Annotated in this window: 54 protein-coding genes and 1 riboswitch (1 of these 55 cut by a window edge); of the genes, 21 read left to right on the top strand and 33 right to left on the bottom strand. The window is 63.1% G+C overall.

Features of this window, described 5'->3' with window-relative positions:
• Nucleotides 1-448, top strand: partial view of a hypothetical protein gene (locus DMX11_RS15030; protein WP_110745239.1) — the 3' portion only. 104 nt of this gene lie to the left of the window's left edge; 448 of the gene's 552 nt are visible here — the last part of the coding sequence; the start codon falls outside the window, past its left edge; its stop codon occupies nucleotides 446-448.
• Entirely contained in the window at nucleotides 414-1,334 is a 921-nt protein-coding gene (locus DMX11_RS25870) for a hypothetical protein (protein ID WP_146230362.1), read from the top strand. The genes DMX11_RS15030 and DMX11_RS25870 overlap by 35 nt, the downstream gene beginning before the upstream one ends.
• Nucleotides 1,335-1,471: 137 nt before the next feature.
• On the opposite strand, the gene trxA is transcribed toward DMX11_RS25870, so the two are convergent.
• Genes trxA through DMX11_RS15015 form a run of 3 tightly spaced genes read right to left on the bottom strand, consistent with a single transcriptional unit; the run spans nucleotide 1,472 to nucleotide 3,488 of the window.
• On the bottom strand, nucleotides 1,472-2,344 hold the full coding sequence (gene trxA, locus DMX11_RS15025) for a thioredoxin (RefSeq protein ID WP_110745238.1): 873 nt from the start codon (nucleotides 2,342-2,344) through the stop codon (nucleotides 1,472-1,474).
• 31 nt (nucleotides 2,345-2,375) lie between these two features.
• Nucleotides 2,376-3,035, bottom strand: coding sequence for a methyltransferase (locus DMX11_RS15020; RefSeq protein WP_110745237.1), 660 nt, complete (start codon nucleotides 3,033-3,035; stop codon nucleotides 2,376-2,378).
• Nucleotides 3,036-3,488: a YbaY family lipoprotein gene (locus DMX11_RS15015; protein WP_110745236.1), complete on the bottom strand. Its 453-nt coding sequence runs from the start codon at nucleotides 3,486-3,488 to the stop codon at nucleotides 3,036-3,038.
• A gap of 106 nt (nucleotides 3,489-3,594) precedes the next feature.
• On the opposite strand from DMX11_RS15015, the gene nrdR reads away from it, so the two are divergent.
• The 12 genes from nrdR (at nucleotide 3,595) to DMX11_RS14955 (ending at nucleotide 12,391) form a co-directional block, all read left to right on the top strand.
• Complete coding sequence (gene nrdR / locus DMX11_RS15010) at nucleotides 3,595-4,059, top strand: transcriptional regulator NrdR (RefSeq protein WP_003255402.1); 465 nt, start codon at nucleotides 3,595-3,597, stop codon at nucleotides 4,057-4,059.
• A 2-nt stretch (nucleotides 4,060-4,061) separates the two neighbouring features.
• On the top strand, nucleotides 4,062-5,192 hold the full coding sequence (gene ribD / locus DMX11_RS15005; RefSeq protein WP_110745235.1) for a bifunctional diaminohydroxyphosphoribosylaminopyrimidine deaminase/5-amino-6-(5-phosphoribosylamino)uracil reductase RibD: 1,131 nt from the start codon (nucleotides 4,062-4,064) through the stop codon (nucleotides 5,190-5,192).
• Between the two features lie 42 nt (nucleotides 5,193-5,234).
• The gene (locus tag DMX11_RS15000; protein ID WP_110745234.1) at nucleotides 5,235-5,900 is read left to right on the top strand and encodes a riboflavin synthase; all 666 of its coding nucleotides are present in this window, start codon (nucleotides 5,235-5,237) and stop codon (nucleotides 5,898-5,900) included.
• A gap of 18 nt (nucleotides 5,901-5,918) precedes the next feature.
• Entirely contained in the window at nucleotides 5,919-7,010 is a 1,092-nt protein-coding gene (gene ribBA, locus DMX11_RS14995) for a bifunctional 3,4-dihydroxy-2-butanone-4-phosphate synthase/GTP cyclohydrolase II (protein ID WP_016484697.1), read from the top strand.
• 91 nt (nucleotides 7,011-7,101) lie between these two features.
• Entirely contained in the window at nucleotides 7,102-7,578 is a 477-nt protein-coding gene (gene ribE, locus DMX11_RS14990) for a 6,7-dimethyl-8-ribityllumazine synthase (RefSeq protein WP_003255395.1), read from the top strand.
• Entirely contained in the window at nucleotides 7,575-8,075 is a 501-nt protein-coding gene (nusB, locus tag DMX11_RS14985) for a transcription antitermination factor NusB (RefSeq protein WP_110745233.1), read from the top strand. The genes ribE and nusB overlap by 4 nt, the downstream gene beginning before the upstream one ends.
• A gap of 18 nt (nucleotides 8,076-8,093) precedes the next feature.
• Nucleotides 8,094-9,062 (top strand): thiamine-phosphate kinase, encoded by a 969-nt coding sequence (gene thiL, locus DMX11_RS14980; RefSeq protein ID WP_110745232.1) that lies wholly within the window; start codon nucleotides 8,094-8,096, stop codon nucleotides 9,060-9,062.
• Nucleotides 9,059-9,562: a phosphatidylglycerophosphatase A gene (locus tag DMX11_RS14975; RefSeq protein WP_010951803.1), complete on the top strand. Its 504-nt coding sequence runs from the start codon at nucleotides 9,059-9,061 to the stop codon at nucleotides 9,560-9,562. Before thiL ends, DMX11_RS14975 begins: the two co-directional genes overlap by 4 nt.
• Nucleotides 9,563-9,578: 16 nt before the next feature.
• The gene (locus DMX11_RS14970) at nucleotides 9,579-10,322 is read left to right on the top strand and encodes an ABC transporter substrate-binding protein (protein ID WP_110745231.1); all 744 of its coding nucleotides are present in this window, start codon (nucleotides 9,579-9,581) and stop codon (nucleotides 10,320-10,322) included.
• 223 nt (nucleotides 10,323-10,545) lie between these two features.
• Nucleotides 10,546-11,163 carry a GTP cyclohydrolase II gene (gene ribA, locus DMX11_RS14965; RefSeq protein WP_003260612.1) on the top strand — a complete coding sequence of 206 codons (618 nt, stop codon included), beginning with the start codon at nucleotides 10,546-10,548 and terminating at the stop codon, nucleotides 11,161-11,163.
• Nucleotides 11,160-11,579 carry an MFS transporter gene (locus tag DMX11_RS14960; protein ID WP_110745230.1) on the top strand — a complete coding sequence of 140 codons (420 nt, stop codon included), beginning with the start codon at nucleotides 11,160-11,162 and terminating at the stop codon, nucleotides 11,577-11,579. Before ribA ends, DMX11_RS14960 begins: the two co-directional genes overlap by 4 nt.
• Nucleotides 11,579-12,391 carry a cobalamin-binding protein gene (locus tag DMX11_RS14955; protein WP_110745229.1) on the top strand — a complete coding sequence of 271 codons (813 nt, stop codon included), beginning with the start codon at nucleotides 11,579-11,581 and terminating at the stop codon, nucleotides 12,389-12,391. The genes DMX11_RS14960 and DMX11_RS14955 overlap by 1 nt, the downstream gene beginning before the upstream one ends.
• Before the next feature lie 289 nt (nucleotides 12,392-12,680).
• Here DMX11_RS14955 and dxs read toward each other — a convergent pair whose 3' ends face one another.
• From dxs to ribB, 4 genes are all read right to left on the bottom strand, one after another.
• Nucleotides 12,681-14,576: a 1-deoxy-D-xylulose-5-phosphate synthase gene (gene dxs, locus DMX11_RS14950; RefSeq protein WP_110745228.1), complete on the bottom strand. Its 1,896-nt coding sequence runs from the start codon at nucleotides 14,574-14,576 to the stop codon at nucleotides 12,681-12,683.
• Nucleotides 14,577-14,752: 176 nt separating this feature from the next.
• Nucleotides 14,753-15,640 carry a (2E,6E)-farnesyl diphosphate synthase gene (gene ispA, locus DMX11_RS14945; RefSeq protein WP_110745227.1) on the bottom strand — a complete coding sequence of 296 codons (888 nt, stop codon included), beginning with the start codon at nucleotides 15,638-15,640 and terminating at the stop codon, nucleotides 14,753-14,755.
• A complete protein-coding gene (locus tag DMX11_RS14940) occupies nucleotides 15,637-15,879 on the bottom strand; it encodes an exodeoxyribonuclease VII small subunit (protein WP_003255380.1) in 243 nt (80 codons plus the stop codon). Before DMX11_RS14940 ends, ispA begins: the two co-directional genes overlap by 4 nt.
• A 263-nt stretch (nucleotides 15,880-16,142) precedes the next feature.
• Nucleotides 16,143-16,793: a 3,4-dihydroxy-2-butanone-4-phosphate synthase gene (ribB, locus tag DMX11_RS14935; RefSeq protein WP_110745226.1), complete on the bottom strand. Its 651-nt coding sequence runs from the start codon at nucleotides 16,791-16,793 to the stop codon at nucleotides 16,143-16,145.
• 80 nt (nucleotides 16,794-16,873) lie between these two features.
• Nucleotides 16,874-17,015, bottom strand: a riboswitch (FMN riboswitch).
• 150 nt (nucleotides 17,016-17,165) lie between these two features.
• On the opposite strand from ribB, the gene DMX11_RS14930 reads away from it, so the two are divergent.
• Nucleotides 17,166-18,146, top strand: a complete 981-nt coding sequence (locus DMX11_RS14930; protein ID WP_110745225.1) for a zeta toxin family protein — start codon at nucleotides 17,166-17,168, stop codon at nucleotides 18,144-18,146.
• 21 nt (nucleotides 18,147-18,167) lie between these two features.
• Here the strand turns inward: DMX11_RS14930 and DMX11_RS14925 are convergent, their stop codons facing one another.
• From DMX11_RS14925 to DMX11_RS14915, 3 genes are all read right to left on the bottom strand, one after another.
• The gene (locus DMX11_RS14925) at nucleotides 18,168-19,061 is read right to left on the bottom strand and encodes an alpha/beta hydrolase (RefSeq protein ID WP_110745224.1); all 894 of its coding nucleotides are present in this window, start codon (nucleotides 19,059-19,061) and stop codon (nucleotides 18,168-18,170) included.
• Nucleotides 19,062-19,161: 100 nt separating this feature from the next.
• Complete coding sequence (locus DMX11_RS14920) at nucleotides 19,162-20,490, bottom strand: sensor histidine kinase (RefSeq protein WP_110745223.1); 1,329 nt, start codon at nucleotides 20,488-20,490, stop codon at nucleotides 19,162-19,164.
• A complete protein-coding gene (locus tag DMX11_RS14915) occupies nucleotides 20,490-21,182 on the bottom strand; it encodes a response regulator transcription factor (RefSeq protein ID WP_110745222.1) in 693 nt (230 codons plus the stop codon). Before DMX11_RS14915 ends, DMX11_RS14920 begins: the two co-directional genes overlap by 1 nt.
• Before the next feature lie 181 nt (nucleotides 21,183-21,363).
• On the opposite strand from DMX11_RS14915, the gene DMX11_RS14910 reads away from it, so the two are divergent.
• The gene (locus DMX11_RS14910) at nucleotides 21,364-23,541 is read left to right on the top strand and encodes a TonB-dependent siderophore receptor (RefSeq protein WP_110745221.1); all 2,178 of its coding nucleotides are present in this window, start codon (nucleotides 21,364-21,366) and stop codon (nucleotides 23,539-23,541) included.
• A gap of 112 nt (nucleotides 23,542-23,653) precedes the next feature.
• On the opposite strand, the gene DMX11_RS14905 is transcribed toward DMX11_RS14910, so the two are convergent.
• The 13 genes from DMX11_RS14905 to DMX11_RS14845 form a co-directional block, all read right to left on the bottom strand.
• Nucleotides 23,654-24,307: a cytochrome c gene (locus tag DMX11_RS14905; protein ID WP_110745220.1), complete on the bottom strand. Its 654-nt coding sequence runs from the start codon at nucleotides 24,305-24,307 to the stop codon at nucleotides 23,654-23,656.
• Between the two features lie 9 nt (nucleotides 24,308-24,316).
• Nucleotides 24,317-25,258, bottom strand: coding sequence for a copper resistance protein B (locus DMX11_RS14900; protein ID WP_110745219.1), 942 nt, complete (start codon nucleotides 25,256-25,258; stop codon nucleotides 24,317-24,319).
• Nucleotides 25,248-25,565 (bottom strand): hypothetical protein, encoded by a 318-nt coding sequence (locus tag DMX11_RS14895; RefSeq protein ID WP_110745218.1) that lies wholly within the window; start codon nucleotides 25,563-25,565, stop codon nucleotides 25,248-25,250. The genes DMX11_RS14900 and DMX11_RS14895 overlap by 11 nt, the downstream gene beginning before the upstream one ends.
• A 14-nt stretch (nucleotides 25,566-25,579) precedes the next feature.
• Nucleotides 25,580-27,301 (bottom strand): copper resistance system multicopper oxidase, encoded by a 1,722-nt coding sequence (locus DMX11_RS14890; protein ID WP_110745217.1) that lies wholly within the window; start codon nucleotides 27,299-27,301, stop codon nucleotides 25,580-25,582.
• A 402-nt stretch (nucleotides 27,302-27,703) separates the two neighbouring features.
• Complete coding sequence (locus DMX11_RS14885) at nucleotides 27,704-28,405, bottom strand: helix-turn-helix transcriptional regulator (protein ID WP_110745216.1); 702 nt, start codon at nucleotides 28,403-28,405, stop codon at nucleotides 27,704-27,706.
• A gap of 238 nt (nucleotides 28,406-28,643) precedes the next feature.
• Nucleotides 28,644-29,171, bottom strand: coding sequence for an inorganic diphosphatase (gene ppa / locus DMX11_RS14880; protein WP_003255365.1), 528 nt, complete (start codon nucleotides 29,169-29,171; stop codon nucleotides 28,644-28,646).
• A 93-nt stretch (nucleotides 29,172-29,264) separates the two neighbouring features.
• Nucleotides 29,265-30,080, bottom strand: a complete 816-nt coding sequence (locus tag DMX11_RS14875) for a zinc-dependent peptidase (RefSeq protein ID WP_110745215.1) — start codon at nucleotides 30,078-30,080, stop codon at nucleotides 29,265-29,267.
• Between the two features lie 9 nt (nucleotides 30,081-30,089).
• Nucleotides 30,090-30,737, bottom strand: a complete 648-nt coding sequence (locus DMX11_RS14870; protein WP_110745214.1) for a DedA family protein — start codon at nucleotides 30,735-30,737, stop codon at nucleotides 30,090-30,092.
• 252 nt (nucleotides 30,738-30,989) lie between these two features.
• Nucleotides 30,990-31,448 (bottom strand): GNAT family N-acetyltransferase, encoded by a 459-nt coding sequence (locus DMX11_RS14865; protein WP_110745213.1) that lies wholly within the window; start codon nucleotides 31,446-31,448, stop codon nucleotides 30,990-30,992.
• Nucleotides 31,449-31,557: 109 nt separating this feature from the next.
• On the bottom strand, nucleotides 31,558-32,376 hold the full coding sequence (eutC, locus tag DMX11_RS14860; RefSeq protein ID WP_110745212.1) for an ethanolamine ammonia-lyase subunit EutC: 819 nt from the start codon (nucleotides 32,374-32,376) through the stop codon (nucleotides 31,558-31,560).
• A gap of 8 nt (nucleotides 32,377-32,384) precedes the next feature.
• On the bottom strand, nucleotides 32,385-33,779 hold the full coding sequence (locus tag DMX11_RS14855; protein WP_110745211.1) for an ethanolamine ammonia-lyase subunit EutB: 1,395 nt from the start codon (nucleotides 33,777-33,779) through the stop codon (nucleotides 32,385-32,387).
• Nucleotides 33,780-33,825: 46 nt separating this feature from the next.
• Nucleotides 33,826-35,274 carry an ethanolamine permease gene (gene eat, locus DMX11_RS14850; RefSeq protein ID WP_110745210.1) on the bottom strand — a complete coding sequence of 483 codons (1,449 nt, stop codon included), beginning with the start codon at nucleotides 35,272-35,274 and terminating at the stop codon, nucleotides 33,826-33,828.
• A gap of 165 nt (nucleotides 35,275-35,439) precedes the next feature.
• On the bottom strand, nucleotides 35,440-36,960 hold the full coding sequence (locus DMX11_RS14845) for an aldehyde dehydrogenase family protein (protein ID WP_110745209.1): 1,521 nt from the start codon (nucleotides 36,958-36,960) through the stop codon (nucleotides 35,440-35,442).
• Nucleotides 36,961-37,214: 254 nt separating this feature from the next.
• Here DMX11_RS14845 and DMX11_RS14840 point away from each other — a divergent pair, with 254 nt between their 5' ends.
• The 4 genes from DMX11_RS14840 (at nucleotide 37,215) to DMX11_RS14825 (ending at nucleotide 41,472) form a co-directional block, all read left to right on the top strand.
• Nucleotides 37,215-39,146, top strand: a complete 1,932-nt coding sequence (locus tag DMX11_RS14840) for a sigma-54-dependent Fis family transcriptional regulator (protein WP_110745208.1) — start codon at nucleotides 37,215-37,217, stop codon at nucleotides 39,144-39,146.
• A gap of 66 nt (nucleotides 39,147-39,212) precedes the next feature.
• On the top strand, nucleotides 39,213-40,562 hold the full coding sequence (gene mpl / locus DMX11_RS14835) for a UDP-N-acetylmuramate:L-alanyl-gamma-D-glutamyl-meso-diaminopimelate ligase (RefSeq protein WP_110745207.1): 1,350 nt from the start codon (nucleotides 39,213-39,215) through the stop codon (nucleotides 40,560-40,562).
• Nucleotides 40,559-41,188 carry a flavin prenyltransferase UbiX gene (ubiX, locus tag DMX11_RS14830; protein WP_110745206.1) on the top strand — a complete coding sequence of 210 codons (630 nt, stop codon included), beginning with the start codon at nucleotides 40,559-40,561 and terminating at the stop codon, nucleotides 41,186-41,188. The genes mpl and ubiX overlap by 4 nt, the downstream gene beginning before the upstream one ends.
• Nucleotides 41,185-41,472, top strand: coding sequence for a YceK/YidQ family lipoprotein (locus DMX11_RS14825; protein WP_110745205.1), 288 nt, complete (start codon nucleotides 41,185-41,187; stop codon nucleotides 41,470-41,472). Before ubiX ends, DMX11_RS14825 begins: the two co-directional genes overlap by 4 nt.
• Before the next feature lie 45 nt (nucleotides 41,473-41,517).
• Here the strand turns inward: DMX11_RS14825 and DMX11_RS14820 are convergent, their stop codons facing one another.
• The 6 genes from DMX11_RS14820 to DMX11_RS14795 form a co-directional block, all read right to left on the bottom strand.
• Nucleotides 41,518-42,162 carry an oxidoreductase gene (locus DMX11_RS14820; RefSeq protein WP_110745204.1) on the bottom strand — a complete coding sequence of 215 codons (645 nt, stop codon included), beginning with the start codon at nucleotides 42,160-42,162 and terminating at the stop codon, nucleotides 41,518-41,520.
• A 27-nt stretch (nucleotides 42,163-42,189) separates the two neighbouring features.
• Nucleotides 42,190-43,923: a C13 family peptidase gene (locus DMX11_RS14815; protein ID WP_110745264.1), complete on the bottom strand. Its 1,734-nt coding sequence runs from the start codon at nucleotides 43,921-43,923 to the stop codon at nucleotides 42,190-42,192.
• A 527-nt stretch (nucleotides 43,924-44,450) separates the two neighbouring features.
• Entirely contained in the window at nucleotides 44,451-45,557 is a 1,107-nt protein-coding gene (locus DMX11_RS14810) for an acetoin dehydrogenase dihydrolipoyllysine-residue acetyltransferase subunit (RefSeq protein WP_110745203.1), read from the bottom strand.
• Entirely contained in the window at nucleotides 45,554-46,576 is a 1,023-nt protein-coding gene (locus tag DMX11_RS14805) for an alpha-ketoacid dehydrogenase subunit beta (protein ID WP_110745202.1), read from the bottom strand. Before DMX11_RS14805 ends, DMX11_RS14810 begins: the two co-directional genes overlap by 4 nt.
• A 33-nt stretch (nucleotides 46,577-46,609) precedes the next feature.
• Nucleotides 46,610-47,587 carry a thiamine pyrophosphate-dependent dehydrogenase E1 component subunit alpha gene (locus tag DMX11_RS14800; RefSeq protein WP_110745201.1) on the bottom strand — a complete coding sequence of 326 codons (978 nt, stop codon included), beginning with the start codon at nucleotides 47,585-47,587 and terminating at the stop codon, nucleotides 46,610-46,612.
• 22 nt (nucleotides 47,588-47,609) lie between these two features.
• Entirely contained in the window at nucleotides 47,610-48,665 is a 1,056-nt protein-coding gene (locus DMX11_RS14795; protein WP_110745200.1) for an ATP-NAD kinase family protein, read from the bottom strand.
• A gap of 283 nt (nucleotides 48,666-48,948) precedes the next feature.
• Here DMX11_RS14795 and DMX11_RS14790 point away from each other — a divergent pair, with 283 nt between their 5' ends.
• Nucleotides 48,949-50,802: a sigma-54-dependent Fis family transcriptional regulator gene (locus DMX11_RS14790; protein ID WP_110745199.1), complete on the top strand. Its 1,854-nt coding sequence runs from the start codon at nucleotides 48,949-48,951 to the stop codon at nucleotides 50,800-50,802.
• A gap of 90 nt (nucleotides 50,803-50,892) precedes the next feature.
• On the opposite strand, the gene accC is transcribed toward DMX11_RS14790, so the two are convergent.
• From accC to DMX11_RS14770, 4 genes are all read right to left on the bottom strand, one after another.
• Complete coding sequence (accC, locus tag DMX11_RS14785) at nucleotides 50,893-52,248, bottom strand: acetyl-CoA carboxylase biotin carboxylase subunit (RefSeq protein ID WP_110745198.1); 1,356 nt, start codon at nucleotides 52,246-52,248, stop codon at nucleotides 50,893-50,895.
• Between the two features lie 17 nt (nucleotides 52,249-52,265).
• Entirely contained in the window at nucleotides 52,266-52,727 is a 462-nt protein-coding gene (accB, locus tag DMX11_RS14780) for an acetyl-CoA carboxylase biotin carboxyl carrier protein (RefSeq protein ID WP_110745197.1), read from the bottom strand.
• A 100-nt stretch (nucleotides 52,728-52,827) separates the two neighbouring features.
• The gene (aroQ, locus tag DMX11_RS14775) at nucleotides 52,828-53,283 is read right to left on the bottom strand and encodes a type II 3-dehydroquinate dehydratase (protein ID WP_003255330.1); all 456 of its coding nucleotides are present in this window, start codon (nucleotides 53,281-53,283) and stop codon (nucleotides 52,828-52,830) included.
• A 179-nt stretch (nucleotides 53,284-53,462) separates the two neighbouring features.
• Nucleotides 53,463-55,235 carry a protein-disulfide reductase DsbD gene (locus tag DMX11_RS14770; protein WP_110745196.1) on the bottom strand — a complete coding sequence of 591 codons (1,773 nt, stop codon included), beginning with the start codon at nucleotides 55,233-55,235 and terminating at the stop codon, nucleotides 53,463-53,465.
• Between the last annotated feature and the right edge of the window lie 224 nt (nucleotides 55,236-55,459).

Raw genomic sequence — 55,459 nt, 5'->3', positions numbered from 1 at the left:
TTGGAATGCTCATGTGCTTGCGCCGCAAGGCCTAGGGTTCACCGCAGCGAATATCGAGTTTGAAATCAAAACGTCAACGCAAACGACAGGGTTCTATCGCTGCGCCTTGGGGCCGTCAAGATTGCAGATGCTTGGCGGTGAAGGCCGGCCAGCCCGGCTGGTGGTTAGGCGGAAAATCCTTTCGTGCGTGAATCTTCACCTGTACCGATCACTAGGTGCGCCTAAAAGAATGGTTACCGAAGTGCGGCACATCCTGGAGGAGCAGGGCATTGAGCTTTGCCTGGAAATAGACATCGATTCCAACGTCGGTGTATATGAAAGTGAGGGTGGGGTAACACTAGGATGGGCTAACAACCCCGTATTCTATCTTTCCAGTACGTATGACGGCTCGCTCCGTGATGAGCTGGGGGGCGTTGCCCTATGCCCTGTATTTCAGGGGGCGTGCTGATTCCGATAAATTCATCCAGTTGGATCGAATCCATCCACTGAGCGATAATGTACTCAAGCCCCTGCATTTCCAGCTTCGCTCAGTAGACCCAGAGTCGACGTGGATTGCTCTGCATCCTTTGATTGAGCGGAACGGTAGCGGTGTGTTTCCGAATACCTATCCGCCTATTCCTGAATCAAGGGCAGGGGTGTCCATCCTCCTTGATTCGAGACGTTACTCATCACTGAACGAGCAAGATGTCCATGACTGCCCCAGCCTTTTGCTCCCAGCGGGGCTAATGCGTGGTGGGGCCTGGCAGTGGGATGGCGCCATCGTGAAGAGCGCCTATCAGCCTCAAACGAATGTGCGCACACTCGCACAGCCCGAAGTTGAAGGTGAGCATTTTGGCCTTACCCCCTTGGTGCGGGTAATAAATGGCAGTGACACAGTAACGCTAAAACTTTTGCCCAGTGGTGCCATCGATCAGCCGCCCCTCTGGTGGAGTCAATACGACGGGCGGGTAGATCCAGAGGGTTGGGCGTGTACGTTCATACCCCGCAACTGGCTACTAAGCAGCAATCATGGCGACGCTGAATCTGCGGAGCAGGAAACCCGTGGTATCGAGCGGGTCTGCGAATATTGCGTGGTTCAGGCGAGCGTGCCATCCAGTAACTTTACGTCCACGATTGTCGTCCTGCGAGGCGCGCCGAGCGGTTATTTTCGTGCGGCGCTGTGGGGGGGGGTTATAAGTTTGAAGTTGTGCTATCAAGTAGGTAACGAAGAAGTTGCAGTCCCTTTGAGCAATATTTCATGGAATGGACATAACTGCTTTATCACTGGCGGCGGCACGATAGAGCCCTTTGGAGATGCCCTATTGTATGGTACGGGCGCACGATACACGGAATGAGCATATCTGGGCAGTGCTGGTCTTACCCGTCCCGCTTGTTGATGCGGAAACTGTTTTACGCTTTGGTATTGCCTGAGGTATGTAGAACCCGTTGAAGCGGCTGCCTGATGCCAGGCAGTCGCCCCCGGTGCCGGTTGTCAATACATTGCAGCGAACAGCTTGCGGCGGTAGGCATTGACCAGCGGGTGATCGTTACCCAGCAATTCGAATACCTGCAACAACGCCTTCTGCGGCAACCCATTCTCGTAGTTTCGATTACGCTGGAACAGCTTCAGCAGGCTGTCCAGAGCTGGCTCGTACTGCTGGCGTGCCAGTTGCTGAATGCTCAGCTGATAGGTCGCCTCATCATCCTGCGGGTTTTGCGCCAGGCGGCTTTTCAGGTCGGCCACTTCCGGTAGGCTGGCAGCCTGGCGCAGGAAGGTCAGCTGGGCCTTGGCGCCGGCCAGCGCGGCCTTGTGCTCATCCGTCTTGACGGCATCCAGCACCACTTGGGCTTCGCCCAGCTCCCCACGCTCGGCCAGGCAGCGGGCGTACAGAATCAGCGCCTCGGCATTGTTGTTGTCTTCACCCAGCAGTGCCTGCAGCAGGGCTTCGGCCTCGGCAAAGCGGCTTTCGGCAAACAGCGACTTGGCTTGCTCCAGTGGCGAAGCAGTGGGGGCGGCGGGCAGTTGCACGTGCGGCTCGAGCATGGCGCGGATCGCTGATTCCGGCTGTGCTCCGGCAAAACCGTCGACCGGCTGGCCATCCTTGAACAGCACCACGGTCGGCAGGCTGCGTATGCCGAACTGGGCTACCACTTGCTGCTCGATGTCGCAGTTGATCTTGGCCAGCAGCAGCTCGCCCTGGTAACCCTCGGCGATCTTCGCCAGCAACGGCATCAGTGCCTTGCACGGCGCGCACCACTCGGCCCAGAAGTCCACCAGCACCGGCTTGTGGAAGGAGTTTTCGATCACCAGCTGTTGGAAGGTGGCATCGGTGGCATCGAAGATGTACGGCGTTTCCTGACTCATCGCGACTCTCGCAAATCCGTGAATAGCACCACTATAAAGGCTCGCGACTGGCGTGGTACAGGCTGACCCGGCGGAATTCGTGCGGCTCGGCCAGGTCTGGCAGGGTCAGCGCCTCGAGCACGCCCAGTTGCTGGTACAGCGGGTGACGGAAATCGCGTACCCGTGAATCGGCGACCAGCGCCTGGCGCCCACGGCCAAGAAAGGCATCCAGCAGCGGCAGGTTGGCGCGGTCGTACAGCACATCGGCAACCAGGATCAGATCGAAACGGTCATCTTCGGCGAAGAAATCCTCGCTGTAGCTCAGTTCCACACCGTTCAGTTGAGCGTTCGCACGGCAGGCATCGAGTGCCAGTGGGTCAAGGTCGCAGGCCACTACCTCCAACGCACCCGCGCGCGCTGCAGCAATGCCGGCGATACCCGAGCCGGCGCCGAAGTCCAGCACCCGCTTGCCGGCTACCCATTCCGGGCGCTCAGCCAAGTAGCGGGCCATGGCCAGGCCACTGGCCCAGCAGAAGCTCCAGTAAGGCGGGTCCTCAAGAATGCGCCGGGTTTCTTCGCTGCTGAAGGCGCGGTCCATGTTCTGGTCGTCGATCAGCCACAACTTCAGGTCGCAGTCGGGCAGTTCGCTGACGACCAGGCGCGCTTCGCCGATCAGGCCGCTGAGCGCCTGTTGCAGGGCCAGCGGTACCATTTAAGGCGCCTTCTCGAAACGCAGTGGGCCGGTTGCCTGGCTCTGCGCCTGGATAATGCGCACCGGTTGCAGGTGCATGATCAGCTGGCCGGACCTGCTGGCGCGGCCACGCAGTTCGACCCGGGCACCAGCCGGGAAGGCTTCGGGGTTGAAGCGCAGCTGGTAAGGCAGGGCCTGGCCAGTACCGATGAGGTTGCTGCTGGCCAGAAGGCGTTGCGGGCGATCGCGTTCGTCGATGACCAACAAGGCCAGCTCCACGTCGGCCCCGGCGGGGATTTCCAGCAAGGTGCCGCTGAGCTCGCGCTGATAAGCCGGCAGTGGGCCCAGTACGTCGGCCTGCTTGGGCGAGCGGGCAGGCGTGGGTGTCGGCAGGTTTTCGGTCTTCGGCCTGTCGCTGCCACAGGCGGTGAGCAGGGCGGCGCAGCACAGCACGACGAGCGCTCGGTAGTGCATTGGGTAGTCCTTCACGGGCAGATTTCCCATGGATGTTAACCCCTTTGGCTTGTCTTGCCAGTGCAATGCGCTACCATGGCCCTCCCTTTTTTTGTTGCCTGCCACCATGCACTGTCCCTTTTGCGGTGCCAACGACACCAAGGTCATCGACTCTCGCCTCGTCGCCGAGGGCGAGCAGGTGCGCCGCCGCCGCGAATGCGTGGCGTGTGGCGAGCGCTTCACCACCTTCGAAACCGCCGAACTGGTGCTGCCACGGCTGATCAAGCAGGACGGCACGCGCCAGCCCTTCGACGAAGAAAAGCTGCGTGCCGGCATGCAGCGGGCGCTGGAAAAGCGCCCGGTCAGCGTCGAGCGCCTGGAAGCGGCGCTGGCGCACATCAAGAGCCGGCTGCGCGCTACGGGTGAGCGCGAAGTGAAATCGCTGGTGGTGGGTGAGATGGTCATGGCCGAGCTGCGCAAACTCGACGAAGTGGCCTATATCCGCTTTGCCTCGGTGTACCGGCGCTTCCAGGACCTCGACGAGTTCCGCGAAGAAATCGACCGCCTGGCCCGTGAGCCAGCTAAAGAGTGAACATGCCCAGCCAAGCCGCCGTCCTTGACGCCCACTACATGGCCCGTGCGCTGGAGCTGGCGCGCAAAGGCCTGTACACCACCCACCCGAACCCGCGCGTAGGCTGTGTGATCGTGCGTGATGGCGAGGTGGTTGGCGAAGGCTGGCACGTACGCGCCGGCGAGCCGCATGCCGAAGTGCATGCCCTGCGCCAGGCCGGCGAGCGTGCCCGCGGCGCCTGTGCCTACGTCACCCTGGAGCCGTGCAGCCATCATGGCCGCACGCCGCCGTGTGCCGAAGCGCTGGTCAAGGCCGGCGTGGCGCGTGTAGTCGCTGCCATGCAGGACCCTAATCCGCAAGTGGCGGGGCGGGGCCTGCGGCGCATTGCCGAAGCCGGAATCGAGGTCGCCAGCGGGGTGCTCGAAGCCGAGGCCCGCGCCCTCAACCCGGGCTTCCTCAAGCGCATGGAGCACGGCCTGCCGTTCGTCCGCGCCAAGCTGGCCATGAGCCTGGACGGCCGCACCGCCATGGCCAGTGGTGAAAGCCAGTGGATCACCGGCCCGGCCGCCCGCTCGGCGGTACAGCGCCTGCGCGCCCGTTCCAGCGTGGTGTTGACCAGCGCCACCAGCGTGCTGGCCGACAACGCGCGCATGACCGTGCGTGGCGCCGAGCTGGGCCTGGATGCCGAAACCACCGCCTTGGCCCTCAGCCGCACCCCGCTGCGGGTGCTGGTCGACAGCCGCCTGCGCCTGCCACTGGCTGCGCCATTTTTCCAGGCCGGTCCGGCACTGGTGGTGACCGCTGTCGCAGATGACCCGCGCTATGCCGCTGCCGGCCACGAACTGCTCAGCTTGCCGGGCGACAATGGCCAGGTCGACCTTGCGGCGCTGCTGCAGGCCCTGGCCGCCCGCGGCGTAAACGAAATCCTGCTGGAGGCTGGTGCCGGTCTGGTCGGTGCCTTTGCCCGCCTGGGCCTGGTCGATGAGTTCCAGCTGTTCGTCGCCGGCACCTTCCTTGGCTCCCATGCCCGCCCATTGCTGGACTGGCCACTGGAAAAAATGAGCGAGGCCCCGCGGCTGAAAATTACCGAAATGCGCGCAGTGGGCGATGACTGGCGGGTCACGGCCATCCCCCTGCCGGCACCCGGCGTATAATGCCGGGCTTGCCCCGCGCAATCCGTTTTTGAGGAAGACCCCATGTTCACCGGCATCATCGAATCCATCGGCACCATCCGTAGCCTGACCCCCAAGGGTGGCGACGTGCGCGTCTACGTCGAAACCGGCAAGCTCGACCTGGGGGACGTCAAGCTCGGCGACAGCATCGCTGTCAACGGCGTGTGCCTGACTGCCGTGGAGCTGCCTGGCGACGGTTTCTGGGCCGACGTCAGCGTCGAAACCCTCAAGCGCACTGCCTTCATCGACCTCAAGGGCGGCAGCAAGGTCAACCTGGAAAAGGCCCTGACCCCCACCACCCGCCTGGGCGGGCACCTGGTCAGCGGCCACGTCGATGGCGTCGGCGAAATCATCTCGCGCAGCGATAACGCCCGCGCCATCCAGTTCCGTGTGCGTGCACCGAAGGAACTGGCCAAGTACATCGCCCACAAGGGTTCGATCACCGTCGACGGCACCAGCCTGACGGTCAATGAGGTCAATGGCGCCGAATTCGAGCTGACCATTGTCCCGCACACCCTGTCCGAAACCATCATGGCCGACTACCGCGCAGGGCGTCGGGTAAACCTTGAGGTCGACCTGCTGGCCCGTTATCTGGAGCGCTTGCTGCTGGGTGACAAGGCCGCCGAGCCGAGCAAGGGCAGTGGCATTACCGAAAGCTTCCTGGCCGCCAACGGCTTCTTGAAATCCTGATTGAGAAGGGGGTGCCGCGTGGCGCTCAACAGCATCGAAGAACTGGTCGAAGACATCCGCCAGGGTAAAATGGTCATTCTCATGGATGACGAAGACCGCGAGAACGAAGGCGACATCATCATGGCAGCCGAATGCTGCCTGCCCGAGCACATCAACTTCATGGCCAAGCACGCCCGTGGCCTCATCTGCATGCCGATGACCCGCGAGCGTTGTGAAACCCTGAAGCTGCCGCTGATGGCTCCGCGCAACGGCTCGGGCTTCGGCACCAAGTTCACCGTGTCGATCGAAGCCGCCGAAGGCGTTACCACCGGCATCTCCGCCGCCGACCGCGCCCGCACCGTGCAGGCCGCCGCCGCCAAGGATGCCAAGGCCGAAGACATCGTCAGCCCGGGCCACATCTTCCCGCTGATGGCTCAACCCGGCGGTACCCTGGCCCGCGCCGGCCACACCGAAGCTGCCTGCGATCTGGCGCGCATGGCCGGTTTCGAGCCAAGCGGCGTGATCTGCGAAGTGATGAACGACGACGGCACCATGTCGCGTCGCGCCGAGCTGGAAGTGTTCGCCGCCGAACACGGCCTGAAGATCGGTACCATTGCCGACCTTATCCACTACCGCATGATCCACGAGCGCACCGTGCAGCGTGTGTCCGAGCAGCCGGTAGAAAGTGAACTGGGTGAATTCAATCTGGTGACCTACCGCGACGCGGTCGAAGGCGACGTGCACATGGCCCTGACCCTGGGCAAGATCTGCGCCGAAGAGCCAACCTTGGTGCGCGTGCACAACATGGACCCGCTGCGCGACCTGCTGCTGGTCAAGCAACCGGGCCGCTGGAGCCTGCGCGCGGCGATGGCCGCAGTGGCCGAGGCCGGCAGTGGCGTGGTGTTGCTGCTGGGTCACCCGCTGGACGGCGACGTGCTGCTGGCCCACATCCGCGAAAGCGCGGGCGATGCGCCGGCCAAGGCACCGACTACCTACAGCACCGTTGGTGCCGGTTCGCAGATCCTGCGTGACCTCGGCGTGCGCAAGATGCGCCTGATGAGTTCGCCGATGAAGTTCAACGCGATATCCGGATTCGATCTGGAAGTTGTAGAATACGTGCCCTCCGAGTGACTTGAGGCGGCATTGACGCCCTCTGCTCGAGTCCAGACCCCTGTCGAGGCCGCTTGTATGCGGCCTCGCTCTTGAAGATGAGAATATCGGAATGACCCTGAAGACCATCGAAGGTACCTTCATCGCCCCCAAAGGTCGCTATGCTTTGGTGGTTGGCCGCTTCAACAGCTTCGTTGTCGAAAGCCTGGTAAGCGGTGCCGTCGACGCCCTGGTTCGCCACGGTGTCAGCGAAAGCGACATCACCATCATTCGTGCCCCGGGCGCATTCGAAATCCCGCTGGTAGCACAGAAGGTCGCCCAGCAAGGCGCCTACGACGCGATCATTGCCCTGGGCGCCGTGATCCGTGGCGGTACCCCGCACTTTGAATACGTGGCAGGCGAGTGCACCAAGGGCCTGGCCCAGGTGTCCATGGAGTTCGGTGTTCCGGTGGCCTTCGGCGTACTGACCGTCGACTCCATCGAGCAAGCCATCGAGCGTTCCGGCACCAAGGCCGGCAACAAAGGTGCTGAAGCTGCCCTGTCCGCTCTGGAAATGGTCAGCCTGCTGGCGCAGTTGGAGGCCAAGTGATTAGCGACGAAAGCGATCGTTTCAACCCGCGCGATCCAAAACCTGCGGATGCCGGCAAGCCATCGAAGAGCGCCAAGCGCCGCGAAGCCCGCAAGCTCGCGACTCAGGCCCTCTATCAGTGGCACATGGCCCAGCATTCGCTGAACGAGATCGAAGCGCAGTTCCGGGTCGATAACGATTTTACCGATGTCGACGGTGCCTATTTCCGCGAGATCCTGCATGGGGTTCCGGCAATCAAGGGCGAAATCGACAAGGCGCTGGTGCCCTGCATGGCCATCGCCCTGGATGAGCTCGACCCGGTCGAGCTGGCCGTGCTGCGCCTGTCCACCTGGGAGCTGATCAAGCGCGTCGACGTACCGTACCGCGTGGTGATCAACGAAGGCGTGGAACTGGCCAAAGTCTTCGGTGCAACCGACGGTCACAAGTTCGTCAATGGCGTGCTGGACAAGCTCGCTCCGACCCTGCGTGAAGCAGAAGTCAAGGCGAACAAGCGCTGATCCCGGCGCAGCCAGGCCATGGGTGAGTTCGAGCTGATCAACCATTACTTCGCCGCCGCGCCTTGTGCGCAAGGGGGCGAGGGAGTGGCCCTGGGGATCGGTGACGATTGCGCCTTGCTGGATCTTCCCCCCGGTGAACAACTGGCAGTGTCGACCGACACGCTGGTCGCCGGGGTGCACTTTCCTGCTGTTTGCGACCCGCTGCTGCTGGGCCAGCGTTCGTTGGCCGTGGCGGCCAGTGACCTGGCCGCCATGGGCGCGACTGCCATCGGTTTTACCCTCGCGCTAACCCTGCCTGACGTGGGGGCGGACTGGCTGGCGGCTTATGCCGATGGCCTCAGCCGCATGGCCCACCGTTGCCGCATGAGCCTGATTGGCGGGGATACCACCCGTGGCCCGCTGAGCATCACCGTGACTGTGTTCGGTCGCGTGCCGGCTGGCCAGGCGTTGCGCCGCTGCGGTGCACGGCCTGGCGACCTGCTGTGTGTTGGTGGTTCGCTAGGGAAGGCTGCCGGTGCCTTGCCGCTGGTGCTGGGCGAACGCCAGGCGCCAGCCGAGCAGGCCGAGCCGCTGCTGGCCCATTACTGGTCACCGATGCCGCAGCTCACCCTCGGTGAACTGCTGCGTGGCAAGGCCACTGCGGCGCTGGACATCTCCGACGGCCTGCTCGCTGATTGCGGGCACATCGCCAAGGCCTCCGGCGTGGCGCTGGAGGTGAACCTGGCGCAGGTACCAGTGTCTCCTGCCTTAGAGGCATTCCTCGGCCGCGAAGCGGCGTTGCAGGCAGCACTCACCGGTGGCGACGACTACGTACTGGCATTCACCTTGCCGCCCGAAGCGCTGGCGCCCCTGGCTGGCCTCGGATTCATCGAGGTCCATATCATTGGTCGTGTGCTCGAAGGGCGGGGTGTGACCTTGCGCGACTCACAGGGCCAGGACATAACCCCCGTCCAGCGGGGCTATCAACACTTTAGGGAGACACCGTGACCGATCACCCCAACCAGGTGCCTGCGGAGTTCGTTCCGCCTTCGGTCTGGCGCAACCCTTGGCACTTCATCGCCTTTGGCTTCGGTTCCGGTACCTTGCCCAAGGCGCCAGGTACCTGGGGCTCGCTGGTAGCCATACCGTTCATCCCTTTATGGCAGTTGCTGCCCGACTGGGGGTACTGGCTGTTGCTCGGCGTGAGCATGCTGTTCGGCTTCTGGCTATGTGGCAAAGTCGCCAACGACTTGCGTGTGCACGACCATGAAGGCATTGTCTGGGATGAGATCGTCGGCATGTGGATCACCCTCTGGCTGGTGCCGGAAGGCTGGCAGTGGCTGCTGGCGGGGTTCCTGATGTTCCGCTTCTTCGACATCCTCAAGCCGTGGCCGATCCGCTGGATCGACCGGCATGTGCACGGGGGCGTCGGCATCATGCTCGACGATATCCTGGCCGGCGTGTTCGCCTGGCTGGGCATGCAGGTTCTGGTGTGGGCGGTTGCCTGAAACAGGGAGCGCGTGAATGGCCATAAGGATTGTGCTGCTGGCAATGCTGGTGATCATTGCCCCGTGGGTGACGGCTGCTGAAGGTGTGCCCAGGCAGATCCACCTGGTCAGCGAGGAGTGGCTCGACTACACCAACGCCGACGGTACCGGGGTGGCCTGGGACGTGCTGCGCAAGGTGTTCGAACCGGCCGGGGTCAAGGTGGTGACGCAGAGTGCGCCGTACAGCCGGGCGGTTGGGCTGGTGAAGCGCGGCGAGGCTGATGCCTGGGTGGGCTCGTATAAAAACGAGAACGAAGACAACCTGTACCCGCGCTGGCACTTCGATATGGACCATATCTATGCCTTGGGGCTGGCCAGCAAACCTGTGCCTACCGCGCAGGACGTGGGCAAGTATCGCCTGGCCTGGGTCCGCGGCTACGACTACGGCAGCTATCTGCCGAATGTGCACGAGTTCCGAGAGATTCAGCGTCGTGAAGGCATCCTGCCGATGCTCGAGCATGACCGGGTCGATTTCTACATTGATGCACAGACTGAAGTCGACTACGTGCTCGGCCAGTCATCGCATCCCGAGCGGTTTCGACGTACTCATGTGGCCGAGCTGCCGCTGTACTTGGCTTTTGCCCGTAACGACCAGGCCAAGGCCCTGCGCGACCTGTTCGACAAGCGCATGGCCGAGTTGGTGCGCAGTGGCGAGCTGAAGCCGATTTTCCAGCATTGGAAGCAGCCATATCCGTTCAGTTCGGATGGCAAGCCAAACTGAAGCCGGGGCGCCTGGCGCCTCTGTCGCCGGCAAGCCAACCCCCGCAATTGATGCGCAAGTCTCAACACGGGAGGCTACTGATTTGCTGGCAATAGGGCCGGGATGCTGAGCCTAAGCATCGAACTTTTCGATCTTAACCCACCGTATTCAGCCAGCCCACATTCCCCAACCTGCTGATACAATCGGACAACGAGAAATTTCCTACTTATTCCAGGAGCACAACGTGCCCGTCGTCTTTGTTGCCGCCTCTAAACTCCCGACTCCCTTCGCGACCTTCACCATGCATGGCTTTCTCGACGAAGCCACTGGCCGTGAGCATGTGGTGCTCAGCCTGGGTGATATCGCGGACGGCCAGCCGGTATTGGGGCGCCTGCATTCCGAGTGCCTGACCGGCGATGCCCTGTTCAGCCAGCGCTGCGACTGCGGCTCGCAGCTGGAAGCCGCGCTGCAGGCCATCGCCCGCGAAGGCCGTGGGGTGCTGTTGTACCTGCGTCAGGAAGGCCGCGGGATTGGTCTGTTGAACAAGATCCGCGCCTACGAGTTGCAAGACGGCGGCGCCGACACCGTCGAAGCCAACGAGCGCCTGGGCTTTGCTGCCGACCAGCGCGACTACGCCATGTGCCTGCCGATGCTGGAGCACCTGGGCGTGAAATCTCTGCGCCTCATGACTAACAACCCGCGCAAGGTCAAAGCCCTGACCGACATGAACATTGTCGTCGCAGAGCGTGTGCCGCTGCACACCGGGCACAACCCGCACAACCGTTATTACCTGGCGACCAAGGCCGGCAAGTTGGGCCACATGCTGGGCAACGAACACCAGGGCGAGGTGCCCCAGGCGTGACGCGCGCCGAGGTCAAGCGGCGCTTGGCGCTGGCCTGGTGGCAGTACCTGGCAGTGGGCCTGGTGCCGTTGCCCGTCATGGCCTGGGCGTTTGGTGGCGGTGATGCGCTGATCCCGGTGCTGGCCATGCCGTTGTTCATTGCCGGGGCGGCCACCATGTTCCTCAGCCTGCCGCGTTTTGGTGCCTACAAACGCGCACTCATTGCCACCTCGAAGGTGCTTGGCACTGGCGAAGAGCCCGCCGCCTGGATCGAGCTGGCGCGGGTACGGCGCCTGGCCATGCTGTATGCCTGCTTCCCAGCCTGGGTCGCCGCACTATCAGTACTGGTCGGCCTCGAGGCGGTGCCACAGATCCTGCTGGCGTTGTCCACCTTAGTGGTGCTGTACCTCTATCGCATACCACGCCAGCTCGGCTGATGCGCCTGCTCCCTGGCCTGCTGGCGCTGTTTGCCTGCTCCGTACTGGCTGGTGAACCGCTGCGCGTAGTCAGCCTGGCCCCTTCGATGACGGAAATCATGCTCGAGCTGCAGGCCGATGACCTGTTGGTGGGCGTGCTTGACGGTGGTGAGCGGCCAGCGGGGTTGCGCGACCTGCCTTCGCTGGGGCGCCAGGGGCAGCTGGACATGGAGCGCCTGCTCAGCTTACGCCCCGACTTGTTGCTGCTGTGGCCGGGCAGTGTGCCCTTGGCCCAGCGCCACCAACTCGAGCGCCTTGGCATTGCCACCTTCAGCGCCGAACCCCATGACATCGACCAGCTCATCGAGCAGATCGAAGCCATTGCCGGGCGCATCGGGCGCGCCGAGCAGGGGCAGCGGTACGCGCAATCCCTGCGTGAGCGGTTGCAGCAGCTGCGCCAGCAGTATCGACGGGATGAGCCTTTGCAGGTGTTCTACCAAGTCTGGGATCGGCCGCTGTACACCCTGGGAGGCGGTCAGGTAGTCAGTGACGCGCTGGCTGTGTGCGGGGCGCGCAATGTGTTCGCCGACCTCGGCCAACCGGCGCCACAGGTGAGTGTGGAGTCTGTGTTGCTGCGCAATCCACAGGTCATCCTTGCCGGCGATCAGGCACAACTGGCGAGCTGGAAAGCCTGGCCGCAGCTGCGTGCGGTCGCCGATGAACGCTTGCTGGTGGTGCCTGACAAAGGCCTGGAGCGACCCAGCGGGCAGATGATCGAAGCCACCGCCCGCCTGTGCGCGTTACTAGCGGCTAAAGCGCCGGCGTCCAGGTGATGCTGAGCAGGAACGTGCGGCCTTGGTACCACGGAAGACCGTATTGGCGGCGCTGGTAGCGGTGCGAGATTCGACCTGGCGGCTTGCGCTGATCAGCACGTCTGGGAGCTTGAGGGCGTCGTCGCGCTCAGCGGCCATAAGGAATGTTGGGGCACAGAGAATCGCGACACAGGCAGACTTTTCATGGGCAGTTACGAAGCATCCTCGGGTCAACCCGCTCCCACAGGGGCGCTACAGCGCTTGAGCACTGTGCAGCCCCGGTAGGCGCGGGTTGACGCGGGAGAGGCCCCTACAGGCCGAGCTTGGCCATGCGGGCTTTCACTGACGCCTCGATCCCGGCTGCATCCAGCCCGCACTCAGCCAGCATCTGTGCCGGCTTGGCATGCTCGACATAGATATCCGGCAGGCCCAGGTGCAGAAGCGGCTTGAGCACTGCCTGGCTGGCAAGGCACTCACCCACCGCAGCCCCCGCGCCACCCATGATGGCGTTTTCTTCGATGGTTACCAGCAGCTCATGGCTGCCTGCCAGCTCCAGCACCAGCGCCTCGTCCAGCGGCTTGACGAAGCGCATGTCGACCACCGTGGCGTTGATCTGTTCGGCCACTTGCATGGCCTCGGCCAGTTGTACGCCGAACACCAACAAGGCCACTTTCTCGCCCTGGCGACGGATTACACCCTTGCCGATTTCCAGCGGCTCAAGGTCTCCACTGATCGGTGCATTCGGGCCGGTGCCGCGCGGGTAGCGCACTGCCGCCGGGCCGTTGTACAGGTGGCCGGTGCTGAGCATCTTGCGCAGCTCGTTCTCGTCGCTGGGGGTCATCACCAGCATGCCCGGGATGCAGCGCAGGTACGACAGGTCGTAGCTGCCGGCGTGGGTCGGGCCGTCCTCGCCGACCAGGCCGGCGCGGTCGATGGCGAACAGCACGTCGAGGTTCTGCACCGCCACGTCGTGGATCAGCTGGTCGTAGGCACGCTGCAGGAAGGTGGAGTAGATCGCCACCACCGGCTTGCTGCCCTCGCAGGCCATGCCGGCCGCCAGGGTCACGGCATGCTGCTCGGCGATCGCCACGTCGAAGTAGCGCTCAGGGTAGCGCTCGCTGAAGTCGACCAGGTCCGAGCCTTCCTTCATCGCCGGGGTAATGCCCACCAGGCGGTTGTCGGTAGCGGCCATGTCGCACAGCCACTGGCCGAACACGGCGGAGTATTTCGGCCCGCTGGCTTTCTTTGGCGCGGCGGGCTTGTCGGCCGGCTCCAGCTTGGTGATGGCATGGTAGCCGATCGGGTCGATTTCGGCTGGGGCGAAGCCCTTACCCTTCTTGGTCACCACGTGCAGGAACTGCGGGCCCTTGAGGTCACGCATGTTGCGCAGGGTGGCGATCATGGTCGGCAGGTCGTGGCCATCGATTGGGCCGATGTAGTTCCAGCCCAGTTCTTCGAACAATGTGCCCGGCACCAGCATGCCCTTGGCGTACTCTTCGGTGCGGCGGGCAATTTCCCAGGCGCCTGGCAGCCGCGACAGCACTTTTTTGCTGCCTTCGCGCATGCTCGCGTAGGTGCGGCTGGAGAGGATCTTGGCCAGGTAATTGGACAGGCCGCCGACATTGCGCGAAATCGACATGTCGTTGTCGTTGAGGATGACCAGCATGTCGGCGTTGACTTCCTGGGCGTGGTTCAACGCCTCGAAGGCCATGCCGGCAGTGAGTGCGCCGTCACCGATCACCGCGATCGACTTGCGCGCGCTGTTTTGCAGGCGGGCAGCAATGGCCATGCCCAGCGCGGCGCTGATCGAGGTGCTGGAGTGACCGACTCCAAAGGTGTCGTACTCGCTTTCGCTGCGGCGCGGGAAGGCGGCGATGCCGTCCTTCTGGCGCAGGCTGAGCATGCGGTTACGGCGCCCGGTGAGGATTTTGTGTGGGTAGGCCTGGTGGCCCACATCCCACACCAACCGGTCGTCCGGGGTGTCGAACACGTAGTGCAGGGCGATGGTCAGCTCGATCACGCCCAGGCCGGCACCAAAGTGCCCACCGGTCTGCCCCACGGTGTAGAGTAATTCCTGGCGCAACTCGTCGGCCAGGGTCTCCAGGTCGGCTTCGGCCAGCCGGCGCAGGCCGGCAGGCGTGTCAGCGCGGTCGAGCAACGGCGTGACCGGGCGTTCGCGGGGGATCTCTTGAAACGTCGTGGGCATCAGGCGAGTCGTTATAGGTGTGTGAAGACGCGGCAGTTTAACCCATTGTGGGAAAAGTGCCCATTCGACCACAGGTTACGCGGCCCCTGCGGGAGCGGGTTTACCCGCGAATGCGATATTGAATTTACTGGCGCATTCGCGGGTGAACCCGCTCCCACAGGGAATGGTGTAGCTGCTCAGTTGCGGCGTTCGACGATGTAGCGCGCCAAGGCCCGCAACGGCTCGGCGGTTTCGCTGAACCCTTCCAGTGCGACCAGCGCCTGGTCGCGCAGTTCGATCGCATAGGCTTTGGCCGCTTCCAGGCCCAGCAGGGCCGGGTAGGTCGGTTTGTCACGGGCGATGTCTGCCCCTTGGCGCTTACCCAGGGTGGCGGTGTCGCTTTCCACGTCGAGGATATCGTCCTGTACCTGGAACGCCAGGCCGATTGCCTGTGCATAAGTCTGCAGGGCGTCCAGTTGTGCCTGGTCGGCGCGGGCACTGGCCAGGGCGCCGAGGCGTACGCTGGCTTCGATCAGCGCCCCGGTCTTGTGCCGGTGCATGAATTCCAGTGCCTGCTGGTCCAGCTTCAGGCCCACCGAACCAAGGTCGATAGCCTGGCCGCCGACCATGCCGGCCGGGCCGGCAGCCTTGGCCAGGGCCTGGACCATGGCCAGGCGGATACTGTCGGCCTGCGGGCTCAGCCGCGGATCGAGCAGGGCGCTGAAAGCCAGGCTCTGCAAGCCGTCGCCTGCCAAGATGGCGCAGGCTTCGTCAAAGGCTTTATGGGTGGTCGGCTGGCCGCGACGCAGGTCGTCGTCGTCCATGGCCGGCAGGTCGTCATGCACCAGGGAATAGGCATGGATCAGCTCTACTGCGCAGGCAGCGCCGTTGGCCTGTTCGGCAGCGGCACCCAGGGCTTCGCAGGCCGCGTAGGCCAGCAATGGGCGCACGCGCTTGCCGCCGTTCATCACGCTGTAGCGCATGGCGGCGTAAAGGCGTTCGAGCTCTTTGGTCGGGGCAACGAACAGCGGCTCGAGGGCAGCGTCGACCCGTGCCTGGCAACTGGCCTGGTAGGTGCCAATCATGCTTCCGGCTCCGCGTCGAAGGGCTGGGCAGCCAACTCGCCGTCGCGTTCCAGCAGGATTTGCACTTTCTGCTCCGCCTGGGCCAGGGCGCCCTGGCAATCACGGGTCAGGGCGATGCCTTGCTCGAAGGCGGCCAGCGACTCTTCCAGCGACAACTCGCCGTTCTCCAGGCGCTCGACCAGGGCTTGCAGGTCTGCGAGGGATTGCTCGAAATCGAGGGAGGCTTTTTTGCGGGCCATGGCGACTGTCTCGGTGGCATTCAGAACGGCGCGACACTAGCAGAGCGGGGCGGGGGGAGCAAACTTGTGTGGAGCAGGCCGCTGGAGCGACCGCTTGTATGTACGAGGCGATATCGCGCGATGCGCCAAGGCGTCCGCGCGCGAATCCCACAGGAATAATTGGCCCGAAACAAATGTAGGAGCGAGCGCAGCTCGCGATGCGCCGCGCGGGCGGCGCTCGATTTCAGCGCCGCCATCTGCCTCGAGTCAGGCGCAGGAAACTATCAAGCCGTGGCAGCTTCCCGTTCCACCATGGCTTCACGGTACCGCGCCAGCTCTTCGATGGTCAGCACTGGCAAGTTGTACTGCCGCGCATACACCGCCACTTGCTCGCCACGGGCCATGGTTCCGTCGGGGTTCATCAACTCGCACAGCACCGCCGCCGGCCGCAGGCCAGCCAGGCGCGCCAGGTCCACCGAGCCTTCGGTGTGCCCGCGGCGCGCCAGTACGCCGCCATTGCGGGCGCGTAGCGGGAACACATGCCCAGGGCTGACGATATGGCGCTGCTCGGCGCTGGAGCGTAGTGCCGCGGCAATGGTGGTAATACGATCCTGGGCTGAAACCCCGGTTGTGATCCCTTCCGCCGCCTCGATGGTGACGGTGAAGCCGGTGCCATGGCGGGCTTGGTTGTTCTGCACCATGGGCGCCAGCTGCAGTTCGTCGACTGTGGCCTCGTCCAGGCACAGGCAGACGATGCCGCTGCAATCGCGAATCATCATGGCCATGGTCTGCAGCGAAATGTTTTCGGCGGCGGCAATGATGTCCGCTTCGTCCTCGCGGTCGTCATCGTCGAGCAACAGCACAGGGCGACCGGCCTTGAAGGCGGCGATGGCAGCGGAAACATTGGGGTATTGCGAGTGGTGCTGGGTGGACATGAAACGCTCCTCGTGAATGATCGATGAACGTCTCGGGGCGAACAAAATGCGCGCGCAGGGGCGCCCGAAAGGCCCCTGCCTGACGCCTTCTTTCATCCGGACTATGACCGTCGGCTCTGGAGTCGCACCAGATCTGCTGACCCCCGGCATGGCCGGGGCGCTCGCGGGCTCATCTTTCGATTTACCGCCGGTGGGGACTTTCACCCCGCCCTGAAGACCAAGCAAGCATACAGCACTGTGCCACCCTACTGGCAACCCGCTGCTCTACCGTCTCCGACAAGACGGGCAGCAGTAACCATTTACCCCTTTCTCACCTGCCGCAGCGCCTACCTTGGTGACGGTCACATTGGCAAACCAAGGAAACGAACCGTCATGTCCTCTCTCCATCCTTTTACCGATACCGATCTTCATGTCGCATTCAGAACGATTGCCGACTCGTTGTTCGACAAGAAGCGTGACTACGTCGACGGCGTACTCAAGCCCAAAATGCTCATTATTGCCGGTGCACAGGGCTCGGGTAAGACCTACTTGCTGGAAAACACGCTGTTGAAGAGCGGGCGGTACGACAATTATGTTCGCCTTTACGAAACCCATTTTCGTGAGCTGCACCCTCATTACCGGGCAATGGAAGACAAAGGCGTGCTCTATGTCTATGAGCATACCGAGCCGTTCATCTGGCGCCTGGGCGCGATGATTTGCACGTATGCGATGGATAATGGATACAACATCATCATGGAGACCGCGCTCGACAGCCCTCATTTCGCTGACTTTCCACCTGAAGCCGCCCGCAAAGGCTATCAGAGTGAGATCCACCTGATTGCGTGTCAGAAAGAATTCAGCCACTGGTCGACCCTGGATCGTGTGGTCAACAGTGTTGGCAATCATGAGCTCGAGCGTGTGGTCAGCCTGACGCAGATCGAGGAGGCGCAGATCAATGGCAGGGCCATCATCGATGCTTTCGAAAACGCCTGTATCGAGGTGCCAGGTTCCGAACTCGTGCTTTATCGACGTGGCCTTGAGACGGACAGGAATAGCCTGCCGGTCTGTCACAGCACCTGTCCTGAAAAAGGGCTCCTCGTGCCCCAACAGACCTACCAGGGCAGAGCATTCTTCCGTGGGGCAGACCTGAAGATCGACTTCAAGGTCCAGCGCAGTCCCCAGGCCGATTTCCCTTGTTCCTATATTCAGTATGCACAGGTGGTGCATGCCGGCCTGCTGGGTTCGAAACACCGTCGGACGATGGCCGAACTCAGTTGCAAAACCCTCGGCCAGGCTCAGAAGCTGATGTCGCAGCTGCCTGTGGATGTCTACCGCGAGCTGTGCCTGTACGTGCTCAAGTACGCGCAACCTTGAGTCGGACGTGCGCAGGGCGGGTCACTGGCCAGACATGCCTTCGATTACCTTGCGCAGGGAGGCGCCTAGCATGGGCCCATGCCCCAGACCCTCGAAGCGCTCAAAGCGCACGTCGAGGCCTTTGATCCCAGCCAGATCTGCCGCCAGTTGGCGCGCAGGCAACTCGTCGTTCTCGTGCGGCGAACCATGCGGGCTGGCGGGCTCCTGCCCGCCGCGCATCAGCAACAGGTGCGGGCGCGCCTCGCCAAGGCGTGAGGGAAGTCCTTGCGCCTCCTGGGCAATGACGCCATCGCCCCACCACAGTGACGGGCTGGCAGCGGCGTAAACGCTGAATTCGCCAGGGCGGGTAAACAGTGCGTGAAGCACGGCCAGGCCACCATAGGAGTGCCCCCACAGTGTCTGTCGTTGCGGATCGATCGGCGCCACAGCCGACACCATAGTACGCATGTGCCCGGTCAGAAGCTCAAGGAACGCATCGACCCCGCCGCTGGGTTGGCCGGTCAGCGGATCACGTTGTTGCGCCTGCCCCGGTAGCGCCGGGGTGTAGTCCAGGGTGCGGCCGATCCTGTCGATACGCAGTTCGGTCCGGTAACCCACTGCCACGAGCACCGGCGCCTGGCCCGCGGCGAGCCTGTTCAGCAACTGCTGATCCAACGCTCCCAGCGCAGCATTCCCATCGAGCATCCACAGCACCGGGTATCCCGATGCCGGCGCTGGGCGGTCCGGCTTGCCAACCCACAAACGGTAGTGACGCAGGCCATCGGCCGAGGCCAGATCAAGCTGGCTGAAGTGATAGCCCTGGTCCTGGCGCTGTAGCACCGACGTGTCCATCTTCTGGTCATGCTCGGGCTGTGCCAGGACCAGAGGGGCCGCAAGGGCAAGTGCCAAGGCCAGCGTCAGGGTCTTCTTGCTCATCGGGCGTCTCGTCATGGCTTTGCAAGGAGGGCAAGGCTTGAGCGGCCAGATGATAAACAGTCCCGATCGAGCGTAAAGCGCATTAACTTTCTAAACAGTCTCAGGCCGCAGGTAAGGTCATGTGCAGGCACAGGCCCGGGTGCCCATTGTTGGCCCATAAGCGCCCGCCTTGCAGTTCGATGGCGCGGCGGGCGATAGCCAGGCCCAGGCCGAAACCTGCGCCGCTGTCGGCCAGGCGCTGGTAAGGCTTGAAAATACGCTCGAGGTCGGGATCAGGGACGCCGGGTCCTTGGTCGCTCAGGCGCAGGTGCCAGTAGGTGCCCTCACGCCAGCCATCAAGGCTGACCCGGCCTTCGGTGGGCGAGTGGCGAATGGCATTGCGCAACAGGTTTTCCATGGCCTGGGCCAGGCTGTCCAGATGCGCCTGCACCAGGCAATCGGTGCCCAGTGAACACGGCAGGCGCACTCCGTCCCAGCCGCTTTCGAAGCACACGTCCTCACACAACGCTTCCCAAACGGAAAGCACCAATACCGGCTCGGTCGACAGGCTGGGCTGTTCGGTGTCCATCCAGGCCAGGTCGAGGGTGTTTTCCAGCAACTTCTGCATGTCGGCCACCTCACGGTCCAGACGCTCGCGCAGCTGCGGCGGTGGCAAGTCGCTGTCATGGGCGATACGCAGCCGCGCCAAGGGCGTGCGCAGTTCGTGGGACAGCGTTCGCAACAGCAGGCGCTGTTGCTCAAGGCTCTGACGCAGGCGCGCGGCCATGTGCTCGAACGCCTGAGCCAGCTCTCCCAGTTCATCACGGCGTTCCTGCAGGGGCAGGGCGGGACTGTCCAGGTCATCGGCCCGCAGGGCGTCGGCGCGGTCGCGCAGGCGGTTCAGCGGCACGACAAGATGCCGGTATAGCGCAAGGCCCAGCAGCAAGGCCAGTAGCGCGGGGGCAACGCCGTGAGTGACCACATGGGTCCAGGGTGTTAGGCCTGTGGGTAGCAGCCGTTCGGGCAGTTGCAGCACCAGGCGGCCATGCTCGGGGTGTTGCGGAAATTCGATGCTGACATACGGCAGCTCATCCTGCAGGCGCCGGCTCATCGGCCAGTCGAGCTTGCGCATGAATGTAAGGTGGCTGGCTTCCTCGGCGCTCAGCGGCGTGGTGCCAAGGCTCTGCAGGTGTGGGCCGATCACGGCCACCCAGGTGTCCTCAGCCCGTTCCAGCTGCTTGCGCCAGGCCTCGGCGCCGACCGCGCCGTCCTGCTCCCACGCCTGTTCGGCCTGTTGTGCATAACGCGCCAGGTAGTCCTGATCGGCCTGGGACAGGAAGTAGGTGCTGCGTTCCACTGAAAGGCCCCAGGTCCAGATCAGCCAGGTCAGCAGCAGGCAGAAGCCGACCTGCAACACCGCCAGTTTCCACAGCAATGGATGGCGACGCATCAGGGCTGTTCCGTGTCGACCAGGATGTACCCTTGGCCCCGTACCGCCTGGATCTGCAGGTGCTGGGCGGTGATGTCGGCCAGCTTGCGGCGCAAGTTGCATACATGCACATCCAGGCCACGGTCCAGGCGGGTGTAGGCGCGATGCAGTACGGTCTGGTAGAGGAATGGCTTGCTCAAGGCTTCGCCCGGATGGGCACGAAGGGTAGCCAGCAAGCGGAATTCGGATGCGGTAAGGCCGGCAGCCTGGCCGTTGTGGATAACGTCCTGGCGGTCATGATCCAGCATCACTTCACCGACATCGGCACGCACCGCCGTACCGCGCTCAAATGCCACGCGCCGCAGCAATGCGTCGACCCTGGCATTCAGCTCGGCCAGGCTGAACGGTTTGGGCAGGTAGTCGTCCGCACCACGGGTAAAGCCGCTGATGCGATCTTGCTCGGCGCCCAGCGCCGACATCAGCATGACCGGCACTGCCTGATGGCGGCGCAGTTCATCGAGCAGGCTGAGGCCGTCGATGCCCGGCAGCATGATGTCCAGCAGTACCAACTCAAAGCGCGAGTGCTGTATGGCGTTCAGGGCCTGGGTGCCGCTGGCGCAGGCATGCACCTGAAAACCGCGATTGAGGAAATGACGTTCCAGGTCCTGACGCAGGCGTGGGTCGTCTTCGGCGAGGAGCAGTGAGATGGGCACGGTGCGCCTTGAATGAGAACTTCTATCAGTTACGGATCATCCCATTGCCGGTGGCCCGAGGGCAACGCTCCATTGTGTTAAGAAGGTTAATGATGCTGCACCCCCGTTTTCGGTCCGGTATCGTTCGCAAAAAGCAACTTGTTTCGTTTGCGAATTGTTATCACTTGGGGATGGGTGTGTCATGAGCGGTTTCATCGGTGTGGGGTGCCCGCGACGGGCGCGGGGCTGGTTGGTGCTGGGGTTGCTGGCGCCTTTTTCACTGTCGGCACTGGCTGAAACGGTAGCGACCCAGGCGACAGCCGAAGACAGCGCGCTGGACCTGCCGGCACTGACTATCGAAGGCAACCGCCTCTACGACATGCTGCCTTCGGAGGCCACCGGAGGCTACAGCGTCGATGCCGCTACCGTGGGCACCAAGACGCCGGCGGCGCTCAGGGACATCCCGCAGTCGATCACCGTGTACACCCAGGACTACGTCAAGGACCGCCAGTTCGTGCACCTGGATGACCTGGCCAAGTACACCGCTGGCCTGCGCACCCTGACCAATGACAGCGGCCGCTCGTCGATCTATGCCCGTGGCTACGAGTACAGCGAGTTCAATATCGACGGCCTGCCGGCGCCCATGGCCAGTATCTTCGGCACTGTCCCGTCGTTGGCGGCGTTCGACCGCGTCGAGATCATGCGCGGGCCGGCCGGGCTGTTCAGCAGTACCAGCGAGCTGGGAGGCATCGTCAACATGGTACGCAAGCGCCCGACCGCCGAGTTTCAGGGGCATATCGAAGGCAGCTACGGCACCTGGGACACCAATCATGAGGAAATCGACCTGAGCGGGCCGCTGGACGAGGCCGGTCGCGTGCGCGGGCGCTTCATCGCATCCCGTGACGACACCAATGGCGAAGTGGACTACAACGCCAACACCAGCAACACCTACTACGGTGCGCTGGACATCGACCTGGACGACGCCACCACCCTGTCGTTCGGCCTGATGCACGAGGTGAAGAACATCACCCCGCACAACGGCTACCCGGCCACGTTGTCCGGCGAGGTGCCCGACTTCAGCCATTCGCGTTTCCTGGGCGCCGACTGGAACTACTTCGACGGCAAGACCACCGACCTGGTCGCCGAGCTGACCCACCGCTTCGACAATGGCGGTTACGGCCGTGTCGCGGCCCGTGGCTCGCACCGCGACACCAACTATCTGTACGCCTTCACTGCAACCAATGCCACCACAGGCGCCAACTCCGAGCGCGCCAGCGCCCGTGATTTCACGCAAGACACCTATTCGCTGGACGCCAGCTACAGCCAGCCGTTCGAAACCTTCGGGCAGGTAAGCGAGTTTGTGGTCGGGAGTGACTACAAGAACTACGACACCGAGTACCTCAACGGCACCACCAATCTCGGCGCGATCAACGTGAATACTTACTCGCCGAAGCAGTTCGCCAAGCCGTCGCCCAACTACAGCACCGAGACTGGCATGCAGGAAGAGGAATACGGCCTGTACTCCAAAGTGACCTTCCGCCCGGTGGAGCGCCTGGCGCTGATTGCCGGTGGCCGCTTCAGCTGGTATCGCGGTGACTTCTACACCACCACCCTTAGCAGCGGCGCTACCACCAATGACAGCAAACGCGTCGACGGCCACTTCACCCCTTACGGCGGCCTGGTCTATGACCTGACCGACAACCACGCGCTGTACGCCAGCTATTCGCAGGTGTTCAAGCCGCAGTCCGACACCGACAGCAATGGTCGGGTGCTGAAACCGCGTGAAGGCGAGCAGTACGAGTTCGGCCTGAAGAGCAGCTACTTTGGCGGCGACTTGAATACGCGCTTCTCGGTATTCCGCCTGACCGACAAGAACCGCGCTACCACCGTGTACGATGCTGATGGAGTGGCCACTACCGACTCCGTGGCATCCGGCAAGACCCGGGTGAAGGGCGCGGAAGTGGAAATGAGCGGCAAGCTGATGCCGAATTGGGAACTGCTGGCCGGTTACACCTGGATGGAGACGGAAACCGTCAAGGGTGACGCCGAAACCACGTTCTTCATCATGCCGCGCAACCAGGCTTCGCTGTGGAGCAAGTACACCATCAACCAAGGCCCGCTGACCGGCCTGGCGATTGGTGGCGGAATTTCCGCGTTGAGCAACTTCTACTCCGAAAACGGCGGCGTGCGTATCGACGCGCCGGGCTACGCGACGGTGGATGCGATGCTGTCGTACCCGGTGACTTCGAAGCTGACCGCCACCTTCAACGTCAACAACCTGTTCGACCGGGACTACCTGTCGCGGGTGGGCTCGACCTCCACGTTCAACTTCTATGGGCCGTCGCGTAGCATGATGGTTGGGGCGCGGTATGACTTCTGATTGGCGTTGTGGCGTGTAGGTTTACGCCCACGGTTTTGCAGCGTGTATAACACCGAGTGCCGCCCGGGCGGCGCTTCGCGAGTGAATGCAACGCTGATAACCAAAAGCGCAATCAGCCACCATGGCGATGCTCCTTGCCATCACGGTGAAGATGCGCCTTCGACGCCGGCTTAGAGTGGTGATCACTGCCGGCGTCGTCTTGCCCATGTTGGCCTTCAGGGTTATGCATGTCACTTTCACCGCCCCCATGCTGGTGGCCGCCGCTGCTGGTGACCATCGCCCGGTACTGCTGGGCATTCATCTGCGGTAGCTGATCCAGAAAAGCCACCATGCCCCAGATGTACGAATCATCCATGCTCTTGCCCCAAGCCGGCATACCCGAAGCCTTGATGCCGTGCTTGATGGTCCAGAACGCAACCGCGGGGTCACCACTGGCGCCGAGCTTGCTCAGGTCGGGGGGCGACGGGTACAGCGCTTGGCTCAGCTCTGTCTTCTCGATGCCAGGGGCAAGGTGGCAACCGACGCACATGGCGTTGTAGTTGCCGGCGCCCATGCGAATCAGGTTCTCATTCTTGAGGTTCGGTACCTCGATGTCCCTGGCCCGTACTTTGATAGAGCGATCCCGGGCCATGGCGAGAAAGGCATGCACTGCCGGGAAATGGGGATCATCAGCCCCGACGTTCACCAGGCCAATGTAAGCTACGCCCAATACGCCCGCACCCGCCACGGCGCCTGCTGCAACCAGCGTTGTAATTGTTTTTTTCATGTCGGGCTCTCAAAACCATAGGCGGATGCCGGCAACGAAACGCGCTTCATCCACTTCGCCACCCTCGTTACGGGCGAAATCAGCCGTTTTGCCGTAGGAGCGGTTCCAGGTGATGCCTATGTAAGGTGCGAACTGACGAACGATTTCATACCGTAGCCGCAGCCCGATTTCGGTATTCGCCAAGCCGGAGCCCACGCCTCGCTCGGGGTCGTTCTTGCCATAGAAATTGGCTTCAGCGGTTGGCTGCAGGATCAGGCGGTTGGTCAGGAGAATATCGTAGTCACCTTCCAGGCGAGCGGCCGTTTGACCGTTCTCACCCATGAACGCGGTGGCTTCGGCTTCAAAGCCGTAAAGCGCCATGCCCTGTATGCCGAACGCTGCCCAGGTCTGCGGGGATTCCGGTTTAAAATCCTGACGCACCCCGGCAACCACATCCCACCAGGGGTTGATCGAGCGGCCATAGAGCAATTGCAACTCGGCATCTTCGGTGACGCCGTTGGTGCGTTCGCCTTCGGAACGAACCCACAGGCGGTTGATATCGCCGCCGATCCACCCGGTAGCATCCCAGGCCAGGCTGCTACCTTCGTCTGCATCCTGATACTCGAGTTGGTCCAGCAAGAAGAAGCTATTGAGTGCGCTGTCGTGCACCTGATGCCCGCCCAATGGGGGGAATGCCGCCTGCCGGTCTGCATCCGTCAATTCGGGAATCGGCGTTCGGCTGGTCGTCGCAGGGCTGCCAGCACCATGGTTCATTTTCGAGTGATCCATGCTCCCATGGTCCATGCCCTGCATGCCGCCATGATCCATCTGGCTATGGTCCATGCCCGGCATGGAGCCGTGTCCCATCGCTGCATGGTCCATATCGCCAGCGGCGAAGCTGGGTGCAGCACCCAGCATGCCGAGTGAAACGCCCAGGGCCAGCAGCGAGGGGCGCGCTGGGCTATTGGCCATCTTTCCCTGCCTTAGCGTTGGCGCTGCCATGCGATTCCATCATCTTGCTGTGATCCATACCTTCCATCGAACCATGGTCCATGCCTTTCATGGCACTGTGATCCATGCCCTGCATGGCGCTGTGGTCCATGCCCTTCATGGAACCGTGATCCATGCCTTGAGCGCCCTTGGCTTTAGCTGCATCGGCGGCCTTGTGGGTGTGTTGCTCATGGTTGTCGGCGGCCCACGACGACGGAGCATAAACAGCCAAGAGGCCAGCCATCGCAGCAGAGAGGAAAAACGCACTTCGTTTCGTAAGGTTGTTCATCTCGGATCTCCAGTTCATTCGTCCACGCGGACTTCTCGGAACATGCCCATTTCCATGTGGAACAGCAGGTGGCAGTGATAGGCCCAGCGCCCCAGAGCATCCGCAGTCACGCGGTAGCTTCGTTTTGAGCCAGGCGGCATGTCGATGGTGTGCTTGCGCACCATGAAGTTGCCGTCCTCATCCTCCAGGTCGCTCCACATGCCATGCAGGTGGATGGGGTGAGTCATCATGGTGTCGTTGACCAAGGTGATACGCAGGCGCTCCCCGTATTTGAGGCGTAGCGGCTCGGCATCGGAGAACTTGACCCCGTCGAACGACCAGGCGAACTTTTCCATGTGGCCTGTGAGGTGCAACTCGATTGTGCGGCCAGGCTCTCGGCCGTCGGGGTCAATGAACGTGCTGCGCAGGTCCGCATACGTCAGCACACGCCGGCCGTTGTTCCGCAGCCCGATGCCCGGGTCGCTCAGTTTCGGCGTCGGGCTCATCGTCTGCATGTCGACCAGGGGGTTGTTGGTCTCTGAGTCAGGATGGCGCTGCATGGCCCCATTCATGCCGGCCATGCTGCCGTGATCCATGCCGGCCATCTGGCTATGGTCCATGCCGGTCATGCCGCTGTGATCCATACCCATGTCACTCATGGAAATCAGCGGGCGCGGATCAACAGCTGGAACAGCCGCTTGCAAGCCCTCGCGGATGGCCAAGGTGCCCCTGGCGTAACCGGTACGGTCCATGGATTGAGCAAAGAGGGTGTAGGCCTGCTCATTTTCGGGCTCGACAATCACATCGTAGGTTTCAGCAACAGCGATACGTAACTCGTCGACCGAGACCGGCTTCACATACTGCCCATCTGCCGCAACCACCGTCATCTTCAGGCCGGGAATCCGCACGTCGAAATACGTCATGGCCGAGCCGTTGATAAAGCGAAGGCGGATTTTCTCGCCAGGCTTGAAAACCCCCGTCCAGTTGCCGTCCGGCGTCTGGCCGTTCATGAGGTAGGTGTAGGTGTACCCGCTCACGTCTGCCAGATCGGTGGGGCTCATGTTCATTTCGGCCCACATCGTGCGATCAGCCACCGCAGCGGACCAGCCCTTTTCGCTCACGTCGTTGACGAAATCACCCACCGTCCGTTTGTGGAAGTTGTAGTAGTCAGACTGCTTTTTGAGCTTGGACAGAACCCGGGCAGGGTCTTCATCTGTCCAGTCGCTGAGCATCACCACGTAATCCCGGTCATAGGTGAACGGCTCGGGTTCTTTCGCATCGATGACCAGTGCGCCGTACACCCCAACCTGTTCCTGGAAGCCTGAGTGACTGTGGTACCAGTAGGTGCCGTTCTGATGGACTGTGAACCTGTACTCATACAGGCCATCCGGGGCGATGCCGTGGAAGCTCAGGCCAGGCACACCATCCATGTTGGCCGGCAGGATGATGCCGTGCCAGTGGATGGAGGTGTCCTGCTGCAAACGGTTGCGCACGCGAAGCGTAACGGTGTCGCCTTCGCGCCAGCGAAGCGTAGGGCCCGGCAATGATCCATTGATTGCCATGGCTGTGCGCGTTGCGCCGGTGAAATTGACCGGCAGTTCACCGATGTACAGGTCGAAGTCAGTGCCTGTCAGCACGTTTGGCTGGCCAGGGCTGGTCAAGGCCCACACCGGCGTGCGCCACATGCCCAACCCGCCAAGCAGTCCAGTGGCGGCCAGGCCTTTGACGAAGGTGCGTCGTGTGGTTTTGCTTTGCATGCCGTTGCGTCCAGTCGTATGGGTTGCGGATATCCCGGCTGCTGGATTTCGCAGCTCACGACCAAACTAGCGCGTTGCCGCTGTCAGAAAACTGAGCTCGACATTACTTTTTCGTCAGCTTCTTGAAGGGGAAGGCAGGCCGCACAGGGCTTGGGATGGCTTTCGGCGAGGCATTAAAAAGCCGGCTTGTGGCCGGCTTCTCGGGGACGCTTCCGACTAATTTATGGTAAGCCGCAATCGCCTTAACTGTGTGGCCAACAAGGGCCTGAAAGAGATGGCAGATACCCGTGTGGGATATCGCCGAGCCCTCTAGGCCAGGGCTTGCGCCGGCCGGGGCTGAATGTGCCGCGTAGCATACAAGGGCTGGCGCAGGATGCCCAGCAAAAATTGGCACAGGGTGGTTCAGCCGGGCCGCTGCTGGCGAAAATGCGACCAGTGGAACACCCAACCAAGCACTTCCAGGCTTTGCGCCTGAAGCTGTGCAGGGGTGTAACGCTCCACCGCGTAGTTACGCCGGTCATGACTGTGCAGGTACAGCGTACCGTGCTGGCCAAGGCTGAGGTTGTTCACCCTGAGCATGCCGTTGTGCAGCAGGGCATAGGTTTCCCCCTCAATCACCTGGGTCATGCCCCGGTCGATGACCAGCATGGCCTCCAGCGGAATCAGCGGCAGCATGTTACTGGCCGGCATCGTCATGCAGATCGCGTTGCAGGCCCGCACTCTCAGCACTTTCAGGGCTTTTGCCGGCAAGCGTAGGTGCTTGCCGGCCACTGTCGAGAGCAGGCCATTGTCCAGTTCGTAATAAGGCACTTTCACAAGCCGACCGTGATGCACCGACAGCGGGGTAGGCGGGTTTGCGGGTGTGTGCCGGGGCCGACAGGTACGCAGGATCGGGTTGGGGTGTTTGGGCCCTTCGCCAGAGCGCAGCCAGCGGCGGTGCACGCAGAACAGGTCGGCCAGTTCGTCCAGGCGGGCCAGGGGCACGCCGCGTTTGAACCAGTTGTTGACGTGCTGTGGGGTGACGCTGCGCTGGGCGGCGAAGTCGGAAGGAGTCAGGCCACATTCATGGAGAAGGGCCTTGAGGCGGTCACCGGAAGTGTTCATGCCGGCGAGTGTAGCGGCGTGATGCCAGCAAGGGTATGAACCGGGTGTTGACGAAATTTGTAGGAAAAAAGGCTGTTTGTAGGGTGTTGGCGTAAGGCGACGTAGGATTTATTACCCATATCTGAGCGTTACTGCCATCCCTGCAGAAGCGCGACGACAGGCCACGCCTGATAGCGCTCACGAGCGCATGCCGGCCAAAAAAAACCCCGCCAAGGCGGGGTTCATTCTGCAACCGGTATCAGCCCTTGTAGGCAGCAACCGATTTGGTGATCGCGGCACGGGCGGCGTCGGCGCCTTCCCAGCCTTCGATCTTGACCCACTTGCCCTTCTCGAGATCTTTGTAGTTGGCAAAGAAGTGCTCGATCTGCTGGATCAGCAGGGCTGGCAGGTCGGTGTATTCCTTCACGTCAACGTACAGCTGCGACAGCTTGTCGTGAGGAACAGCGATGACCTTGGCGTCGCCGCCGCCGTCGTCAGTCATGTTCAACACGCCAACCGGACGGGCGCGGATAACCGAGCCTGGGGCCACCGGGTAAGGGGTAACCACCAGCACGTCCAGCGGGTCACCGTCGTCAGCCAGGGTGTTCGGGATGAAGCCGTAGTTGGCAGGGTAGAACATCGGGGTAGCCATGAAACGGTCGACGAACAGGGTGTCGCTGTCCTTGTCGATCTCGTATTTGATCGGCGCGTGGTTGGCCGGGATTTCGATGGCGACGTAGATGTCGTTCGGCAGGTCTTTGCCCGCCGGAATCTTGCTGTAGCTCATTGGGCAGTGCCCCCGTGTTTGACCAAAAAAGTGGCGGCGATTATAGGCACATTCTGCCGGGGCATGCCACGCCTGGCCTGATGTGCGGCCCCGTCAGGCGTGGCTTTCGCGGTATTCGGGGTGCTCGGCCTGCAGCTGGCACAGGCGCCCCAGCGGGTCTTGCCGGTAGAACCGCGACAACTGGCTGTAGACCAATGGATAAGCCTGGTGCAGAAGGTCGGGGGCACTGAAGAAGTATTCGCTGGTGACTGCAAAGAACTCTGCCGGGTTCTCCGCCGCGTAAGGGTCGATGGCGGTTTCGGCGTCGGGGTCGGCGTCCAGCTGGCGGTTGAGGTCGTCGTACGCCTGCTGCATGGCGCTTGCCCACTCATCAACCGGCATGCCGCTGTGTAGCGGTGGTAGGCCGTTGGCATCGCCGTTGAGCATGTCGAGCTTGTGCGCCAGCTCATGGATGACCAGGTTGTAAGCCTCCCAACCGCCGCTGGCCAGCACACCGTTCCAGGCCAGGATGATCGGCCCCTGTTGCCAGGCCTCGCCGCTGTGCTCGCCGTCCCACACATGCTCCACGCCGCTGGCATCGCGATGGCGTTGCGGGCTCTTGAAGTCGTCGGGGTAGAGGATGATTTCGTGGAAACCCTGGTACCAGTTCAGCTCACCCAGGTGCATCAGTGGCAGCTGGGCCTGGGCGGCCAGCAACAGGCGCTGTTCGTCGTCCGGTTCAACGCCGGGCAGGCAGGTAAGGTGCTTGTCGAGCAGGAACAGGATGCAGGCTTCGCGCAGCCAGTGGTCTTCTGCGTCGGTGATGCCATCCAGCATCGGCAGGCGCTCGCGTACGGCCTGCCATTGCTGTGGCGTGATCGGGTAGCGCGCCAGGGTGCGCTTGCGCCGCCAGGCGCCGAACGACCACATGAGGGGCGGTCAGTGGGCTTTGGCCGTGCGGCCCAGGCGGGTGCGCAGCAGGCCCAGGATCATGGGTACCAGCGACAGGACGATGATGCCCACCACCATCAGCGACAGGTGCTGCTTGATGAACGGCACGTTGCCGAAGAAGTAGCCGAGGGTGACTAGGCCACCGACCCACAGCAGCGAACCGGCGACGCTGAAACCGAGGAAGCGCGGGTATTGCATGTGCGCGATGCCGGCGACGAACGGTGCGAAAGTCCGCAGGATGGGCAGGAAGCGCGCCAGGGTTACGGTTTTGCCGCCGTGGCGTTCATAGAATTCGTGGGTGCGCTGCAGGTAATCGCGGCGGAAGATCTTCGAGTTGGGGTTGTTGAACAGGCGCTCGCCGGCCGTTCGCCCGATTACGTAGTTGGTGCTGTCGCCCATGATGGCCGCAGCCATCAGCAGGCCGGCCAGCAATACCGGGTCCATGCCACCGCCAGCGGCCACGGCACCGGCAATGAACAACAGCGAATCGCCTGGCAGGAACGGCATGACCACCAGCCCGGTCTCGCAGAAGATCACGGTGAACAGGATGGCGTAGATCCAGGGACCGTAATTGGTGACCAGCAGATCGAGATAAGCATCGAGATGCAGGATAAGGTCCAGCGGGTTGAAATCCATGTACAGCACCTGTGTTCTGGGGCGTAGGCTCAGTTACCTGGGGATGGGTAAATTTTCACACATGACAGGTGGGGCATTATACGGCTAAGTGAAGAACATGCCCGGGGAGTTTGTAGCGGGGGGTTACGACAGGGGGCCTGGTTCAGCCAGTTCGCGGCTAAACCTGCGCTGACAGGTTCACCACAGCCCTGCAGGAGCAGCACAAGGCTGCTGTTGCAGGTGCGGTGCATGCCAGAGGGAGCGTCGAGCAGGTCAATCCTGGCTAATGGGCAGGATGTAGCTCTTGAACTCGGTGTCTTCACGAAACCCGATGGATTCGTAAGTCTTGTGGGCTACCTGATTGTCCGCGCTCGTCGAAACCCGCATGCGCACGGCATTGGTTTCCCTGGCCATTTTCTTCGCCTCGCGCATCAGGTGGTCGGCCACCAGCATGCGCCGCGAGTCTTCGGCGACGTAGATATCGTTGAGGATCCATACCCGCTTCAGTGACAGCGACGAGTAGCTTGGGTACAGCTGGCAGAAGCCCAGCAGCTTGCCGTCGTCATCATCGGGTAGTGCCAGGTAGATCACCGATTCATCCCGCTTCAGGCGCTTTTCCAAAAAGCTGCGCGAGCTGTCGGGGTAGGGCAGCTGCCCATAGAACTCACGGTATTTGACGAACAAGGGTGTGAGCAGGTCGAGGTGTTCCAGGGTTGCCTTGATGATGCGCATGTGCGGCCCTCAGAGTCCATTTGGGGAAACAGCGGAATGCCTGCAGCGTTCAAGAGCATGCTGCCCCAATGCTGGCCTTTAGCGCAATCCGCCCTCCGTGACATGTTCTTTACCCTTCGCCGAGCAGGAAGTTGCCTCGCTGGGAAGGGCCATTTTCGCTGTCGATGCTATGGATCTCGGCTTCGTCCTTCAGATTCACTCCGGAAAGCTGGCGCCGGCAGGCTTCGCGCATCAAGTACAGCAGGCGATGTGCCGCCATGCCATAACTCAGGCCCTCCAGGCGGATGTTGGAAATGCAGTTGCGGTAGGCGTCGGTCAGGCCGACCTTGGGTGCATAGGTGAAATACAGGCCAAGGCTGTCGGGCGAGCTGAGCCCCGGGCGTTCACCGATCAGCATCACCGTCATGCGGGCGCCAAGCAATTCGCCAACCTCGTCGGCCACCGCCACACGGCCCTGTTGCACAAGCACTACCGGGGCGCTGGTCCATCCGTCGGCGGCAGCCTGTTCTTCGAAGCGGGTCAGGAATGGCAGCGTATGGCGGTGCACGGCCAGCGCCGACAGGCCGTCGGCGACGACGATGGCCAGGTCGACGCCGCCGGGGTTGGCCTGGGCGTGCTGGCGCAGCGTGGCAATCGAGTCTTCATTCAGGCGCCGGCCCAGGTCCGGGCGCTGCAGGTATTGGTGGCGGTCGCTGGCGGCGCTGTGCAGCACCAGGCTTTCGCGCCCACGGTCACTCAGCTGGGTAGCCAGGCTGGCGTGGTCGAAGGCCAGGTGCACGGCATCGCGGGCCTGGGCATGGGCGAACTGGAAGTCCAGCTGCGCGCCGGTCGGCAGGCTGGTGCCGGTGCGGCCCAGGGCAATGCGCGCCGGGGTCAGGGTGCGCAGGGCCAGCCAAGGGTTATCGGGGGTAGGCGTGCGATGGTCCATGGTCGTCCCTATGCAAGCTGTGCCAAGGCCTGGCGGAAAGCCGGCGGCAGGTTGTCACCGAAGCGCACCCGGCCATCGGCCTGGGTGAAGATGCCGGTGCGGGCCAGCCATGCCTCGAATTCCGGCCCGGGCTTCAGGCCCAGGGTCTGGCGCGCGTACAACGCGTCGTGGAACGAGGTGGTCTGGTAGTTGAGCATGATGTCGTCGGAGCCGGGGATGCCCATGATGAAGTTGATCCCGGCCACACCCAGCAGGGTCAGCAGGGTGTCCATGTCATCCTGATCGGCCTCGGCGTGGTTGGTGTAGCAGATATCGCAACCCATCGGCACGCCCAACAGCTTGCCGCAGAAATGGTCTTCGAGGCCGGCGCGGATGATCTGCTTGCCGTTGTAGAGGTATTCCGGGCCAATGAAACCGACCACGGTGTTGACCAGGAACGGCTTGAAGTGACGGGCCACGGCATAGGCGCGGGTTTCGCAGGTCTGCTGGTCGACGCCGTGGTGGGCGTTGGCCGAGAGCGCACTGCCTTGGCCGGTTTCGAAGTACATCAGGTTCTGCCCGAGGGTGCCGCGTTTCAACGACAAACCTGCTTCGTAGCCTTCCTGCAACACGTTCAGGTTGATGCCGAAGCCGGCGTTGGCCGCCTCGGTGCCGGCGATGGACTGGAACACCAGGTCCAGTGGCACGCCGCGGTTGATCGCTTCGATCGAGGTGGTGACGTGGGTCAGCACGCAGGACTGGGTCGGGATGTCGTAGCGCTGGATGATGGCGTCGAGCATTTCCAGCAGGGCGCAGATCGAAGCGATGCTGTCGGTGGCCGGGTTGATGCCGATCATGGCGTCGCCGTTGCCGTACAGCAAGCCGTCGAGAATGCTGGCGGCAATACCGGCCGGTTCGTCTGTCGGGTGGTTGGGTTGCAGCCGGGTCGACAGGCGCCCGCGCAGGCCCATGGTGCCGCGGAACCGGGTGACCACGCGGATTTTTTGCGCCACCAGCACCAGGTCCTGCACGCGCATGATCTTCGACACGGCAGCGGCCATTTCCGGCGTCAACCCGGGCGCCAGGGCGCGCAGGCTGTCTTCGTTGGCTTCCTCGCTAAGCAGCCAGTCGCGCAGACCACCGACGGTCAGGTGGCTGACCGGGGCGAAGGCCTGGGTATCGTGGGTGTCGATGATCAGGCGGGTAACTTCATCTGCTTCGTAAGGGATCAATGCTTCATTGAGGAAGTGCGTCAGCGGAATATTGGCCAAAGCCATCTGCGCGGCGACGCGCTCGCCGTCGTTGCTGGCCGCGACGCCTGCCAGGCAGTCCCCGGAGCGTGCCGGGCTGGCCTTGGCCATCACTTCCTTGAGGCTGTCGAAGCGGTAGACCAGATGGCCGACCGTGTGTACGAAACTTGCCATACAGAATCTCCAGAGCCGCGGGCTGCCCCGCGGCGGGTGGCGGCGATCAGTGCAGGGCCTCTTCGGCCTTCTGGATCGCGGCGAATTCCTCTTCCGGTGTGCCCGCAACCAGGTGGTGGCGGCTGTAGAAAGCAAAGTAGGCAATTAATACCGCATAGATCACTGCGGCGCCAATGACTACTCGCGGGTCGACCAGGAACCCGGCGACCACGGCGATGCACGCCAGCACCAGCGCCAGGCCGGAGGTGAAGATGCCACCTGGGGTGCGGTATGGGCGTTCCATCTTTGGCCGGCGGATGCGCAGGGTGATGTGCGCAGCCATCATCAGCACGTAAGACAGGGTAGCGCCAAACACTGCCACCAGGATGAGCAAGTCCCCCTGGCCCGTCAGCGACAGGGCAAAACCGATGATGCCGGGGATGACCAAGGCCATTACCGGGGCCTTGCTCTTGTTGGTTTCCGACAGCTTGCGCGGCAGGTAGCCAGCACGGGACAGGGCGAAGATCTGCCGGGAATAGGCATAGATGATCGAGAAGAAGCTGGCGATCAGCCCGGCCAGACCGACCAGGTTGACGAAGCCGCCCATCCAGGTGGAGCCGCCGTAGGCCTTCGACAGGGCTTCGACCAGCGGGTTACCGGAGGCCTTCAGCGCCTCGGAGCCTGCGCCGCCCGGGCCGACCACCAGGATCAGCAAGGCGAAGGCCAGCAGTACCAGCATGGCGCCGATCAGGCCGCGAGGCAGGTCACGCTTGGGGTTCTTGGTTTCTTCTGCGGCCAGCGGCACGCCTTCGACGGCAAGGAAGAACCAGATGGCGTAGGGGATGGCTGCCCACACGCCGACATAGCCGAACGGCAGGAAGCTGCTGGCGCCGACGGCGTCCGTTTTGGCGATGTCGAACAGGTTGGCCGCATCAAAATGGGGCACCATGCCGATCAGGAACACGGCCAGTGCAATGGCGGCGATGGCGGTGATGATGAACATCAGCTTCAATGCCTCACCCACGCCGAAAATGTGGATGCTGATGAACACGATGTAGAACGCCAGGTAGATCATCCAGCCGCCGATACCGAACAGCGATTGGCAGTAGGCGCCGATGAACACCGCGATGGCGGCAGGCGCGATGGCGTATTCGATAAGAATCGCCGTGCCGGTCAGGAAGCCGCCCCACGGCCCGAACGCGCTGCGCGCAAAACCGTAGCCGCCGCCAGCAGTCGGTATCATCGATGACAGCTCGGCCAGCGAGAAGCACATGCACAGGTACATGGTGGCCATCAGCAAGGTGGCGAGGAACATGCCGCCCCAGCCGCCCTGGGCCAGGCCGAAGTTCCAGCCGGCGTAGTCGCCGGAGATGACGTACGCCACGCCCAGGCCGACCAGCAGCACCCAGCCGGCGGCACCTTTTTTTAGTTCACGTTGCTGGAAATAGTCCGAGCCGACCTTTTCGAAGTCGACGGAGGAACCTGCCGGGGACCCGGCGGAATGATCGCTTGGCATAGATTCACCTGTTGTTTTTCTTGGTGGCCGGAAGGGTTTCAGGCCGATGGTGATGGGTACTGCAGGAAGCGAGCCAGAGCGGCTGGTGCACGGTTGCCGCTCTGGGTTTTGTGTAGATCAGCTCCGGCCTCTTCGCGGGCGTGCCCGCGAAGGCCGCAACGCGGTTTAGAAGAAGCCCAGCGGATTGATGTCGTAGCTCACCAGCAGGTTCTTGGTCTGCTGATAGTGATCCAGCATCATCTTGTGCGTTTCACGGCCAACCCCGGACTTCTTGTAGCCACCGAACGCGGCGTGCGCCGGGTACAGGTGGTAGCAGTTGGTCCACACCCGGCCAGCCTTGATCCCGCGGCCCATGCGGTAGGCACGGTTGATGTCGCGGGTCCACACGCCCGCACCCAGGCCGAACTCGGTGTCGTTGGCGATCGCCAGCGCTTCGGCTTCGTCCTTGAAGGTGGTGACGCTGACCACCGGGCCGAAGATTTCTTCCTGGAACACGCGCATCTTGTTGTTGCCCTTGAGCAGGGTCGGCTGGATGTAGTAACCGGTGGCCAGCGAGCCTTCCAGCTTCTCGACCTTGCCGCCGGTGAGCAACTCAGCGCCTTCGTCCTGGGCAATCTGCAGGTACGAAAGAATCTTCTCGAACTGCTGCTGCGAAGCCTGCGCGCCGACCATGGTGTCGGTGTCCAGCGGGTCGCCGCGCTTGATCTGCAGCACCTTCTTCATCACCACTTCCATGAACTGCGGGTAGATCGACTCCTGCACCAGAGCACGCGACGGGCAGGTGCACACCTCGCCCTGGTTGAAGAACGCCAGCACCATGCCTTCGGCCGCTTTTTCGATGAAGCTCGGCTCGGCCTGCATGATGTCTTCGAAGTATACGTTCGGTGACTTGCCGCCCAGTTCGACGGTAGACGGGATGATGTTCTCGGCTGCGCATTTCATGATGTGCGAGCCGACCGGGGTAGAACCGGTGAAAGCGATCTTGGCGATACGCTTGCTGGTGGCCAGGGCTTCACCGGCTTCGCGGCCATAGCCTTGCACCACGTTGAGTACGCCAGGTGGCAGCAGGTCGCCGATCACTTCCAGCAGCACGGTGATACCCAGCGGCGTCTGCTCGGCAGGCTTGAGTACCACGCAGTTACCGGCGGCCAGTGCAGGCGCCAGCTTCCAGGCGGCCATCAGGATGGGGAAGTTCCACGGGATGATCTGCCCGACGACGCCCAGCGGCTCGTGGATATGATAGGCCACAGTGCCTTCGTTGATCTCGGCGGCACCGCCTTCCTGGGCGCGGATGCAGCCCGCGAAATAGCGGAAGTGGTCGACGGCCAGGGGAATGTCGGCGTTGAGGGTTTCGCGGATTGGCTTGCCGTTGTCCCAGGTTTCGGTAATGGCCAGCAGTTCAAGGTTCTGCTCGATGCGGTCGGCAATCTTCAGCAGCACGTTGGAGCGATCCTGCACCGAAGTGCGGCCCCAGGCGTCGGCAGCTGCGTGGGCGGCGTCGAGCGCTTTATCGATGTCTTCGGCAGTGGAGCGGGGAAATTCGGCGATCAGTTTGCCATTCACCGGGGACGTATTTTCGAAGTACTGCCCCTTGACCGGAGCTACGAACTCGCCACCGATGTAGTTGCCGTAGCGGTTCTTGAAGGAAACCTTCGCGCCTTCGGTACCGGGATGTGCGTAACGCATGGTGTGTCTCCTGGCTATTGTGTTTGTTGAGGAGTTGAAAAGCGTAGAGCAAAGGTTGGGCCAGCGCTGGCCGTGCCAATCAAATCAATGACTTGGGTCATTTTTACCAGGCTGATCAAGGGGCGTTGTGCCGGCGCCGGTACGGCTGGGGTGACATTTTGTGCCGTTTGCGACACCTCACAGGCATGTGCATTGCAAAGCCTACCCGGGTGGAGGATGCTGGGCTGACGCTCTATCTGCGGAGAATTACAACAATGCAGAGCAATCACTTCACTCGCCACGCCCGGCAGGTGCATAGCGTTGCCCATGGTGGGGCCGGGGAGGGCGGCAGTGACCCGTCCATCGCCCGCTCCTGGCTGCGCTGCCTGGAGGACTACCACCTCGACCCCGCAGTGATCGAGGCCCCGGTGGTACTTGAGCACGGGCGCCTGCTGGAAAGCCGCGAGCGCCTGCGTCAGGTGCTGCAGATTGCCGACCATGAAATGAACAGCCTGCATCAGCAGCTTTCCGGCGCCGGCCATGCGGTACTGCTGACCGACGCCCGCGGGGTGATCCTCAACTGCGTCAGCGCGCCCAGCGAGCGGCGCAGCTTCGAGCATGCCGGGCTGTGGCTGGGCGCCGACTGGAGCGAGGCGCGAGAGGGCACCAACGGTATCGGCACCTGCCTGGTCGAGCGCCAGGCGCTGACCATTCACCAGAACGAGCACTTCCGTGGCCGCCACACCGGGCTGACCTGCTCGGCCAGCCCGGTGTTCGACCCGCATGGCGAGCTACTGGCGGTGCTCGACGTCTCCTCTGCGCGCCCTGACGTATCCCGGCAAAGCCAGTTTCACACCATGGCCTTGGTCAACCTGTCGGCGAAGATGATCGAAAGCTGCTACTTCCTGCGCCATTTCGAACAGCAGTGGCTGCTGCGTTTTCACCTGCAGGCCGAGTCGGTCGGCCTGTTCAGCGAGGGCCTGTTGGCGTTCGACGGCGACGGGCGGATCTGTGCGGCCAACCAGAGCGCGCTGAACCTGCTGGGCACCGTGCGTGGTGGCGTGCTGGGCAAACCTTTGGAACGCTTCTTTGCCTGCAGCCACGATGAGCTGTTCAGCCGCGCCACGCCAGGTGGCAGCACTGCCTGGCCGCTGCGGACACTGGACGGCCGCCAGGTATTCGCCAGCCTGCGGGGGCAGGCACGGGCGCCGGTATGGTCGGTACCCGCTGCCCAGCCTCGGCCCGCGCGGGAGGTCGAGCCGCTGGTGTGCCTGCTCGACCCGGCGCTGCAAAACGATTTTCGGCGCAGTGTGCGGGTGTTCGAACGCGATGTGCCTTTGTTGCTGCGCGGCGAGACCGGCTGCGGCAAGGAGGCCTTCGCCCAGGCCGTGCATCAGGCCAGCGAGCGGCGCAGCAAGCCATTCGTTGCCATCAACTGCGCTTCGATCCCGGAGAGTCTGATCGAGAGCGAACTGTTCGGTTACCGCGGCGGCACCTTTACCGGCGCGCGCAAGGAAGGCATGCGTGGCAAGTTGCTGCAGGCCGACGGCGGCACCTTGCTGCTGGACGAAATCGGCGACATGCCGCTGGCCCTGCAAACCCGCCTGCTGCGTGTACTGGAAGAGCGTCAGATAGTACCGATCGGTGGCGAGCCGCAGGCGGTGGATGTGCGCATTGTCAGTGCTACGCACCGCGACCTGCTGGAGCGGGTGGAGCAGGGCAGCTTCCGCGAAGATTTGTATTACCGCCTGAATGGCCTGGAAGTGACGTTGCCGGCAGTGCGTGAGCGCAGTGACAAGGCGCAATTACTGGACTTCCTGCTGCGTCAGGAAGCCCAAGGGCAACTGATCGACATCGAACCCAGGGCGCGGCAGGCACTGCTCGACTTTGCTTGGCCGGGCAACGTGCGGCAAATGCGCAATGTGCTTCGTACGCTGGTGGCGCTTTGCGACGACTGCCGAATCGGCTTCTCGGATCTACCCCCCGCAGTGCGCAGCAGTGCCAAGCTTGTGGGCGCGGGCGTTGGTCCAGGAACTGCCGGTGAACTCGTGGGTAGTGACGTTTTGCAAGACGCGGAACGGGAAGCGCTTATGGTGACCCTACAGGCAAAACACTGGCACCTCACCCGTGTCGCCGAGCACTTGGGCATCAGCCGCAATACCTTGTATCGAAAACTGCGCAAACACGGCATCACCAAGGCCGACTAAGCGAAACAGCGGGTGCGATTTGTCGCGCCCTGGGCTACCCTGCCTCGATGTTTTGCGAGGTTGACCATGCATATTCACATTCTCGGTATTTGCGGCACTTTCATGGGGTCGCTGGCGGTGCTGGCCAAGGAACTTGGCCACCGCGTCACCGGCTCTGATGCCAACGTCTATCCACCGATGAGCACCCAGCTCGAAGCCCAGGGCATCGAGCTGACCCAAGGCTACGACCCGGCCCAGTTGGAGCCGGCACCCGACCTGGTGGTGATCGGTAACGCCATGTCACGCGGCAACCCTGCGGTTGAATACGTGCTGAACAAAGGCCTGCCTTATGTTTCCGGCCCGCAGTGGCTGGCTGATCACGTGCTGCAAGGCCGCTGGGTGCTTGCCGTTGCCGGTACCCACGGCAAGACCACCACCAGCAGCATGCTGGCCTGGGTGCTGGAGCACGCCGGCATGAGCCCGGGTTTCCTGATTGGCGGCGTACCGCAGAACTTCTCGGTGTCGGCCCGCCTGGGTGACACGCCGTTCTTCGTGGTCGAGGCCGACGAGTACGACAGTGCCTTCTTCGACAAGCGCTCGAAGTTCGTGCACTACCACCCGCGCACTGCGATCCTCAACAACCTTGAATTCGATCACGCAGACATCTTCCCAGATCTGGCATCGATCGAGCGGCAGTTCCACCACTTGGTGCGGACTATTCCCAGCGAGGGCCTGGTCATCCACCCAACCACCGAGCAGGCGCTCGAGCGGGTGATCGGCATGGGCTGCTGGACCCCGGTGCAGACCACCGGTGAGGGCGGCCAGTGGCAAGCCCGCCTGCTCAGTGCCGATGGCTCACGTTTCGAAGTGCTGTTCGATGGCGAAGTGCAAGGCGTGGTGGAATGGGCCCTGACTGGCCAGCACAACGTCGCCAACGCCTTGGCAACCCTGGCAGCAGCGCGCCATGTGGGCGTGGTGCCGGCCATGGGCATCGCTGGCCTCAGCGCCTTCAAGAGCGTCAAGCGGCGCATGGAGAAGGTCGCCGAAGTGCAAGGGGTGACCATTTACGATGACTTCGCACACCACCCGACCGCCATCGCCACCACCCTCGACGGCCTGCGCAAGCGCGTTGGCGAGGCGCCGGTGATTGCAGTGATCGAACCACGCTCCAATTCGATGAAGCTCGGCGCTCACCGTGACGGTTTGCCGGAAAGCGTCAACGACGCTGACCAGGTGATCTGGTACGCACCGGCCAACCTGGGCTGGGACCTCGCCGCCACCGCCGCGCAATGCAAGGTGCCGAGCGTCGTGGCCGACAGCCTCGAGGCGATCATCGAGCGGATCAAGGGCCAGGCCCGGCCAGGGACGCATGTGGTGATCATGAGCAATGGCGGCTTCGGCGGCCTGCATGGCAAGCTGGCCGAGGCGCTGAAGTGAGCGGGCCGGAACGCATCACCCTGGCCATGACGGGCGCCTCGGGCGCCCAGTATGGCCTGCGCCTGCTCGATTGCCTGGTGCGCGAGGACCGTGAGGTGCACTTCCTGATCTCCAAGGCCGCGCAACTGGTGATGGCCACCGAGACCGACGTGGTGCTGCCGGCCAAGCCCCAGGCGATGCAGGCCTTTCTTACCGAATACACCGGCGCCGCCGACGGGCAGATCCGTGTATATGGCAAGGAAGACTGGATGTCGCCGGTAGCCTCAGGCTCGGGCGCCCCGGCAGCGATGGTGGTGGTGCCCTGTTCCACCGGTAGCCTGTCGGCCATTGCCACGGGTGCCTGCAACAACCTGATCGAGCGTGCGGCGGACGTTACGCTCAAGGAACGTCGCCAGCTGATCCTGGTACCGCGCGAAGCGCCGTTCTCCACTATTCACCTCGAGAACATGCTCAAGCTTTCGCAGATGGGTGCGGTGATCCTGCCGGCAGCACCGGGCTTCTATCACCAGCCACAAACCATCGACGATCTGGTCGACTTTGTCGTGGCGCGCATTCTCAACCTGCTGAACATTCCCCAGGACATGTTGCCCCGCTGGGGTGAGCATCACTTCGGGGTGGATGATTGAAGCGAGCACTGGCGGGATTGCTGGCGCTGGTGATGCTGGGGGGCTGCGCCACGGTGCGCACGCTGGATGCCAACAAGCTGGGCGCACCGGTGGTGTATGCCGGTACCCGACTGGATTTGTACGTGATCAATGGCGGGTGTTGCCCGCGGGATCATTACGGGGCTGACGCTCCGGCATATCCGCGCCTCGATCTGCCGGGGAGCATGTTGCTTGATACCCTGCTGCTGCCGTTGTCCTTGCTGACAGCGGCCGGCATAGGCTTCCAGGCTAGCGGCGGCCTGTGATGGCTTTTCGCGGTCGTGCCCTCGAAAGGCCATCACCAGCGAAGCCTAAATCTTGCCCAGCCTGCGCAACTCATCCGACTCCACAATCCGCACCCCGTCTTCTTCCTCCAGCGCCAGCCGCCACAGGGCACGGGCCAAGGTACAAGCCTCGATTCCCCGGTATTTCCCGGGTATCAACCTGGAAAACGGCGAAACCAGCTGTTCACTGAGCCGCGGTTCAATCCGCTCGCCCAGCAGGAACGAGGGCCGCACGATGGTCAACTGTGGCCAGTCCTGAGCCTTGAGCGCTTCTTCCATCTCGCCCTTGACCCGGTTGTAGAAGATTGACGACTTGGGGTCAGCGCCGACGGCACTGACCACCAGCAGATGCCGTGCGCCCATTTCCCGGGCACGCTTGCTGAAGGCGACCACCATGTCCAGATCCACGGCGCGGAAAGCTGATTCGGAACCGGCCTGTTTCAGCGTGGTGCCCAGGCAGCAGTAAGCAATGTCGACCCGGCCGGCCAACTGTGGCAAGAACACCGCCGGGTCGCCTACCGGGTTTTCCAGATGCGGGTGTTCGGCCAGTGGCCGGCGGGTGGGGGCCAGCACACGGCTGATGGTGGGCTCGTTGAGCAGGCGGTCGAGCAGGTGTTCACCGGTGAGGCCGGTGGCACCGGCAAGCAGGACATGCTGAGGCGTCAAATACATGATGTCTCTCCCTTGTTACACACAAGTCTAGTGGCTGGTCGGCGTTTTTGCCTGACCTCCCACAGTGGCCTGTGAGGCGTTACGCAATGCTTCTTCGGCCTGTTGCCGGCGCAGGTGTTGCCAGTGCTCAAGTACGGCTGGCGGCGCCCACAGCTGCGGCTCCGAGGCCTCGAAGCCTTCCCTTTGTTCTCTTTCGGCAACGCTGGAACGCGCCAGTTCAAACGCCTGTTTCAGGTCGTCGGTCTGGTTAAGGGCTTCGGCAAACAAGGCATCGCCAAAGTAGGTGAAGTCGGCTTCCTCCGAACACCCGAAGGACACCCGGTCGGCCCGCGCGGCTGTCATGATCAGCGTACGGTCATCCTTGAGCGGGGCGATATAGCCCCCTGAATAGCAGGCGGAGATGACAATGACTTTGTCGCGGTTCTTCAGCGGCGCCAGGGCGGTGGCCAGTTCATCGGCGGACAGGTCGGCCAGTTGCAGGCGCGGCTGGTCGAGCACCAGTTGGTGGTCCTGGCTGCCGTGGCTGGTCAGATAGATGAACACCAGGTCTTCAGGGCCGCTGCGCTCGGCCAGGGTCTGGGCGGCGCGGGTAAGGTTCTCGCGGGTGGCCATGGGGCGGGTGGCCATGTGGTCACGGTGGTTGATCAGGGTCACCTGGCCGCGGGCGCCGAAGCGCACTTTCAGCATGTTGCTGACGTAGTCGGCTTCGCGCAGAAACACGCTCTGCTGGCCATCGCCAGCGACCACCAGGCTGTACAGCTGGATCGCTGGCACCGAGCGCGGCACCCGGGTCAGTGCCTCGTCCAGCAGCCGGCCCTGGTTGAGCAGGGCCAGGTCCAGCGGGTCGGGCAGCAGCTTGCCGTTGTGGTCGCGCACGCGCACGCCGTTGGCCCACACGCCGCTTTCTACCTTGCCGCTTGGCAGAATCAACCGCCCACGGCCGTGGTAGGCATCGTTGAAGAAACCGCCGATATACTTGCTGCCGTCGGCCAGTTGCAGGCTACCCTCGCCTGAAAAGCGCCAGTCGACGAAGTCACCTTTGTAATGGCTACCATCGCTGCCCAGCAGTTCACCTTCGCCGATCAGCGAGCCATCCTTGAATTCACCGATCCACACATCGCCATCGGCGTTTTCGTAGCGGCCACGGCCCTCCAGGCGGTTGTCCTTGAATTCGCCGATGTACTGCTCGCCATCAACGCTGTCGTAGGTGCCGGCGCCTTGTAGCTGGCCGTTGACGAAGTGGCCGCTGAACTGGTTGCCGCTGGCATCGCTGCGCACCCCGGCACCGTTGGGCTTGCCCTTGGCGAACAGGCCTTGGTAGCGACTGCCGTCGGCGAGCTCCAGTTGGCCTGCGCCCTCGTACAGGTCGTCCTTGAACTGGCCACGGTAGGTCTGGTCGGCTTGCTTGAGGGTGCCTTCGCCGTCGCGGCGCCCGTGGCGGAAGGTGCCGCTGTAGTGGCTGCCCGGGGTGGTCAGGTCGCCCAGGCCCTGAAACAGCCCTTCGGCGAACTGGCCGCGGTAGACCTCGCCGTTCTGGCCATGCCATTCGCCTTGGCCGTGCCACTGGCCGTCCTTGAAGCTGCCGGCGTACCAGCTGCCGTTGGGGTAGTCGATCCGGCCCTCACCCTGCAGCAGACCATCGACCACCTGCCCCCGGTAACGCCCACCGTCAGGCAGGCGCGCGTCTGGCGGTAGCAGCGATTCGCCATCGCCACAGGCGGCGAGCAGCAGGACCAGAGTAATGGGGAGCAGTGGACGCATGGCGAGGACCGGGTAATAGGTCTGCCGAGTATGACGCAGAATGGGATCCTGAAACAGCGAGCGCGTAGGGTGGCGCATCGCCCTGTAGGCGCGCCCCGGCAAGGCTGCTCCTGCAGGATTTGCGCTGCCCTTGAGGCTCGGTCACCAAGCACGGCGACCCTGAGACGGTATCCCCGAGGTGGATTGGGTGATTGCTGGTGGGTGCATGCCTTGGGTAGTTCGTCGCCTGGGCGATCGAGCGCCGCCCGCGCGGCGCATCGCGAGCTACGCTCGCTCCTACATCTGTTTCGGGCCAGTATCGACTGCACCTGCGCGCGCGACCGCCTTGTTTGTAGAGCACGATCTCGTGGAGAGCGCTAAGGGGGGCGCGCGCCTCGGCCCCAGGAATAATTGGCCCGAAACAAATGTAGGAGCGAGCGTAGCTCGCGATGCGCCGCGCGGGCGGCGCTCGATCGCCCAGGCGATGAACTACTCAAGGCATGCACTTCCATGCCCTGACGCCATTTCCAGGCATGCACCTCATCCCCTCAATGCCGCCGCAAGAACTCCGCCAGCCTCCGGTTGACCTGCTCGGCCGCCTCCATCTGCACCATGTGCCCGGCCTCGGGCAGCACCAGCACTTCAGCCTCCAGCCCTTCGGCATGGCTGGCCGGGATGATCGCGTCCATGCCACCCCACACCACCAGCGCTGGATGCTGGCCCAGTACGCCGCGCAGGTCGTGGCGCTGGCGATCGCCATCGGCGAGCGCTGCTGACAGCTGTTGCAAGGCCTGGTCCACGCCTTCCAGGCGCTTGAACTTGAGCATGTCCTCCAGCATCTGCCGGGTGACCAGCGCCGGGTCGGCGAACAGTTGCACCATCTGCGGCTTCAGCGCGTTGCGATTGGCTGCGGTGACGAAGCTTTGCAGATAATGGCCGTTGATCTCCTGGCCCAGACCAGCGCTGGCGACCAGGCTCAGGCTAGCCACTCGTTGCGGCGCCAGGCGCGCCACGTTCAGGCTGACCGCGCCGCCCATCGAATGGCCGGCCAGGTGCGCCTTGGCGATGTCCAGGTGGTCGAGCAGGGCCAGTACGGTTTCGCTCAGTTCATCCAGGTCACCGCGTTGCAGGGCTTTGGCCGACTCGCCATGCCCTGGCAGGTCGAGGGCGATTACCCGGCGTTCGGTGGCCAAGGCCGGGTGGTTGAACAGCCAGTTGTTGAGGTCGCCACCAAAACCATGCACCAGCACCAGCGGTGTGCCGCCTTCGCCCAATTCGAACCAGCGCAGCAAGCGGCCACCCACTTCCGCCTTCTGCGGGGCCGGCCCCTGGGCCTGGTCGGCGCCACCGTCGGCGACGAATTCGGCCTGGAAGCGCTGCACCACGGCATCGATCTCGGCCTCTTCGGCCTCGCCTTCCACCACCACTGCCAGCAGCGCGCCAACCGGCAGGGTTTCATCCGGTTTGGCCACCCGGCGGCGCAGCACGCCACTGAACGGCGCTTCGACGCTGCTGCTGATCTTGTCGGTTTCGACGTCCAGCACCTCGTCACCCTTGCTGATTTCGTCACCCTCCTGTTTGAGCCAGGTGTCTACCCGGCCCTCGGTCATCGACAGGCCCCACTTGGGCATGGTCAGGGTATGGATCTGGCTCATGCGGCACTCCTTGCGGCTTCGATCACCTTGCGCACTGCGGCCTCGACCTTCGCTGCGTCTGGGATGTAGAGGTCTTCCAGGGCGTCGGAGAACGGCACCGGGGTGTGCGGCGCGGTGACCATTTCGATCGGGCCCTTCAGCGCGCCGAAGGCCTTTTGCGCCACCAGTGCGCTGATGTCGGTGGCCATGGAACAGCGTGGGTTGGCTTCGTCGATCACCACCAGGCGGCCGGTCTTTTCCACGCTTTCCAGGATGCTTTCTTCGTCCAGCGGGCTGGTGGTGCGCAGGTCCAGCACTTCACAGTCGATGCCCTGACGGGCGAGGTTGTTGGCGGCCTCCAGCGCCACGTGCACCATGCGCCCGTAGGTGACCAGGGTCACGTCGTCGCCATCGCGCAAGAAGTTGGCTTCGCCAAACGGTACGGTGTACACCTCTTCCGGCACTTCGCCCTGCATGCTGTACAGCAGTTTGTGCTCGCAGAAGATCACCGGGTCGTTGTCGCGGATCGCCTGAATCAGCAAGCCCTTGGCATCGTACGGCGAGGACGGGCAGACCACCTTAAGCCCGGGGATATGCGTCCACAGCGAGGTGAGCATTTGCGAATGCTGGGCCGCCGCGCGCAGGCCGGCGCCATACATGGTGCGCATCACCAGCGGGGTCACTGCCTTGCCGCCGAACATGTAGCGAAACTTGGCGGCCTGGTTGAGGATCTGGTCCAGGCAGCAGCCGGCAAAGTCGACGAACATCAGTTCGCACACCGGGCGCAGGCCCTGTGTGGCCGCACCGACGGCCGCGCCGACGTAGCCGATTTCCGACAGCGGCGCGTCGAGCACGCGGCCGGGGAATTGGTGATACAGGCCTTTGGTCACGCCCAGCACGCCACCCCAGGCGTCATCCTCGCCAGGGGCGCCGGCTCCGCCGGCAACGTCTTCGCCAATGATGAACACGCTGTCGTCGCGGCGCATTTCCTGGGCCAGGGCTTCGTTGATGGCCTGCTGGTAGCTGATCTTTCTTGCCATGGTGGTTCTCCTGTTGTTCTTGTAATCCGCGGCTCAGGGGTAGGCGACGTAAACGTCGGTGAGCAGGTCGGCGGGCTGTGGCTTGGGATCGGACTTGGCGCGACGCACGGCGTCTTCGATCAGGTCCTCGACGCGGGCGTCGATGGTGTCCAGTTGCTCGGCCGTGAGCAGGCCGGCGCGGGTGGTCTTGTTGCGGAACTGCATCAGGCAGTCGCGCGACTCGCGCAGGTTCTTCACCTCATCGGGGGCGCGGTAGGTTTGCGCATCACCCTCGAAGTGGCCGTAGTAGCGGCTGAGCTTGACCTCGACCAGCGACGGCCCTTGCCCCGAGCGGGCACGCTCGATGGCCGCGCCAGCTGCCTCGTACACGGCAAAGAAGTCGAAGCCATCGATGGTTACCCCAGGCATGCCGAAGCCGGCTGCGCGGTCGGCAATGTGGTCGCAGGCCACCGACCAGTTCGAGGCGGTGGCCTCGGCGTAGCCGTTGTTCTCGGCGACGAAAATGCACGGCAGGTTCATGATCGACGCCATGTTCATGGCCTCGAACACCGCGCCTTCGTTGGAGGCGCCATCGCCGAAGAAGGCTACCGACACATCGTCACGGCCCTTGAGCTTGGCCGCCAGCGCTGCTCCGGCCACCAGCGGTGCGCCGGCCCCGACAATGCCGTTGGCGCCGAGCATGCCTTTTTCCAGGTCGGCAATGTGCATCGAGCCGCCCTTGCCACCGCACACGCCGGTCTTCTTGCCGTAGATCTCGGCCATCATGCCGTACACGTCCACACCCTTGGCGATGCAGTGGCCATGGCCGCGGTGGGTCGAGGCGATGCAGTCGCTGTCGCGCAGGTGGGCCATGACCCCGGCGGCCGAGGCTTCTTCGCCGGCATACAGGTGGACGAAACCGGGGATTTCACCGGTGGCGAACTCCACATGCAGGCGTTCTTCGAAGGCGCGGATGGTGCGCATTACTTCATAGGCATGCAGCAATTGTTCAGTACTGAGCTGATTGGACATCTTGTTGTTCTCCAGGGTTGTCTCAACACGGGTTTGCAGGGTGCAGCCGGTGGCCGCGGGGTACTGCCAGCAGGTGATGACGGGCGGCGTGTGCCAGTACAGCCTCGACGTCCACGCTGAGCGGGCCTTGAGGGTCGAGCGTGATGGTGGGGGTGTCGTGATCGGCAAATTCGATTTCGCGCTCGCCGTCCAGGGCCAGGGTGCCGCTGGAAAGGCTCAGGCGATGGGCAACGCCGGGTGTCAGCGTGCCGCTGGCGGTCACGCCGCAGGCTTGCAGAAGGCCGGGGGCCAGCGGTGCGAGCAGTGTCTGCTCGGCACCAGGGTTCAGGCGTATCCAGGCGCCGTGCGGGTCCAGGCGTGATACCGGGCACCACAGGCCGCAGAGGGCTGACAGGCCAATGGCATGGGGCTCGGCGAAACAGGCGAATACTTCAGCAAGGTCTTCACTGCGGCTGAGCGCGCGGGCGCCGATGAAGCGCTGCGGTGATACTGCCACTTCCACCAGAGCCCATTCGGCCAGCTGCTGTTCCGGCACTTTCACCAGCAAGCGCTTGTTGCGACGCAAGCCGAGGCTGGCCGGTACCTGGCCGCTGGCGAGCAGGCCACCGGCCAGGCCTGCGCTGGTGGCCTCGCGCAGTTCGGGGAAGGCATTGTTGGTGCCAGTGGACAGGGTGAGCAGCGGTACGTCACCCGCTTCGGCGGCGACCGCCTTGTGGGTGCCATCGCCGCCGAGCACGGCGATCAGCGCCACGCCGCGTTCGACCATGCGTCGGGTGGCCAGACGGGTGTCGGCTACGGTCTGGGTCAGCGGCAGGTCGAGTATTTCGATGGCCGGCCAGTGCTGGTCACGGGCGCCTGGGCCCTGGCTGGCTTTGAGCACGGCGGCGGCGATGCCGGTCATGTCGCTGGGCAGCAGCACCTGGCCGATGCCAGTGGCACCGAAGGCCGCCAGCAGGCGCTGGATCGCCGAGGCCTTGTCGGTGCTTGAATACAGCCCGGCGCTGGCCGTCAGGCGGCGCAGGTCGCGGCCAGAGGCGGGGTTGGCAATGATCCCGACGGTCGGGGCGGGTAGCGGCATGGCGCACCTCGTATTTTCGTTTGCAAGGGCAGGAGCAAGCGCGGTGCCAGCTTTTCGTGGCGCAGCTGAAAGGGCCGCGCCAGAGCAGTTTTGCTGCGCTCAGGCAGGTGCTCATTGCGCTGCTGGCGAGACGCCGGGTGCCAGCGCGGGGCCTGGGTTGGCGAGACGCTGAGACGCAGCGTCTCAAGCCGGCCGGTAATCACACAGTGCTTGTCGGGGCATGCCGGGAAGCGCTTAATGGCCGCACAACGATAAAAACAGCAACGAGAACCGGAGGGCCCGAATGCTTGCCGCGAACTCCCGAGCCCATGTCGACTGCGTCAGCAGGGTGCTGAAAAATGCCGACCGCCTGCCACAGGCGCCGGTGCCGCCGCTGATCCTCGATTCATGGCGCCGTTCCATGGAGCTGTACCGCCTCGATCCTGGCTCCCAGCAGGGGCCGCGCATCCTGTCCCAAAGCCTGCTCAACGAATGCCGCGAACGCGCTGAATTGTTCCTTCGCATTGCCAGCGATGCGGTGGCCCGCCTGCACGAGCGCGTACGCGGTGCCGACTATTGCGTGCTGCTGACCGATGCCCAGGGGCGCACCATCGATTACCGGGTCGAGTCGGCCATCCGCAACGATTGTCGCAAGGCCGGGCTGTACCTCGGCACCTGCTGGTCGGAGGGCGAGGAGGGCACCTGCGGTGTGGCAGCGGTGCTGACCAGCAAGGCGCCGGTCACGGTGCACAAGCGCGATCACTTCCGCGCTGCTTTCATCGGCCTGACCTGCACGGCGGCGCCGGTGTTCGATCCACTGGGTGAGTTGCTGGGCGTGGTGGATGTGTCGGCCTTGCAGTCACCTGACGACCGCCGCAGCCAGCACCTGATCCGCCAGTTGGTCGAGCAGACCGCCCGCGAAATCGAAAACGCCTTCTTCATGCACAGCGCCCAAGGCCATTGGGTGATGCGCGCCCACGGCACGCCCGGCTACGTGGAAAGCCAGCCTGATTACCTGCTGGCCTGGGATGCCGATGGCCGCCTGCAAGCGATCAACAGCCTGGCGCGGGAGCGGCTGGTAGAGCGTCTGGGGCGTTTGCCCGAGTACATTGGCGAACTGTTCGACATCGACCAGCTACGCCGGGTGAGCGCGTCGTCCGCCCAGCGCCTGCCTGGCCTGGGCGGTTTGTATGGCCGGGTCAGCGCACCGCAGCAACGCCAGCGTGCGCAGCCTTTGCGTCAGGCCCAGGACACCCGTATCGAGCAGCACCTGCGGTTGGCCACCCGGGTCAAGGACTGCAACCTGGCGGTGCTGGTGCTGGGTGAGACCGGGTCCGGCAAGGAGGTATTCGCCCGTCAGCTGCACCAGCAAAGCCAGCGCTGTGATGGCCCGTTCGTTACCCTGAACTGCGCGGCCATCCCGGAAAACCTGATTGAGAGTGAGCTGTTCGGCTATGTGGCCGGGGCCTTCACCGGGGCCTCCAGCAAAGGCATGCAAGGGCTGTTGCAGCAGGCCGATGGCGGCACGTTGTTCCTCGACGAAATCGGTGACATGCCGCTGAACCTGCAGACCCGCCTGTTGCGGGTGCTGGCGGAAGGTGAGGTGGCGCCGCTGGGCGCGGCGCGGCGGGAGCGGGTGGATATTCAGGTGATCTGTGCGACCCATCGCGATCTGGCGGCAATGGTGGCGGACGGGCGATTTCGTGAAGACTTGTACTTCCGCCTGGCCAATGCCCGTTTCGAGCTCCCGCCCTTGCGTGAGCGCGATGACCGACTGGGCCTGATTCACCAGTTGCTGGCCGAGGAGGCCGCGGCCTGCGGGGTGGAGGTGGTGATGGCGGATGACGCGCTGCAGGCGCTGCTGGTTTATCGTTGGCCGGGCAATTTGCGCCAGCTACGGCAAGTGTTGCGGTATGCCTGTGCGGTGAGTGAAGGCGGGCAGGTGCGGCTGCAGGATCTGCCGCAGGAGGTGCGCGGTGAAGCGGTCGGCTCGGCGGAAAGCGGGGTGTCGTGCCCGGCCCGGCAGCTGTTGCTGGACGCGCTGATCCGCCATCGCTGGAAACCGGCCGATGCGGCGCGGGCATTGGGCATTTCGCGGGCGACGCTTTATCGGCGAGTGCATGAGCATCGCATTGACATGCCGCGGATGAAGGGGTAGAGCCCTGGGGCCGCAACGCGGCCCCAGATTCAGGCAGGCGATAAAAAACCCCGGCACAAGGCCGGGGTTCTGGTACATCACACTACACGATCAGTCCTGGTTGGCCAGTTTGTGCTCGAGGTAGTGAATGTTGACGCCGCCTTTGCAGAAACCTTCATCACGCACCAGGTCGCGGTGCAGCGGGATGTTGGTCTTGATGCCGTCGACGACGATCTCGTCCAGGGCATTGCGCATGCGCGCCATGGCTTCGTCGCGGTCCTTGCCGTAGGTGATCAGCTTGCCGATCAGCGAGTCGTAGTTCGGCGGAACCGAGTAACCGCTGTACAGGTGCGAATCGACGCGAACGCCGTTGCCACCCGGGGCGTGGAAGTGCTTGACCTTGCCTGGGCTCGGGATGAACTTCTTCGGGTCTTCGGCGTTGATCCGGCACTCCAGCGAGTGGCCACGGATGACAACGTCTTCCTGGCGGAACGACAGCTTGTTGCCAGCGGCGATGCTCAGCATCTCCTTGACGATGTCGATGCCAGTGACCATCTCCGACACCGGGTGCTCAACCTGCACACGGGTGTTCATCTCGATGAAGTAGAAGCGACCGTTTTCGTACAGGAACTCGAAAGTACCAGCACCACGGTAGCCGATCTCGATGCACGCATCGACGCAGCGCTTGAACACTTCCTGGCGAGCTTTTTCATCGATGCCCGGGGCAGGTGCTTCTTCCAGGACCTTCTGGTGACGGCGCTGCAGCGAGCAGTCACGGTCGCCCAGGTGAATGGCGTTACCCTGTCCGTCGGACAGTACCTGCACTTCCACGTGACGTGGGTTGGTCAGGAACTTCTCCAGGTAAACCATCGGGTTGCCGAAGGCAGCACCGGCTTCGGTACGGGTGAGCTTGGCCGAGGAGATCAGGTCCTCCTCCTTGTGCACCACGCGCATGCCGCGACCACCACCGCCACCGGCGGCCTTGATGATCACCGGGTAGCCGACGTCACGGGCAATCGCCAGGGCGACTTCTTCGTCTTCCGGCAGCGGGCCATCGGAGCCCGGCACGGTCGGTACGCCCGACTTGATCATCGCGTCCTTGGCCGAAACCTTGTCGCCCATCAGGCGAATGGTGTCGGCTTTCGGGCCGATGAAGGCGAAGCCGGACTTTTCCACCTGCTCGGCGAAATCGGCGTTTTCAGCCAAGAAGCCGTAACCCGGGTGAATCGCGGTGGCGCCAGTCACTTCGGCGGCAGCGATGATCGCCGGGATGTGCAGGTAGGAATCCTTCGACGATGCAGGGCCGATGCAGACCGATTCGTCTGCCAGGCCCAGGTGCATCAGTTCACGGTCGGCAGTGGAGTGCACGGCGACGGTCTTGATGCCCAGCTCTTTGCAGGCACGCAGGATCCGCAGGGCAATTTCCCCGCGGTTGGCGATCAGGACTTTTTCGAGCTTCCCAGACATCGTTGGCTCTCCGCGATTCAAACGATGGTGAACAGCGGCTGGTCGAACTCAACCGGCTGGCCGTCTTCTACCAGGATGGCGTCGATGACACCGCCAACATCGGCTTCGATGTGGTTCATCATCTTCATGGCTTCGACGATGCACAGGGTGTCGCCTTTCTTCACGGACTGGCCCACTTCTGCGAAGTTAGGCGAGGTCGGCGAAGGCTTGCGGTAGAAGGTGCCTACCATTGGCGAACGGATCACGGTGCCTTTCAGGGCTGGGGCGGCAGCAGCGGCTTCGGCGGCTGGCGCAGCAGCGGCAACCGGCGCAGCGGCAGGGGCGGCAGCCATAGGCGCCGGTGCGTAGAACTGCTGGGCAGCTGGGGTCTTGCTGTGACGGCTGATACGGACCGACTCTTCGCCTTCCTTGATCTCCAGTTCGTCGATGCCAGACTCTTCCAGCAGCTCGATCAGTTTCTTGACTTTACGGATATCCATTAATCATCAACTCCCAAAGGTTCGGTCAGGGGGCGAAATACAAAAAAACGTATCTGAAACGTTTCTCTCGAACCCCGGCCCATTCAGGCCAGGGTTTTCATCATTTGGGCTGTGCGTTGGCAGCCAGTTGTTCCAGCGCGGACTCCAGGGCCAAGCGATAACCGCTGGCGCCCAGACCGCAGATCACCCCTACGGCAACATCGGAAAAGTAGGAGTGGTGGCGGAACGGTTCGCGTTTGTGCACGTTGGACAGGTGCACTTCGATGAATGGGATGCTCACCGCAAGCAATGCGTCACGTAATGCGACACTTGTGTGGGTGAAAGCAGCCGGATTGATCAGGATGAAGTCCACACCCTCGTTGCGTGCCGCGTGAATGCGGTCGATCAGTTCGTATTCGGCATTGCTCTGCAGGTATTGCAGATGATGGCCTGCGGCGCGGGCACGTTGCTCCAGGTCCTGGTTGATCTGGGCCAGGGTCACGGCGCCGTAATGGCCAGGCTCGCGAGTACCGAGCAGGTTGAGGTTGGGGCCGTGGAGCACCAGTAGCGTTGCCATCTGCGGATTCCTTGGATTTGTAGGGCAATTCGACACAGCGCGGCGAGTGTGCCGTAAAGCGACGGCAAGTGTCCAGTTCCCGGCAATAGCCAGCACGATGACCGAGATTCGCGCGAAGTATGTGACCAAATAATTAAATCTGGTCACTCATTTCAGGATTTTTCCCGGCTCGCGGGAAGTTATAGACCGACTTTGCCGCGCACGCGCGTCAGAATCTGCGCAAATTCACCGGCATTTATCTCGCCAATCACCCGATCAGCGGTAATTTCGCTGCCGTTCGCAGCAAAGAACAGCAAAGCAGGTGGGCCGAACAGCTGGTAGCGGTCGAGCAGCTTGCGTTGTTCGACATTGCTCTCTGTGATGTCGAAACGCAGCAGTTTGAAGGCCGCCAGTTGTGGCTGCACCTGTGGCGCGTTGAGCACTTCATGTTCGATCACCTTGCAGCTGATGCACCAGTCGGCATACCAGTCCAGCAGTACCGGCTGCCCAGCCTCCTTGGCCTGAGCGAGGGCAGCGTCCAGTGCCTCAGGTGTGGTGACGGTCTGCCAGGCATCGGCCTTGGCTACCGCGCTGCTGCCACTGGCTGTAACAGTCGCAACCGCAAGTGGCCGCAGTGGATCACCTTGGCCACTGAGGGCGCCGTACCAGCAGGCCAGTGCGTACACCAGCAAGGCCAGGCCAAGCAATTGCGCCAGGCGCTGGCGCGTGGTCTTGACGACGAATTCCAGGGCACCGAGGAACAGCGCCACCCCTGCCGCGAGGAATCCGACCAACACCAGGGTCACCTGGCCCGGCAGCACACGGCTGAGCAAGCCGATGGCCAGCCCTAGCAGCAGCACGCCGATAGCGTTCTTGACCGTGTTCAGCCAAGGGCCACTTTTCGGCAGCCAGGCTGCGCCGCCGGTGGCCACCAGCAGCAATGGCGCACCCATGCCAAGGCCGAGGGCGAACAGTTTCAGTGCACCGCCCAGGGCATCGCCGCTGGCGCTGATATACAGCAAGGCGCCGGCCAGGGGCGCGGACACGCATGGCGAAACCAACAGGCTGGAGAGCACGCCAAGTACCGCTGCACCCAGCAGCGAACCGCCCCGGGTGTGGTTGGCGACGTTATTCAGGCGGTTGTTCAGGGCTTGCGGCAGTTTCAATTCGAACAAACCGAACATGGCCAGGGCGAACACCACGAAGAATAACGCGAAGGGCACCAGCACCCAGGCCGATTGCAGGCGCGCCTGCAGGTTCAGGCCGGCGCCGAACAGGCCCATCAGCGCACCGAGTGCTGCGAAGCTGGCGGCCATCGGCAGCACATAGGCCAGCGACAGCGCCAGCCCGCGCACGCCGCCAACCTGGCCGCGCAGCACGACCCCGGAAAGGATCGGCAACATTGGCAGGACGCAAGGGGTAAAGGTCAGGCCGACCCCGGCGAGGAAGAACAGCAGCAGAGACTTCCAGTTCCAGCCGTGTTCGCGGGTGGCTGGCGCGTTTGCAACGCCTTCGCCATCGATACTCAGGCGTGCGGTTTCCGGCGGGTAGCACAAGCCCTTGTCGGCGCACCCCTGGTAGCCCACCAGCAGGGTGAAGGCGCGTGGGTCTTTGCGTGGCAACTCGATATCGAGCACGCCGTGGTACACCTCGACATCGCCGAAGAATTCATCGTGCTTGGCCTCACCCTTGGGGATGTTCGGCGTGCCCAGGGTGATATCGGCCGGTTCCGTGTGGAACTGGAAGCGATGGCGGTAGAGGTAGTAGCCATCGGTGGCAACGAAACGCAGCTTGATGGTTTGCGCATCGGCTTGGACCAGGTTGAGCTTGAAGGCCTCGTGTACCGGCAGGAAGTCGGCGTTGTTGGCCAGCGAAGCGGCGCCAAGGGTGGCGCTGGGGCGGTTGTCGAGCAGGCCCGTGGCGTAGGCAGGGCTGGCCAGCAGCAGGAACAGCAGGAAAAACAGGCGGCGCATGGCGGACTCGCGAGGTGGAACGTGCTGCGCATGATAGCGGAGTTGGTGTGGGTTGGGGCCTTTAGGGCTTGTCATGGGATGTTTGGCGCCTGGGAGATCGAGCGCCGCCCGCGCGGCGCATCGCGAGCTGCGCTCGCTCCTTGTATGTTGTGTCTGACCTGGCCAGAGAGGTTATTCTCGTCAGGTTCAAGAAGCACTTCCGGGGAGACCGATCGCTCCTGAAG

It is taken from the genome of Pseudomonas sp. LB-090624, from assembly GCF_003205205.1.
GTDB lineage: Bacteria > Pseudomonadota > Gammaproteobacteria > Pseudomonadales > Pseudomonadaceae > Aquipseudomonas.
This window is presented reverse-complemented; position numbering and strand designations above follow the sequence as displayed.

What these genes read in the sequence shown, in the direction of transcription:
- accC (WP_110745198.1), bottom strand. Translation starts at nt 52,248, where the DNA reads ATGTCTGGGAAGCTCGAAAAAGTCCTGATCGCCAACCGCGGGGAAATT.
- DMX11_RS14795 (WP_110745200.1), bottom strand. Translation starts at nt 48,665, where the DNA reads ATGCCGCTACCCGCCCCGACCGTCGGGATCATTGCCAACCCCGCCTCT.
- DMX11_RS14840 (WP_110745208.1), top strand. Translation starts at nt 37,215, where the DNA reads ATGCAGAGCAATCACTTCACTCGCCACGCCCGGCAGGTGCATAGCGTT.
- DMX11_RS15020 (WP_110745237.1), bottom strand. Translation starts at nt 3,035, where the DNA reads ATGGTACCGCTGGCCCTGCAACAGGCGCTCAGCGGCCTGATCGGCGAA.
- DMX11_RS14805 (WP_110745202.1), bottom strand. Translation starts at nt 46,576, where the DNA reads ATGGCAAGAAAGATCAGCTACCAGCAGGCCATCAACGAAGCCCTGGCC.
- dxs (WP_110745228.1), bottom strand. Translation starts at nt 14,576, where the DNA reads ATGCCCACGACGTTTCAAGAGATCCCCCGCGAACGCCCGGTCACGCCG.
- eutC (WP_110745212.1), bottom strand. Translation starts at nt 32,376, where the DNA reads ATGGACCATCGCACGCCTACCCCCGATAACCCTTGGCTGGCCCTGCGC.
- eat (WP_110745210.1), bottom strand. Translation starts at nt 35,274, where the DNA reads ATGCCAAGCGATCATTCCGCCGGGTCCCCGGCAGGTTCCTCCGTCGAC.
- DMX11_RS15015 (WP_110745236.1), bottom strand. Translation starts at nt 3,488, where the DNA reads ATGCACTACCGAGCGCTCGTCGTGCTGTGCTGCGCCGCCCTGCTCACC.
- ribD (WP_110745235.1), top strand. Translation starts at nt 4,062, where the DNA reads ATGCCCAGCCAAGCCGCCGTCCTTGACGCCCACTACATGGCCCGTGCG.
- trxA (WP_110745238.1), bottom strand. Translation starts at nt 2,344, where the DNA reads ATGAGTCAGGAAACGCCGTACATCTTCGATGCCACCGATGCCACCTTC.
- DMX11_RS14895 (WP_110745218.1), bottom strand. Translation starts at nt 25,565, where the DNA reads ATGAACAACCTTACGAAACGAAGTGCGTTTTTCCTCTCTGCTGCGATG.
- aroQ (WP_003255330.1), bottom strand. Translation starts at nt 53,283, where the DNA reads ATGGCAACGCTACTGGTGCTCCACGGCCCCAACCTCAACCTGCTCGGT.
- ribB (WP_110745226.1), bottom strand. Translation starts at nt 16,793, where the DNA reads ATGTCCACCCAGCACCACTCGCAATACCCCAATGTTTCCGCTGCCATC.
- DMX11_RS15000 (WP_110745234.1), top strand. Translation starts at nt 5,235, where the DNA reads ATGTTCACCGGCATCATCGAATCCATCGGCACCATCCGTAGCCTGACC.
- DMX11_RS14865 (WP_110745213.1), bottom strand. Translation starts at nt 31,448, where the DNA reads ATGCGCATCATCAAGGCAACCCTGGAACACCTCGACCTGCTCACACCC.
- DMX11_RS14905 (WP_110745220.1), bottom strand. Translation starts at nt 24,307, where the DNA reads ATGAAAAAAACAATTACAACGCTGGTTGCAGCAGGCGCCGTGGCGGGT.
- DMX11_RS14820 (WP_110745204.1), bottom strand. Translation starts at nt 42,162, where the DNA reads ATGTATTTGACGCCTCAGCATGTCCTGCTTGCCGGTGCCACCGGCCTC.
- DMX11_RS14900 (WP_110745219.1), bottom strand. Translation starts at nt 25,258, where the DNA reads ATGGCCAATAGCCCAGCGCGCCCCTCGCTGCTGGCCCTGGGCGTTTCA.
- DMX11_RS14870 (WP_110745214.1), bottom strand. Translation starts at nt 30,737, where the DNA reads ATGGATTTCAACCCGCTGGACCTTATCCTGCATCTCGATGCTTATCTC.
- DMX11_RS14800 (WP_110745201.1), bottom strand. Translation starts at nt 47,587, where the DNA reads ATGTCCAATCAGCTCAGTACTGAACAATTGCTGCATGCCTATGAAGTA.
- DMX11_RS14970 (WP_110745231.1), top strand. Translation starts at nt 9,579, where the DNA reads ATGGCCATAAGGATTGTGCTGCTGGCAATGCTGGTGATCATTGCCCCG.
- DMX11_RS14955 (WP_110745229.1), top strand. Translation starts at nt 11,579, where the DNA reads ATGCGCCTGCTCCCTGGCCTGCTGGCGCTGTTTGCCTGCTCCGTACTG.
- ispA (WP_110745227.1), bottom strand. Translation starts at nt 15,640, where the DNA reads ATGATTGGCACCTACCAGGCCAGTTGCCAGGCACGGGTCGACGCTGCC.
- DMX11_RS14890 (WP_110745217.1), bottom strand. Translation starts at nt 27,301, where the DNA reads ATGCAAAGCAAAACCACACGACGCACCTTCGTCAAAGGCCTGGCCGCC.
- DMX11_RS14855 (WP_110745211.1), bottom strand. Translation starts at nt 33,779, where the DNA reads ATGGCAAGTTTCGTACACACGGTCGGCCATCTGGTCTACCGCTTCGAC.
- DMX11_RS14810 (WP_110745203.1), bottom strand. Translation starts at nt 45,557, where the DNA reads ATGAGCCAGATCCATACCCTGACCATGCCCAAGTGGGGCCTGTCGATG.
- DMX11_RS14770 (WP_110745196.1), bottom strand. Translation starts at nt 55,235, where the DNA reads ATGCGCCGCCTGTTTTTCCTGCTGTTCCTGCTGCTGGCCAGCCCTGCC.
- ribE (WP_003255395.1), top strand. Translation starts at nt 7,102, where the DNA reads ATGACCCTGAAGACCATCGAAGGTACCTTCATCGCCCCCAAAGGTCGC.
- DMX11_RS14920 (WP_110745223.1), bottom strand. Translation starts at nt 20,490, where the DNA reads ATGCGTCGCCATCCATTGCTGTGGAAACTGGCGGTGTTGCAGGTCGGC.
- DMX11_RS14790 (WP_110745199.1), top strand. Translation starts at nt 48,949, where the DNA reads ATGCTTGCCGCGAACTCCCGAGCCCATGTCGACTGCGTCAGCAGGGTG.
- DMX11_RS14930 (WP_110745225.1), top strand. Translation starts at nt 17,166, where the DNA reads ATGTCCTCTCTCCATCCTTTTACCGATACCGATCTTCATGTCGCATTC.
- DMX11_RS14815 (WP_110745264.1), bottom strand. Translation starts at nt 43,923, where the DNA reads ATGCGTCCACTGCTCCCCATTACTCTGGTCCTGCTGCTCGCCGCCTGT.
- accB (WP_110745197.1), bottom strand. Translation starts at nt 52,727, where the DNA reads ATGGATATCCGTAAAGTCAAGAAACTGATCGAGCTGCTGGAAGAGTCT.
- DMX11_RS14845 (WP_110745209.1), bottom strand. Translation starts at nt 36,960, where the DNA reads ATGCGTTACGCACATCCCGGTACCGAAGGCGCGAAGGTTTCCTTCAAG.
- DMX11_RS14940 (WP_003255380.1), bottom strand. Translation starts at nt 15,879, where the DNA reads ATGGCCCGCAAAAAAGCCTCCCTCGATTTCGAGCAATCCCTCGCAGAC.
- DMX11_RS14910 (WP_110745221.1), top strand. Translation starts at nt 21,364, where the DNA reads ATGAGCGGTTTCATCGGTGTGGGGTGCCCGCGACGGGCGCGGGGCTGG.
- mpl (WP_110745207.1), top strand. Translation starts at nt 39,213, where the DNA reads ATGCATATTCACATTCTCGGTATTTGCGGCACTTTCATGGGGTCGCTG.
- DMX11_RS14875 (WP_110745215.1), bottom strand. Translation starts at nt 30,080, where the DNA reads ATGTGGTCGTTCGGCGCCTGGCGGCGCAAGCGCACCCTGGCGCGCTAC.
- thiL (WP_110745232.1), top strand. Translation starts at nt 8,094, where the DNA reads ATGGGTGAGTTCGAGCTGATCAACCATTACTTCGCCGCCGCGCCTTGT.
- DMX11_RS14925 (WP_110745224.1), bottom strand. Translation starts at nt 19,061, where the DNA reads ATGAGCAAGAAGACCCTGACGCTGGCCTTGGCACTTGCCCTTGCGGCC.
- DMX11_RS14885 (WP_110745216.1), bottom strand. Translation starts at nt 28,405, where the DNA reads ATGAACACTTCCGGTGACCGCCTCAAGGCCCTTCTCCATGAATGTGGC.
- nrdR (WP_003255402.1), top strand. Translation starts at nt 3,595, where the DNA reads ATGCACTGTCCCTTTTGCGGTGCCAACGACACCAAGGTCATCGACTCT.
- ppa (WP_003255365.1), bottom strand. Translation starts at nt 29,171, where the DNA reads ATGAGCTACAGCAAGATTCCGGCGGGCAAAGACCTGCCGAACGACATC.